Source organism: Mycolicibacterium sp. CBM1, assembly GCF_054073305.1.
In genome coordinates, this window is sequence record NZ_JBSXPP010000018.1 from 1 (window position 1) to 56018 (window position 56018).

General features: G+C 66.1%; 52 protein-coding genes, 1 tRNA gene and 6 pseudogenes (1 of these 59 running past the window's edge). 28 read left to right on the forward strand and 31 right to left on the reverse strand.

Features of this window, described 5'->3' with window-relative positions; all coding sequences use genetic code 11:
- Positions 1-216 (reverse strand): annotated as a pseudogene (locus ACXDF8_RS21285) (IS21 family transposase); the annotation flags it as partial.
- On the opposite strand from ACXDF8_RS21285, the pseudogene ACXDF8_RS21290 reads away from it, so the two are divergent.
- Positions 116-866, forward strand: a pseudogene (locus tag ACXDF8_RS21290) (integrase core domain-containing protein). The pseudogenes ACXDF8_RS21285 and ACXDF8_RS21290 sit on opposite strands and share 101 nt — an antisense overlap.
- On the opposite strand, the gene ACXDF8_RS21295 reads toward ACXDF8_RS21290, so the two are convergent.
- A complete protein-coding gene (locus ACXDF8_RS21295) occupies positions 863-1711 on the reverse strand; it encodes a 2-keto-4-pentenoate hydratase (RefSeq protein WP_457225271.1) in 849 nt (282 codons plus the stop codon). The pseudogene ACXDF8_RS21290 and the gene ACXDF8_RS21295 sit on opposite strands and share 4 nt — an antisense overlap.
- A 429-nt stretch (positions 1712-2140) precedes the next feature.
- On the opposite strand from ACXDF8_RS21295, the gene ACXDF8_RS21300 reads away from it, so the two are divergent.
- Together ACXDF8_RS21300 and ACXDF8_RS21305 are read left to right on the forward strand one after the other, a co-directional pair.
- A complete protein-coding gene (locus ACXDF8_RS21300; RefSeq protein ID WP_457225272.1) occupies positions 2141-3844 on the forward strand; it encodes a bifunctional 3-(3-hydroxy-phenyl)propionate/3-hydroxycinnamic acid hydroxylase in 1704 nt (567 codons plus the stop codon).
- A gap of 240 nt (positions 3845-4084) precedes the next feature.
- Positions 4085-4393: pseudogene (locus tag ACXDF8_RS21305) on the forward strand (IS1634 family transposase); the annotation flags it as partial.
- A gap of 19 nt (positions 4394-4412) precedes the next feature.
- On the opposite strand, the gene ACXDF8_RS21310 reads toward ACXDF8_RS21305, so the two are convergent.
- Positions 4413-6248, reverse strand: a complete 1836-nt coding sequence (locus ACXDF8_RS21310; protein ID WP_457225273.1) for an AMP-binding protein — start codon at positions 6246-6248, stop codon at positions 4413-4415.
- Positions 6245-6601: a fumarylacetoacetate hydrolase family protein gene (locus ACXDF8_RS21315; protein ID WP_457225274.1), complete on the reverse strand. Its 357-nt coding sequence runs from the start codon at positions 6599-6601 to the stop codon at positions 6245-6247. Before ACXDF8_RS21315 ends, ACXDF8_RS21310 begins: the two co-directional genes overlap by 4 nt.
- Before the next feature lie 373 nt (positions 6602-6974).
- On the opposite strand from ACXDF8_RS21315, the gene ACXDF8_RS21320 reads away from it, so the two are divergent.
- Together ACXDF8_RS21320 and ACXDF8_RS21325 are read left to right on the forward strand one after the other, a co-directional pair.
- Positions 6975-7772, forward strand: a complete 798-nt coding sequence (locus ACXDF8_RS21320; RefSeq protein ID WP_457225275.1) for an IclR family transcriptional regulator — start codon at positions 6975-6977, stop codon at positions 7770-7772.
- 211 nt (positions 7773-7983) lie between these two features.
- Positions 7984-8742, forward strand: coding sequence for an IclR family transcriptional regulator (locus ACXDF8_RS21325; protein WP_457225276.1), 759 nt, complete (start codon positions 7984-7986; stop codon positions 8740-8742).
- 45 nt (positions 8743-8787) lie between these two features.
- On the opposite strand, the pseudogene ACXDF8_RS21330 reads toward ACXDF8_RS21325, so the two are convergent.
- The 4 genes and pseudogenes from ACXDF8_RS21330 to ACXDF8_RS21345 form a co-directional block, all read right to left on the reverse strand.
- Positions 8788-9142: pseudogene (locus ACXDF8_RS21330) on the reverse strand (transposase); the annotation flags it as partial.
- A 233-nt stretch (positions 9143-9375) separates the two neighbouring features.
- Positions 9376-10272, reverse strand: a complete 897-nt coding sequence (locus ACXDF8_RS21335) for an alpha/beta fold hydrolase (protein WP_457225277.1) — start codon at positions 10270-10272, stop codon at positions 9376-9378.
- A gap of 247 nt (positions 10273-10519) precedes the next feature.
- Positions 10520-11899 (reverse strand): PucR family transcriptional regulator, encoded by a 1380-nt coding sequence (locus ACXDF8_RS21340; RefSeq protein WP_457225278.1) that lies wholly within the window; start codon positions 11897-11899, stop codon positions 10520-10522.
- Between the two features lie 50 nt (positions 11900-11949).
- Positions 11950-12642, reverse strand: a complete 693-nt coding sequence (locus tag ACXDF8_RS21345; protein WP_457225279.1) for a GntR family transcriptional regulator — start codon at positions 12640-12642, stop codon at positions 11950-11952.
- Positions 12643-13253: 611 nt separating this feature from the next.
- On the opposite strand from ACXDF8_RS21345, the pseudogene ACXDF8_RS21350 reads away from it, so the two are divergent.
- Positions 13254-13439: pseudogene (locus ACXDF8_RS21350) on the forward strand (IS3-like element IS987 family transposase); the annotation flags it as partial.
- A gap of 190 nt (positions 13440-13629) precedes the next feature.
- On the opposite strand, the gene ACXDF8_RS21355 reads toward ACXDF8_RS21350, so the two are convergent.
- Positions 13630-13715, reverse strand: a tRNA-Leu gene (locus tag ACXDF8_RS21355).
- A gap of 78 nt (positions 13716-13793) precedes the next feature.
- Positions 13794-14483 carry a sensor domain-containing protein gene (locus tag ACXDF8_RS21360; RefSeq protein WP_457225280.1) on the reverse strand — a complete coding sequence of 230 codons (690 nt, stop codon included), beginning with the start codon at positions 14481-14483 and terminating at the stop codon, positions 13794-13796.
- A 60-nt stretch (positions 14484-14543) separates the two neighbouring features.
- Here ACXDF8_RS21360 and ACXDF8_RS21365 point away from each other — a divergent pair, with 60 nt between their 5' ends.
- Positions 14544-15923 (forward strand): M20/M25/M40 family metallo-hydrolase, encoded by a 1380-nt coding sequence (locus tag ACXDF8_RS21365; RefSeq protein ID WP_457225281.1) that lies wholly within the window; start codon positions 14544-14546, stop codon positions 15921-15923.
- Positions 15924-15948: 25 nt separating this feature from the next.
- Complete coding sequence (locus tag ACXDF8_RS21370; RefSeq protein ID WP_457225282.1) at positions 15949-16479, forward strand: YbhB/YbcL family Raf kinase inhibitor-like protein; 531 nt, start codon at positions 15949-15951, stop codon at positions 16477-16479.
- A gap of 80 nt (positions 16480-16559) precedes the next feature.
- Here ACXDF8_RS21370 and ACXDF8_RS21375 read toward each other — a convergent pair whose 3' ends face one another.
- From ACXDF8_RS21375 to ACXDF8_RS21385, 3 genes are read right to left on the reverse strand one after another with little or no spacing between them, the layout of a single operon-like run.
- Entirely contained in the window at positions 16560-17621 is a 1062-nt protein-coding gene (locus ACXDF8_RS21375) for a quinone-dependent dihydroorotate dehydrogenase (RefSeq protein ID WP_457225283.1), read from the reverse strand.
- Complete coding sequence (locus tag ACXDF8_RS21380) at positions 17621-17875, reverse strand: DUF5703 family protein (RefSeq protein WP_457225284.1); 255 nt, start codon at positions 17873-17875, stop codon at positions 17621-17623. Before ACXDF8_RS21380 ends, ACXDF8_RS21375 begins: the two co-directional genes overlap by 1 nt.
- The gene (locus ACXDF8_RS21385) at positions 17872-18861 is read right to left on the reverse strand and encodes a YncE family protein (RefSeq protein WP_457225382.1); all 990 of its coding nucleotides are present in this window, start codon (positions 18859-18861) and stop codon (positions 17872-17874) included. Before ACXDF8_RS21385 ends, ACXDF8_RS21380 begins: the two co-directional genes overlap by 4 nt.
- Positions 18862-19044: 183 nt before the next feature.
- Here ACXDF8_RS21385 and ACXDF8_RS21390 point away from each other — a divergent pair, with 183 nt between their 5' ends.
- The 5 genes from ACXDF8_RS21390 to ACXDF8_RS21410 all read left to right on the forward strand — a co-directional run bounded on the left by ACXDF8_RS21390 (position 19045) and on the right by ACXDF8_RS21410 (position 22404).
- On the forward strand, positions 19045-19356 hold the full coding sequence (locus ACXDF8_RS21390; protein WP_457225285.1) for a hypothetical protein: 312 nt from the start codon (positions 19045-19047) through the stop codon (positions 19354-19356).
- Positions 19357-19401: 45 nt separating this feature from the next.
- A complete protein-coding gene (locus ACXDF8_RS21395; protein ID WP_457225383.1) occupies positions 19402-20235 on the forward strand; it encodes an undecaprenyl-diphosphate phosphatase in 834 nt (277 codons plus the stop codon).
- Positions 20236-20242: 7 nt separating this feature from the next.
- The gene (locus tag ACXDF8_RS21400; protein ID WP_457225286.1) at positions 20243-20935 is read left to right on the forward strand and encodes a histidine phosphatase family protein; all 693 of its coding nucleotides are present in this window, start codon (positions 20243-20245) and stop codon (positions 20933-20935) included.
- 69 nt (positions 20936-21004) lie between these two features.
- The gene (locus tag ACXDF8_RS21405) at positions 21005-21589 is read left to right on the forward strand and encodes an Rv2134c family protein (RefSeq protein ID WP_457225287.1); all 585 of its coding nucleotides are present in this window, start codon (positions 21005-21007) and stop codon (positions 21587-21589) included.
- Positions 21586-22404, forward strand: coding sequence for an Rv2133c family protein (locus ACXDF8_RS21410; protein WP_457225288.1), 819 nt, complete (start codon positions 21586-21588; stop codon positions 22402-22404). Before ACXDF8_RS21405 ends, ACXDF8_RS21410 begins: the two co-directional genes overlap by 4 nt.
- On the opposite strand, the gene ACXDF8_RS21415 is transcribed toward ACXDF8_RS21410, so the two are convergent.
- Entirely contained in the window at positions 22401-22853 is a 453-nt protein-coding gene (locus ACXDF8_RS21415) for an META domain-containing protein (protein ID WP_457225289.1), read from the reverse strand. The two genes, ACXDF8_RS21410 and ACXDF8_RS21415, sit on opposite strands and share 4 nt — an antisense overlap.
- Before the next feature lie 64 nt (positions 22854-22917).
- Between ACXDF8_RS21415 and ACXDF8_RS21420 the strand changes: the two genes are divergently transcribed.
- The 3 genes from ACXDF8_RS21420 (at position 22918) to ACXDF8_RS21430 (ending at position 25962) form a co-directional block, all read left to right on the forward strand.
- Positions 22918-23685: a 3'(2'),5'-bisphosphate nucleotidase CysQ gene (locus tag ACXDF8_RS21420; protein ID WP_457225290.1), complete on the forward strand. Its 768-nt coding sequence runs from the start codon at positions 22918-22920 to the stop codon at positions 23683-23685.
- A gap of 118 nt (positions 23686-23803) precedes the next feature.
- Positions 23804-25042, forward strand: coding sequence for a cysteine--1-D-myo-inosityl 2-amino-2-deoxy-alpha-D-glucopyranoside ligase (gene mshC, locus ACXDF8_RS21425; RefSeq protein WP_457225291.1), 1239 nt, complete (start codon positions 23804-23806; stop codon positions 25040-25042).
- Positions 25043-25083: 41 nt separating this feature from the next.
- The gene (locus tag ACXDF8_RS21430; RefSeq protein WP_457225292.1) at positions 25084-25962 is read left to right on the forward strand and encodes an SDR family oxidoreductase; all 879 of its coding nucleotides are present in this window, start codon (positions 25084-25086) and stop codon (positions 25960-25962) included.
- Between the two features lie 9 nt (positions 25963-25971).
- Here the strand turns inward: ACXDF8_RS21430 and ACXDF8_RS21435 are convergent, their stop codons facing one another.
- Positions 25972-27087 (reverse strand): acyl-CoA dehydrogenase family protein, encoded by a 1116-nt coding sequence (locus tag ACXDF8_RS21435; RefSeq protein ID WP_457225293.1) that lies wholly within the window; start codon positions 27085-27087, stop codon positions 25972-25974.
- Between the two features lie 24 nt (positions 27088-27111).
- The gene (locus ACXDF8_RS21440; RefSeq protein WP_457225294.1) at positions 27112-28287 is read right to left on the reverse strand and encodes an acyl-CoA dehydrogenase family protein; all 1176 of its coding nucleotides are present in this window, start codon (positions 28285-28287) and stop codon (positions 27112-27114) included.
- A gap of 179 nt (positions 28288-28466) precedes the next feature.
- Here ACXDF8_RS21440 and ACXDF8_RS21445 point away from each other — a divergent pair, with 179 nt between their 5' ends.
- On the forward strand, positions 28467-29027 hold the full coding sequence (locus tag ACXDF8_RS21445; protein WP_457225295.1) for a TetR/AcrR family transcriptional regulator: 561 nt from the start codon (positions 28467-28469) through the stop codon (positions 29025-29027).
- 51 nt (positions 29028-29078) lie between these two features.
- On the forward strand, positions 29079-29549 hold the full coding sequence (locus tag ACXDF8_RS21450; protein ID WP_457225296.1) for a nitroreductase family deazaflavin-dependent oxidoreductase: 471 nt from the start codon (positions 29079-29081) through the stop codon (positions 29547-29549).
- A gap of 4 nt (positions 29550-29553) precedes the next feature.
- Here ACXDF8_RS21450 and ACXDF8_RS21455 read toward each other — a convergent pair whose 3' ends face one another.
- Positions 29554-30444: a PAC2 family protein gene (locus tag ACXDF8_RS21455; RefSeq protein WP_457225297.1), complete on the reverse strand. Its 891-nt coding sequence runs from the start codon at positions 30442-30444 to the stop codon at positions 29554-29556.
- A 437-nt stretch (positions 30445-30881) separates the two neighbouring features.
- Here ACXDF8_RS21455 and metH point away from each other — a divergent pair, with 437 nt between their 5' ends.
- Entirely contained in the window at positions 30882-34526 is a 3645-nt protein-coding gene (gene metH, locus ACXDF8_RS21460) for a methionine synthase (RefSeq protein WP_457225384.1), read from the forward strand.
- Between the two features lie 3 nt (positions 34527-34529).
- Here the strand turns inward: metH and ACXDF8_RS21465 are convergent, their stop codons facing one another.
- Genes ACXDF8_RS21465 through gnd form a run of 3 tightly spaced genes read right to left on the reverse strand, consistent with a single transcriptional unit; the run spans position 34530 to position 39630 of the window.
- Positions 34530-37226: an MGH1-like glycoside hydrolase domain-containing protein gene (locus ACXDF8_RS21465; RefSeq protein WP_457225298.1), complete on the reverse strand. Its 2697-nt coding sequence runs from the start codon at positions 37224-37226 to the stop codon at positions 34530-34532.
- A complete protein-coding gene (zwf, locus tag ACXDF8_RS21470) occupies positions 37205-38602 on the reverse strand; it encodes a glucose-6-phosphate dehydrogenase (protein WP_457225299.1) in 1398 nt (465 codons plus the stop codon). The genes ACXDF8_RS21465 and zwf overlap by 22 nt, the downstream gene beginning before the upstream one ends.
- 5 nt (positions 38603-38607) lie before the next feature.
- Positions 38608-39630, reverse strand: coding sequence for a phosphogluconate dehydrogenase (NAD(+)-dependent, decarboxylating) (gene gnd, locus ACXDF8_RS21475; protein WP_457225300.1), 1023 nt, complete (start codon positions 39628-39630; stop codon positions 38608-38610).
- Between the two features lie 108 nt (positions 39631-39738).
- Here gnd and ACXDF8_RS21480 point away from each other — a divergent pair, with 108 nt between their 5' ends.
- The 3 genes from ACXDF8_RS21480 (at position 39739) to ACXDF8_RS21490 (ending at position 42219) form a co-directional block, all read left to right on the forward strand.
- Positions 39739-40422 carry an HAD family hydrolase gene (locus ACXDF8_RS21480; protein WP_457225301.1) on the forward strand — a complete coding sequence of 228 codons (684 nt, stop codon included), beginning with the start codon at positions 39739-39741 and terminating at the stop codon, positions 40420-40422.
- A gap of 88 nt (positions 40423-40510) precedes the next feature.
- Positions 40511-41977, forward strand: a complete 1467-nt coding sequence (locus ACXDF8_RS21485; protein WP_457225302.1) for a sugar porter family MFS transporter — start codon at positions 40511-40513, stop codon at positions 41975-41977.
- A complete protein-coding gene (locus tag ACXDF8_RS21490) occupies positions 41896-42219 on the forward strand; it encodes an amidohydrolase family protein (protein ID WP_457225303.1) in 324 nt (107 codons plus the stop codon). The genes ACXDF8_RS21485 and ACXDF8_RS21490 overlap by 82 nt, the downstream gene beginning before the upstream one ends.
- A 1-nt stretch (position 42220) precedes the next feature.
- Here the strand turns inward: ACXDF8_RS21490 and ACXDF8_RS21495 are convergent, their stop codons facing one another.
- A complete protein-coding gene (locus ACXDF8_RS21495; protein WP_457225304.1) occupies positions 42221-42808 on the reverse strand; it encodes a hypothetical protein in 588 nt (195 codons plus the stop codon).
- 54 nt (positions 42809-42862) lie between these two features.
- On the opposite strand from ACXDF8_RS21495, the gene ACXDF8_RS21500 reads away from it, so the two are divergent.
- From ACXDF8_RS21500 to ACXDF8_RS21515, 4 genes are all read left to right on the forward strand, one after another.
- Positions 42863-43144, forward strand: coding sequence for a phosphoribosyl-ATP diphosphatase (locus tag ACXDF8_RS21500; RefSeq protein WP_457225305.1), 282 nt, complete (start codon positions 42863-42865; stop codon positions 43142-43144).
- A 9-nt stretch (positions 43145-43153) separates the two neighbouring features.
- Positions 43154-44008, forward strand: coding sequence for an ATP phosphoribosyltransferase (gene hisG / locus ACXDF8_RS21505; RefSeq protein ID WP_457225306.1), 855 nt, complete (start codon positions 43154-43156; stop codon positions 44006-44008).
- A gap of 66 nt (positions 44009-44074) precedes the next feature.
- Positions 44075-44575 (forward strand): DUF4126 domain-containing protein, encoded by a 501-nt coding sequence (locus ACXDF8_RS21510; RefSeq protein WP_457225307.1) that lies wholly within the window; start codon positions 44075-44077, stop codon positions 44573-44575.
- The gene (locus ACXDF8_RS21515; RefSeq protein ID WP_457225308.1) at positions 44572-45975 is read left to right on the forward strand and encodes an FAD-containing oxidoreductase; all 1404 of its coding nucleotides are present in this window, start codon (positions 44572-44574) and stop codon (positions 45973-45975) included. Before ACXDF8_RS21510 ends, ACXDF8_RS21515 begins: the two co-directional genes overlap by 4 nt.
- A gap of 30 nt (positions 45976-46005) precedes the next feature.
- Here the strand turns inward: ACXDF8_RS21515 and ACXDF8_RS21520 are convergent, their stop codons facing one another.
- On the reverse strand, positions 46006-46779 hold the full coding sequence (locus ACXDF8_RS21520) for a thioesterase family protein (RefSeq protein WP_457225309.1): 774 nt from the start codon (positions 46777-46779) through the stop codon (positions 46006-46008).
- On the reverse strand, positions 46776-47627 hold the full coding sequence (locus ACXDF8_RS21525; RefSeq protein WP_457225385.1) for a RecB family exonuclease: 852 nt from the start codon (positions 47625-47627) through the stop codon (positions 46776-46778). Before ACXDF8_RS21525 ends, ACXDF8_RS21520 begins: the two co-directional genes overlap by 4 nt.
- 104 nt (positions 47628-47731) lie before the next feature.
- Here ACXDF8_RS21525 and ACXDF8_RS21530 point away from each other — a divergent pair, with 104 nt between their 5' ends.
- Entirely contained in the window at positions 47732-48586 is an 855-nt protein-coding gene (locus tag ACXDF8_RS21530; RefSeq protein ID WP_457225310.1) for a tRNA (adenine-N1)-methyltransferase, read from the forward strand.
- 21 nt (positions 48587-48607) lie between these two features.
- On the opposite strand, the gene ACXDF8_RS21535 is transcribed toward ACXDF8_RS21530, so the two are convergent.
- Genes ACXDF8_RS21535 through ACXDF8_RS21545 form a run of 3 tightly spaced genes read right to left on the reverse strand, consistent with a single transcriptional unit; the run spans position 48608 to position 50043 of the window.
- On the reverse strand, positions 48608-48904 hold the full coding sequence (locus tag ACXDF8_RS21535; RefSeq protein ID WP_457225311.1) for a DUF503 domain-containing protein: 297 nt from the start codon (positions 48902-48904) through the stop codon (positions 48608-48610).
- Positions 48905-49525, reverse strand: coding sequence for a lipoprotein LppK (locus tag ACXDF8_RS21540; RefSeq protein WP_457225312.1), 621 nt, complete (start codon positions 49523-49525; stop codon positions 48905-48907).
- A 23-nt stretch (positions 49526-49548) separates the two neighbouring features.
- Positions 49549-50043 carry an MTB12 family secreted protein gene (locus ACXDF8_RS21545; RefSeq protein WP_457225313.1) on the reverse strand — a complete coding sequence of 165 codons (495 nt, stop codon included), beginning with the start codon at positions 50041-50043 and terminating at the stop codon, positions 49549-49551.
- Positions 50044-50190: 147 nt separating this feature from the next.
- Between ACXDF8_RS21545 and arc the strand changes: the two genes are divergently transcribed.
- Positions 50191-51993 carry a proteasome ATPase gene (gene arc, locus ACXDF8_RS21550; protein ID WP_457225314.1) on the forward strand — a complete coding sequence of 601 codons (1803 nt, stop codon included), beginning with the start codon at positions 50191-50193 and terminating at the stop codon, positions 51991-51993.
- 113 nt (positions 51994-52106) lie between these two features.
- On the opposite strand, the gene ACXDF8_RS21555 is transcribed toward arc, so the two are convergent.
- The 5 genes and pseudogenes from ACXDF8_RS21555 to ACXDF8_RS21575 form a co-directional block, all read right to left on the reverse strand.
- Positions 52107-52721 carry a hypothetical protein gene (locus ACXDF8_RS21555; RefSeq protein ID WP_457225315.1) on the reverse strand — a complete coding sequence of 205 codons (615 nt, stop codon included), beginning with the start codon at positions 52719-52721 and terminating at the stop codon, positions 52107-52109.
- On the reverse strand, positions 52714-53868 hold the full coding sequence (locus ACXDF8_RS21560; protein WP_457225316.1) for a hypothetical protein: 1155 nt from the start codon (positions 53866-53868) through the stop codon (positions 52714-52716). The genes ACXDF8_RS21555 and ACXDF8_RS21560 overlap by 8 nt, the downstream gene beginning before the upstream one ends.
- Positions 53865-55013, reverse strand: coding sequence for an ABC transporter permease family protein (locus tag ACXDF8_RS21565; protein WP_457225317.1), 1149 nt, complete (start codon positions 55011-55013; stop codon positions 53865-53867). The genes ACXDF8_RS21560 and ACXDF8_RS21565 overlap by 4 nt, the downstream gene beginning before the upstream one ends.
- A 198-nt stretch (positions 55014-55211) precedes the next feature.
- Positions 55212-55445, reverse strand: a pseudogene (locus ACXDF8_RS21570) (alpha/beta hydrolase); the annotation flags it as partial.
- A 95-nt stretch (positions 55446-55540) separates the two neighbouring features.
- Positions 55541-56018: the 3' portion of an amidohydrolase family protein gene (locus ACXDF8_RS21575; protein WP_457225318.1), read on the reverse strand. The gene runs 161 nt beyond the window's last position; the window shows 478 of its 639 coding nt (coding positions 162-639); the start codon falls outside the window, past its right edge; it ends in the stop codon at positions 55541-55543.

Genomic DNA, 56018 nt, shown 5'->3' on the forward strand with positions numbered 1-56018 from the left:
CCTCGGATACGCCGCAAGCAACTCCCGGATCCGCGGCTCAACCTCATCAACGACCGACCCAGCCGATACCCGCTGATACTTCGGCGGCCGATCACTGGCCAACGCCGCCTTCACCGTGTTCCGGGCTACGCCCATCACCCGCGCAACCTCAGAAATCGACAACTGCTCCGACCGGCGCAACCGCCGGATCTCTGCCCAGTCCTCCACGCTCAACACTCGCTTCCTCCCTGGCTCGCCCGAGCCAAGGATCTCCAGGAAGCTGGTCAAAATTCACTTGCCGCGCTCCGGTCAGTATTCAGTTGCCGCCGACACTCTGCGGCGGGAACGGCGACTCATCAAGGTGCGCTGCACCCGCGGCTGGGGCCCGCACCGCATCCCCGCTCACCTGCGCCTGCCGCGCTCGACGGGTGGGAGGCGGTGCTGCGCCGCTACCGGATGCCGCTACTGCGCGATCTGGACAAGAACACCGGGCTGGTAGTACGCCGACCCGAACCGCACCGGTACGAGCACTGCGCACCTGGTGATCTGGCCGCTGTCGACAACAAAAGGCTCGGCCGTCAGGCGGGTGCTGACCGAAAGCGGATCCTGGTGCCGGGCAAAGGCGTTCGCCAAGGTGCTCGGTGACGGCATCGCCCACAAGAGGACCCGCCCGTAACGGCCGCAGACGAACGGCAAAGTCGAGCGGTTCAACCGCACCCAGGCCGCCGAGTGGGCCTACGCCCAGATCTACCTCTGCGACGAAGCCCGCGCGGCGACCTACCCGCCGTGGCTGCATCACTACAGTCAGCACCGACTCCACGCCGGCATCAAAGGAAACACCCATCGAAGGCCTACGCGTTCACAACTTGCCTGCGAACAACACCTAGTCGCCGGGGGTGACTTCGGTTGGCGGCACGTGCACGCGGACGGACACCCCACCGAGCGAGCGGAAGTCCGCCCGAGCTGTGAGATCACCGGCTATCAGTCGTTGCGGGGGTGGGCACGCTCCGGTCACGACCAACTGCCCGGGCTCCAGGGCGGTATTGAAACGCGCTAGGTGATTGGCCAACCACACCACCGCGTTGATGGGGTTGCCCATGCATTCCCACGCGGTCGTGGCCGCCCGAGGCTCGCCGTTGATACTGACCAGGATGCCCTCCAACGGCAAGTCGACGGGCGGCGGTGTCAATCGATCTCCGCACACGATTGTGGTGTCCACCTGCGTTGCGGAAGTGGCCATCGTGTGGATCATTCCGTAGCGGGGACTCAACGGCCACTGGGCGAGGTCGATGGTCGGTAGGAACCCCGCGATTGCGCGGGCCGCCGCGAGGGCCGTGACTCCCGGACCCTGGAGGCGTTCGCCGACCAGTACCCCCACCTCAGCCTCGACGAACCCGGCATTGCCGGGTTGGACCTCGACGATCGTGTCGGAGGTACCGAGGTTGGACTGCGAGAGCGTCGTCATTACCGGTGGGGCGATGCCAGCGGACAGCGCAGTAAGTTCGGACAGAAAGCCAAGGCGCTCAGCCTCTTTGACTGCTCCCCTGCTCGTCAAAGAGAGCCGGTATCCGACGATAGGATCGCCGTCGCGTTCGCGGCGGCGTTTCCAGGCCAGCTGCAACCGGTATGCATCGACGAAGTTCAGCTCCCCGGTTGCACCGATGTCCAATGGCGGATCGCCTCCCATGCCCGCCTCGAGAAGGTCCAGCAACTTGTCATCGCTCGCGCTCACGCTCACGTAACTTCCTCTCCCACGCAGCAGATGCTCTGTTGTGCAGTCGGCATGACTTGACGAGTCGCCCTCGCCAGTCAGTTGCCCTGCGGCCAGGGGAGGTTTCTCGTGGAGCCGCGGGCGCTGCCTAATTAACGTTCTGCAGAATCCGGCTGTCAACGTCTCGGTCCGTAGAACGGATTCTGTCGGCTTCCGTAACTGCCTGGCCGTCGGCAGGTTTCAGCTTGGGGGAGTAGGTCGTGGCTGCAGGTATCGGCCCTGGTGACTCCGGCTGTCGGCGACCAGTGTGCTCATTCTGAAGGGTGTGCTGGTGGTAATCCACCAGACGGCACTCGTGCTTGGTCCTTTGCCAAAGCCGCTGTTAGCGTCAACCGAAACCACGAGCTATGGCATGGGTAACACCTATCATGACGAAGTGACGGAGGATGTATGTCGGATACTGAGTCGGTTACGCAAGGCGACTCTGTTGATGAGGTGAAGGTGCTCCAGGTTGCACCTGGGGATCCGCACCAGCAGGGCGGTGATATCTACGATGTGGCGATCATCGGTTACGGTCCTGTTGGTGTGACGTGCGCGAATTTGCTTGGGCAGGTTGGCCTTCGAGTAGTCGTTCTGGAGCGCGACCCTGACATCTTCCCGCGTGCGCGCGCCATCAATATCGATTCCGAAGCGGTGCGCACCATCGCTTCGTTCGGCCTCGGTGACGAGGTGGTCCAAAACCTGCATCAGGGCGTGAATATCCGGTTCGTGAACAGTGCGGGCACCGAGTTGGTGAGGATCGCGTCGATTCATGGTCCTCGAGGAACCCTGCAGACCAACTTCATGCACCAACCCACCGTCGAATCGATACTGCGGGAGGGGGTCCGGCGATTCCCGAATGTCGAGGTACGCGCACCCTTCGAGGTGGCGAACGTCGCGGGCGGCCCCGAGTTTGTGACGATTCGCGGAGCCAATGGAAGCGAAATTCGGGCCCGGTACGCGCTGGGCTGTGACGGAGCCTCGAGTACCGTGCGCAAGAGCATCGGCAGTGAGTATTCCGGCCGGAGCTACGAACAGAAGTGGCTGACGGTGGTCGGCCGGATGAAGCGTGCCCAGGGAACAAGCCGTGATCCGAACTGCGGGCCGATGTTCGGTCGTGGACCGCATTTCCAAATGGTGTGCGATCCGCACCGGCCTCTTGGCGAAATTCCCACGCCGGGCGGGCTCTATCGTTTCGAAATGCAACTGCGGCCGGACGAGACCCCCGAAGAGTTCGAGGATGAGGCACGCATCTGGGATGTCCTCAGCGAGCGATCGATCGGCCCCGCCGATTTCGAGATCCGTCATTACTGGAGCTATACGTTCCATGTCCGCCAGGCGGCCCAATGGCGCGCCGGCCGGGTATTTCTGGTTGGGGATGCCGCTCACGTCATGCCGCCGTTCATCGGGCAGGGCGTGTCTGCCGGGATGAGAGATGCCAACAACCTGTGCTGGAAGTTGATCCAGGTGCTGCAAGGCGGGGTGTCTGAGCGACTACTCGATACTTACCAGACTGAACGATCAGCGCACGTCGCCGAATTCACCTTGATGGGGCAGAGAGTCGGTCAGATTCTCATGGTGAAGAATCCGTTGTTGGTCAAGGCGCGCGATGTGGCTTTGCGCTCATTCAGCCGGGTTGGCCCGTTCCGCGAAAGTTTCAGCGGACTGGCCAACAAGCGGGTTCCGATTCGGGTCGGTTGTATCGCGCCGAGAAGCAAGAAGGACAAAGCAGCGGGTCAGCTGTTTCCCGAGTTCGAGGTATTCGATTCCGAGGGGCGGTTGCGGCCGATCGATGAGCTGTTCGGCAATGACTTTGTGTTCCTGGGTATCGAAGTCGACCCGGCGGTCGCGATCCCGGCTGAGGTTCGTCAGCAATGGGCGGCTGTCAACCCGCGTTATCTGACTGTTCGGACGGGTCGGCGTTCCTGTGTCGATGGGGAGATCGCTGATCCAGCGGGTGTCCTATGGGACTGGTTCGAGGAAAACCACTGCAAAATCGCCTGCATCCGACCGGACAAGTATGTCTATGGCGCCGGGAATCCGACCGATGCGGTGCTGCGTGCGCCGCAGGAACTGCAGGCCGATCGACGACTTGTCAGCGCGCCGGCCGGTTGATCCTGTGCGGCGGATTCCGCAGTGATACTGCGGAATCCGCCGCGGCCATGGCAGAGCTATCCCGCCGAGCTCTCCGTGCAGCACACGGCCCGTGGCGACGGGCCTCGGCTAAGAGTTCCGCCACGATGCCGGCCCGATTGCTGCGGACCCTCGGTTGGTTGATGGACCTTTTGTCGCTGTGTTCCCCGCTGTCGAGACTGGGCGGCACGGTGAAGACGGGTCTGCTGCACGATCAGGTGACAGTTGATCGCCAAGTATCACGACCTCTGGCACGTCGAACGCTCGATTCGGATCTCCAAAAGCGACCTTCGTTCCCACAGCACCCGCAACGCCATCGAAGCTCGCCCGACCATCGTGTTCACCGCACTGGCTGCCGCGCACAACATGCAGGAACGCACCGGCCTGGCCATCGCCAAAGTGATCAAACGGCTACGGCCGCTACTGACAGCGATCATCGCCATTAGCCCGCCCGAGATCCCAGCGTCCCAACAGACAATTCTGGCCAGCCTCGACATCCCCGAAACTGGGGCACTAAGTGTGATGTCCTAACTCAGGGCCCATGGCCGAGCTATCCCGCCGAGCTCTCCGTGCGGCACACGGTCCGTGGCGACGGGGCCTCGGCTAAGAGTTCCGCCACGATGTCGGCCCGATTGCTGCGGACCTTCAGTTGGTTGATGGACCCTTTGTCGGTGAGTTCCCCGCTGTCGAGACTGGGTGGCACGGTGAGGATGATGAGGCGTTCGACCCGTTGCGAGGAGCCTCCGCCGGCGCGGGCCATGGTGGTCAGCCGCGCGGCGAGTTCGCGTCGCATATCATCATCGGGCACTCCCGCTGGGTTGCGGCGGTCAACGAGATCGGCCTTGAGCCACACCAGTGCGGCGACAAAATCGGCACCGGAACCACATATGACAGCATCGTCGATCAGTCCCGTACATACCTCGAGGAGCGCCGCGCGAACCGATCCGACGTGGACGAAGGTCCCGGTGGATAGTTTGAAGTCCTCAGCGATCCGGCCGGCGAAGACGAGACCTTGGGTGGGGTCCGCCTGGTCGGCCAGGTCTCCGGCGTCCCCGGTACGCAGATATCCCTCGCAGTCGAAGAGGTCCGCATTGAGATCCGGACGATCGAAGAACCCTGGGGTGACATTCGGTCCGCGCACGAGTATCTGTTTAGTTGAGCCGGTGGCCATGAGTTTCAACTCGACTCCAGGCAGCGGAACGCCGATCGAATCACTGCGCGAGACCGGGAAATGCGTCGTTGTGACAGCGGGCGCGGTTTCAGTCATCCCCCAGGAGGTCGTCATCCGCATTGTAGATCCGTGGATTCGGGCCAGCCGCTGGAGACGGTCCCAAAGATCTTGGGGCATAGGTGCTGCGGCGAAGAAGGCGATCCGAAGCTGGGAGAAGAACAGTCGCGCCTGCGCCGCTTCACGTTCGAGAATGGGGAGAAGCGCTGCGTAGCCCGAGGGCACATTGAAGTACACGGTGGGGTGGACAGTGCCCAGATTCTCTATGGTTCGATGGATCGCGTCGGGCGTCGGGCGGCCGTCGTCGATCCACAGGGTGCCACCATTGGCCAGCACCAGATTGACGTTGTGATTACCCCCGAAAGTGTGACTCCACGGCAACCAATCCAGCAGGACGGGCGGCTGATCGCGGAGGAATGGCCAGACTTGCCGAATCTGCTGCTGGTTGGCGGCCAGCATCCTATGGGTGTTAATCACACCTTTGGGAGCTCCCGTTGACCCGGAAGTGAAGAGGATCTTCGCGATATCGTCCGCGGTTACCGATTCGAGTGTGTTGTCGATCAGCAGTGGCGCGCTTTCGAGGTCTTCGAGTTCGACGAGACCGGTCCGACCGCTGTCGCCGGTCAACAGCATTGGACCGGGATCCAGTGCTTGTAACGCCGGCAGGTATCGGTCGTTCTCGGCGAACACTACTGCCGGGTCGACGATCTCGGCCATGGCGCGCACTTTGGCGTGATTCTTGCTTTGTAGGGAGTAGGCCACACTGACCGGAACCGCCGGGCTACCCACGCTATAGGCCGCTAACGTCAGCAACAGGTGAGTGATGCTGTTGTGCGACAGAATCATGATCGGCCGGCCTGCTGCTTCAATGTCGACCAGGCCCTGGGCGATACGACTGACGCGCTCCCGAGCCTCTGCCCACGTGCATTGCTCCCAGCCGTCACCGCGACGTTCGGCGACCAGGATGCGCTGAGGATGGTCGTTGCAGCCCTGGTGGAACGAATGCAGGATGGTGGGCGGATGCTCACCCAGCGGCACCTGTGAGGAGATCACCAGGGAGTCTGATCCCTTGCTCACGCTTATCTGCGGCGCGGCGAACAGATCGTCCGCCGGCTCGAGCTGGTCGGGTACGCGGCTTGCGGCGGGGGGATGGGTCACCGACCGTCTCCAATTCCGGTAGTTTTTCCCTGCAGACACTTTGGTGTTCGGGTCTGCCAATCGCGTGCTGAGATGTCGTTGGCCACCCAGTGACCCGCAGAGGCGGCGGCCGCCTGATCAGCCGAGAAATTGCGCGCGTGCGAACCGGGTACCACTGCCAGTTCGCCCTCCCAGTCCCACCGGTCGATTACCGACGACGGGACAATGTCGTCGTACGGATTGATCGGCGTGGGGTAGAACTTGGCGAACAACGTCGGGATTTCGGGGATTGGCAAGGCCACCTCGATGGCGACGGTTTCGCTGATGAGAACGGTCGCGGTGCGCCCGTCCAGCCTGATGGTTGGCAGTCTCATTCGAGCATCCTGTGAGGGTGGGCCCCGTCGGGGCGACATCGGTGACTCGACTCGCCGCGTCGGTGAGTGGAGGTTACGGACATGCGGGCAGGACACGGCCCACATTGGTCTATCACCCCGCCGCGGACTCCTAGATGCGCCAAGGCGGGTTTGGTTGTCGCGCGACAACACCCGGACAGTGATTCGGTACTTCGCGCCAAAGTCACGCCTAGTTCGATATCGGAACGGTTTGTGCTGCGCGACCGTTCATGAACGCGGTTCGACATGCATCGTCGGTCGCGGCCAAACGATGGTCCACCAACGCTGGAGGTTCGACATGGCCACCGAGATAGGAGATGACCGCGCGCTCGCTCTGCGGGGAAGGCGGCCATCAATGACGACGTCGGGCGGGGCAGCGCGATTGGATTCACGGCGTGACGACCGCGCCGCAATCGACAAGGCGTTCAGCTTACTGGTGGCATTCGGTCAATGCTCGGAACGGAACTTAGGCGTCAGCGAGTTGGCACGCAGGACAAGTCTGAGCAAATCAACGGCGTTTCGAATACTCGGAATACTGGAACGCAACGAGGCAGTGCAGCGGGTCGGAGCCAACTACCAGTTGGGTGCGCGCCTGTGTCCGGTTGGCGGCGCCGCCCAGTCGGCGAGCCAGGATCGTGTGCGTGACCTGCTCATGCCCTTCCTGGCCGAGTTGTTCGAGTCCACGCGGCAGACAGTTCACCTTGCGGTCCTGACGGGTCCCGATGTGCTGTATCTGGGCAAGCTGTGCGGCCACCGCACCGTCGGCGCGTCGCCGCATGTCGGTGAGTGTCTTCCGGCCTATCGGACCGTCGCAGGCAAAGTTCTACTCGCGTACTCACCCGAAGCCGGCGCCAAGGCGACGGCTACGCCGCTGCATGGGCCAACCCCGCACCTGATAGGCGATGCGGACGATGTGACGGCCGACCTCTCGGAGATCCGCCGTGTCGGTGTCGCCATTGATCGAGAGCAGACTCGGCCGGGTGTGAATTGTGTCGCGGCGCCGGTGTTGGGCCGCGACGGCCGGCCCTGGGCTGCCCTGTCGGTGTCTATGCACGTCGGCTGCGACCTCGGCGCCGTCACATCAACGCTTCGCCGCATCTGCGCCGCCGCCGCGGTGACGATGCAGCGGGATAGCGCGGCGCGCTATGCGTGATTGGCTATCGGGTCACCGGCCGGTGCGCCCCGCGGACAGTCGCGGAGACCGGCTCGTACGGCGGCGAACGGACATGTCTCCGATGGATTTCAGCAGCCAGAACGGCAGAGCTCGGTATGCGAACTGATATCTCTGGCGATCCACCAATGCGGCATGTCCGCCCGATCGCCTTTGCTCGGCGGGCATTGGGCGCGAAATGCGAGCGGTAGGGATGGACGCCGATCCGAGCGAGGATCAGCGCGGAGCCATCGACAAGGCCTTCCAGATACTTGACGCGCTCGGTGCGGATCCCGGCGCCGCAGTGAGCGCAACGGAGCTCGCCCGGCGGGTGGGCCTGTACCAGTCGACGACATATCGGGTGTTGGTTGCCCTGCAGCGCAACGGGATGGTGGAGCGTGTCGGCACCAAATACCGACTCGCCGGCGGCTGGCAACAGCTCACGAGGGCGAATGGTGCCCAAATGCACACCAGGTTGGCCGACGCCCTACTGCCGTATCTGACCGAGCTGTTCGTGAAGACCAAGCACACAGTCCACCTGGCGACTTTGGACCACGTCGACGTGCTGTACTTGGCGAAGTTGCACGGGCATGCATCGGTGGCCACTCCGTCCACCGTCGGTGGCAAGCTCCCCGCTCACTGCACGGCTGCGGGCAAGGCAATTCTGGCCTACAACCCCGATGCGGTAGCGGCGATCGTGGCCTCACCACTTCGCCGACTGACGCCGCGGTCCATCACCGATCCCAACGTGTTGGCTCGCCAGCTGGCCGCGGTTCACCGCGACGGTGTTGCGGTCGAACATCACGAGAGCCGGATGGGAGTCGCGTGCGTGGCAGCGCCCGTGCTTGGCCGATCAGGCAAAGGGCAGGTTGCGATTTCGATATCGGTGCCCGCCCATGTTGATCTGGGCCCGATGAGCAGACTGCTTCGCAGCGTGTGTGCCTCGGTTTCTCGGGCGTTGGCATCCAACTGAATCGATAGCGTCCCGTGGGATGGTGGACTTCGGATCTGGCGTGGTTCACGCAGCGTGATCAACGAGTCGTGATGAGCGCCAGGTTATTTTCTGTTGTTGGTCCAGTGCTGCGGCGACGTGTTTGGCGGCGATGATGGCGCGTAGTTCGTCCATAGAGATACAGGAGAGATCGCGGCGGGTGACCTGCCACTCGTCGTGGGATTCGATGACTACGGCGGTGGCCAGGCATAGGAGCGCCGCTTTCAAACCGGCGTGAGCATCGGAGATGACCAGATGCCCCCGAGAGGCCGCGGGCTTTCAGCGAGGCGAGGAATTTGCCCCAGGACTCATATGACTCGCTGTCCCCGACGGCGGTGACCAGCACTTCACGGGTGCCCTCGATGGACACCCCGGACTCGACCCCATCGCCGCCACGAGGTCGTGGAGGCTACGGGTGGAGACCCCGTGCACGTTGGCCTCCATGATCACCCCCGCAGCTTAGGGATCTACACCTCCACGTCACCCGCCGTGGTCGAAACCGTCTTGTGCCGCCCGGCGCGGATCAACTCGGCAAACACCGCCCCGGCTCCCGAAAACCCATCATGGGAGGGCTTACCCACTGAAATCAGGCAGTGGCGCGCTGATTCTTCAGTCTTACCGCGTTGTCCGGCCACTGTCGTACTGAGCGAACCGAACCGCATCAAGCCCGCCGTGCAAGAAAGCGGTATTCACCTCGGCGAAGTCGTCGGGACGCTCGTAGGGCGGCCAGTGCCCTGCTTCCGAAAAGACCACTAGGGCATTGTGCGGCAGATTTTCGACGTAATAGTCGGCCCCGGTCACGGGGGAGTAGGCATCTTCTTCCGACCACACCAGAAGCACCTCGGTCGAGACACTCTGAAGCATCGCCGGGGTGAGCATGAATTTCTGGTATACCTCGGGACGGGTGGAGGCCAGAACGCGGTCGAGGCGCTCACGGAACTCGGGTTGGTGGTAGATGCGATAACGCACCTCGACTAGTTCGTCGGTGACCAGCTCCGGGTTGTGAATGACCTGTTCGAGCCGCTTGCGGGTGAGTTCGCGGTCGTTGCTGAGCACCGCGGCCGAGGTGGTGCGAGAGATCAACTCCGCTACTTCCGGCCTGCCCATCGAGGGGTTGCCAGCGGCCAGCACCATCGTCGCGCGCCGCAACCTTTCGGGGTGGTGGGCTAGTAGCCAGCCCACTACCCATCCCCCCAATGAGATTCCTGTGATATTCGCTTTGGCGAACCCGTGCAGATCCAGGTAGGCGAGGACATGCTCGGCCAACACGTCGACGGTGTAGTCCACGTCGGGCTTCGCGGTGAATCCGTGGCCTAGCATGTCGATCAAGTGGACCTCGAACCCGGCGCGAACGTGAGCGGGGGCGGTACGGATAAAGGCCTCCAGATGCCCGCTCATGCCATGCAAGAAGATGATCGGCTCTCCGCTGCCGGCGCGCAGGCGCCTGGTGGGTAACCCGTTGACATCGATCACGTCTACTTCATGCGGGGTTGTGATCAGATCGGTCCACAATGACATCGATGCTTCCTAAACTATTGCGCTGAAGTGGAATCCATAGCCAGCTGGTGTCGGGTCGACGAGTTGGACGTTCGCGTTGGCGAGCCCTTCCCGGGCGGGACGTGTTTGCCCCGTTGGTGAACATGACCGCAGTCGACCCCGGTTGGATCAAGCCACAGTGGCCGTCTTCACGGCACAACAGCTTTGGTCGGCAGGCGTCGGATTGTCGGCACGTCCATCCACTATGAGACACCATGCACTGTCAGAGACCGCGCACGAGAAGTGAATCTTGGCGCCCAGAGCCCAAGTTAGGGACCGAATTTGTTGTATGACGCCGACTGTCGAACTCGGACAACGCCGAGTCGTCGACGGCGAGGACGGCGGCCACTTGCAACGCCGCGAGAACGTTCATCACCTCCTCATGTGAGGCGGCCGGGAGCAATTCTTCGGCGCAACGGATCCGGTAGGCGACGGTGTTGGGCGCGAGGTGAAGTTGTTTGGCGGCGGCGACTCGGCTTCGACCCGCCAGCAGATAGTGGTAGAGCGTCGTGCGCAATCGGGTGGTCTTGGAGTCGTTGTTCGCGAGCTCCCCGAGCGTCTCCTGCATGAAATCCCGGGCGTGCCCGAGGTCGGAGGTCATCAATGCGGCGAGTTTGATGTCGTCGTACGCCCACAGACCGGTCCGGCCGACGGTGCGGGCCAGCCGGGCGGTGCGTTGAGCCAGTTTGTGAGTACGGGCGAATCCTGCTGGGCCAGCCGCGATCTGCCCAATCGCCAGCGTCATGTCGCTGGGCAGCGCCGAACGCAACTGATCCATTTCCTCTGGTGCGGGACGACCGGCCCATGTCCACCAGACCCAGGTGGCGCCGTCAGCTGCTTCCAATACGACGCTACCTTCGGCGTCGAGTGCCTTGGCCGCAGTCGCGGCAAACTGCGAGATGGCCCGGGTGCTGTCGTGCAATTGTCCCGGTGACCGCCAGGCGACGGCGCCCAGGTGGCGACCGGCGAGGCGAATGCCGAGACTGCGCTCGGCCTCTGATGCGCTGATACGGCCGCCGATGAGGCTCTCCACGGTGCGGCGCTGGGCCGAGTGGAGCCGATTTTGCCAGCTGCGTTGCTCCGTCGCGAAGAATTTCAGACCCAAGTCAACCGCCACGCGGATATAGGCTGACATCAGGTCTGCGAGTTCGCTGACTTCCTCCGGCGTGTGGCGCGCCGGAACCTCGTTGATCAGACAGTGCACCAACGCCCGATACGTGGCCCCTTGGTCCTCGCATACCAACCGGGTCAGTGCCTCCAGTGGGACACCCTGGCGAGCCACGGACCGCAGGTCGTACAAAACTTCGATCGGTAACTGAACCTGACTTGCCGGCACGCCCCGTGCCATGCTGCGCAGCACCGTGAGAGTGACCGCTTCGCAGGATCGCCGGTTCGCTTCGTACTGCGCGGGAGTGATGGGGAGTTCCGGCATCTGGCTAGCCGCGCCCTCGGTGATTTCGGCTGCCAACTGAGCAGCCCATTGCACGCCGTCCTGTCCCAGATCGGCGTAGGCGTCGGCAAGCAGGTTCCGCGACGATCCAGGCGGCGGTATCGACACCCCGCTACGGGGTCGCAGAGTCTCCAGCCACTGAATGGACAACATCCACCTCCTGATCCGACTGCGGCGAGACGAGTGTTCGCCGTCTTCCTAGGTCAGCTCGCACATTCCCCGAAAACAACCTCCTGCTGGTGCAAGCTGTCTCTGGTGTGCTCGACGTGCCGCTCGAATAGTGCGACAGCCAGATCGGTGTCATGTGCCAGAGCGGCCTTCATGAGCTGTTCGTGCTCCGTGTGGATCCGCGGAGCGTCATCACTATCGTGCGAAAGTGACCAGGCCTGGTAGACCTCGGCTGCGGCCGAGAGGCGGGCGCACATGTCGAGTAGGACGCGATTGCCGCATGCCTCGACGAGTTTGTGGTGAAACGCCGCGTGGGCAAGTCCCCATCTGGCGTTGAACGTGTTCGGATCGCCGCTGACGTAAAGCGGCTCCCGGGTCATCCGATGGTGGGCCGCCAAGACTTCGGATTCCCAGGAGATCCCACCCCGTTCGATCGACCGCCTCAGGGCGGCTCCCTCGGTGATCGTGCGGGCCTCGACCAAGTCCGTCAGCGCATCGGTTGACAACGTCATCACGTAGTAGGCCCGGTTGCGCTCGAGGTGTACCAGGTCTTGTGTGGCCAGGAGGTTGAGCGCCTCGCGGGCCACGGTGGTGCTCACTTGGAAGCGCGCACCCAGCTCAGCCGGCTTCAACCGCGAACCGGGCGCGAGTCTCTTGTTGAGGATGTCTGCGCGTAGTCGTTCGACCACGTCAACGGTAAGGCTCTCCATGCCTGCTCGCCTCGCCACGGGGCAACGGTAGCACCGCCAATAAGCGGTTCTGGTGGGAATTATCGTTTCTATGGTGAGATTCCTTATCTCGCGGAACTCGGCCTGCGGTTTGATGAACCTGACGTCGTCTCCGGCACCGGTCAAGTCCATGGACGTGGTGTACGAGGTCGTCGGGTGAATCTTCGAGGTGATGGTTCAGGTGGTCAGTGCCGCCGGCTTGGTCTTCTGTTCGGCTGTTCGACGTCTGCACGGCTGAGACCGTCCGCAAGTGGGTTCGCCAAGCTCAGATCGACTCCGCTGGCCGGCCCGGGGTGACGACCGAAGAGTCGGCCGAGTTGAAGAAGCTGCGTCGAGAGAACGCTGAATTGCGCAGGGCCAAAGCCGTTCTGAAGACGGCATCAGCCTCTTCGCAGCCGAACCGGACCGGCCACACCACTGATCTGTCGGTTTATCGCCCAGCATCATGGGTCGCCTACACGGCCTGGATGGTCTGCGGTGGGGTGTCCAGTCGATCTGTGCCGAACTCATCGGTCTCGGTGTCAAGATCGCCTCTTCCACGTACTACCGACCCCGCGGCCGGCCGCCCGGCGGGCCTGGTCAACCGAGCAAGGCGTCTCGATCTGGAAGATGTTGTGCACCGGGCTGATAGGTGCTTGCAGCACACGTCTGTTCGGTTAACCGAGCGGCTGGCCGAAGCGGGTATCCAGCCGTCGGTCGGCGCGGTCGGCAGTTCGTATGACAACGCACGGGCTGATGAAACGATCAACGGCCTGTGCAACACCGAACTGATCAAGCCATGCAAGCCCTGGCGCACCTCCACCTGCCGAGCTTGAGGCAGCCTACTGCGATTAAAGACAGCCGCCAGCCGCTCGCTGAACTCTCACATCAGGAAGTCTCCCGACTCGCCGAGCGGTTCACCCACGCCCAGACACCGGTAGTGATCCTAGAAAAACCCCGGCCGAAGGCTGGGGAATCTGTAACCCATGACTCGACTCACTTACAGAGTGTCCGAGGGGGGACTTGAACCCCCACGCCCGTTAATAGGGCACTAGCACCTCAAGCTAGCGCGTCTGCCATTCCGCCACTCGGACATCATCCCTGGAGCCCGTCCAGGAGCAGCTAAGGCTAACGGATCGACGACCCGAGTCCCAAACCGGATGCGGTGCGGCTTACGTGGCGGGTACTCGCTGGGCGATCTGACCCGCGATCGCGCTGGCCGCTGTCGTAGGCCCGTCGAGGCTGCAGGCTTCGACGTCCACCGCCACATTGCTGTGCACGGTCAGCGCGCGCTGGCAGGCCCACTGCTGCGGACTGCGCTGTACCCGGGACACCGCGAGCACGCCGTGGTCGGTGTCGGCCCGCCCGACCGACCACACCTGATCGGGCCCGATCGGCTGGGCGTAGTTGAGCTGCCGGTCGGCGCAGCCGGCCCAACTGCGCTGCGAGGCGGTGAAGAAGTCGGTGGCGGCTTGCGCCGTCGGGAACAGCGCCACCGCCTGCACCGCGTAGTGCGACCACTGCGGCGCTGTCGGGGGATCCCGCAGGACTTGGCCGTGGATGGCGGTCGACCCGCTGCTGGCGTAGACACCCTGCTGCGCCGCACCAGCGATCGCCAGGCAGTTCACGTCGGCGAAGTGGGCGCTGTCGTTCCAGGCTTTGTCGACGTCGGTGGTGACAACCACGTCGTCACTCGACAGCGCGGTGCCGACGTCCGGTGCCGGCAACAGCAGCGTCGGCAGGGCATCGGGGCTGGTCAGCGGCGCCTGTTGGGCGGGCATCGCGGTGCCCGACGTCATCGCCGAACAACCGCTGACCGACAGGCACAGCACGGCCGCGATCAGGGGGAGGCGGGGGGTCACCCGGTAAATCAAACCCTATATCGGCGTGTTGTGCGAGTGGTTGAAGGGAATCTTGTGATAATGCGCGGCCTCCGCGCCCGCGGCCCGGCGGCGCCAGTGGTAGGAAAGGTGACTGTGACACAACCCGTCGACGAGGTGGTTGATCTCGTTAGCGCCCTCATCCGGTTCGACACCTCCAACACCGGTGAGCTGGCGACCACCAAGGGCGAGGCGGAGTGTGCCTTGTGGGTGGCCGAACAGCTCAGCGCCGTCGGCTACGCGACCGAGTACGTCGAGTCCGGTGCGCCCGGTCGCGGCAACGTCTTCGCCCGCCTCTCTGGCGCCGACCCCAGCCGCGGCGCCCTGCTTATCCACGGCCACCTCGACGTCGTGCCCGCCGAACCGGCCGACTGGAGCGTGCACCCGTTCTCCGGAGCGGTCGCCGACGGCTATGTCTGGGGGCGCGGCGCTGTCGACATGAAAGACATGTGCGGAATGATGATCGCCGTCGCGCGGTACTTCAAACGCGCCGGCATCGTCCCGCCCCGCGATCTGGTCTTCGCCTTCGTTGCCGATGAGGAGCACGGCGGCACCTACGGTGCGCAGTGGCTGGTGGACAACCGGCCCGACCTGTTCGACGGCATCACCGAGGCCATCGGCGAGGTGGGCGGCTTCTCGCTCACGGTCCCGTGCAAGGACGGCGGGGAACGCCGGCTGTACCTGATCGAGACGGCGGAGAAGGGGCTGTCTTGGATGCGGCTGACCGCCCGCGGCCGGGCCGGGCACGGCTCGATGGTGCACGACGACAACGCCGTCACCGCGATCGCCGAGGCCGTCGCCCGGCTGGGTCGCCACCAATTCCCGCTAGTGCTCACCGATTCGGTGGAGCAGTTCCTCACTGCGGTCGCCGAGGAGACCGGCTACAGCTTCGACCCGGCGTCACCGGACCTGGACGGCACAATTGCCAAGCTCGGCGGCATCTCCCGGATCGTTGGAGCCACGCTGCGTGACACGGCCAACCCGACCATGCTCAAGGCCGGCTACAAGGCCAATGTCATTCCGCAGACCGCGGAGGCCGTTATCGACTGCCGGGTGCTGCCCGGTCGCAAGGAGGCCTTCGAGCGCGAGATCGACGAACTGATCGGCCCGGACGTCACCCGGTCCTGGGAGCGTGACCTCCCGTCATACGAGACGACGTTCGACGGTGACCTGGTCGAGGCGATGAACGACGCGTTGCTGGCCGTCGACCCGGAAGCCCGCACCGTTCCGTACATGCTCTCCGGCGGCACGGATGCGAAAGCCTTTGCTCGCCTTGGGATTCGCTGCTTCGGCTTCATCCCGCTGCGGCTGCCTCCGGAGCTGGACTTCGCGGCGCTGTTCCACGGCATCGACGAGCGGGTACCCGTGGATGCGCTGCACTTCGGGACCCAGGTACTCGAACACTTCTTGAGAAACTGCTGACCGACCCCGAAAGGACCGCCATCCCATGGCTTTTGACTACAACCCCTACGACTTCCTACCGAAGTTGCCCGGTTTCACACTGACCAGCACCGACATCACCGACGGCAAGCCGCTGAAGAACGCTCAGGTCAGCGGCATCATGGGCGCCGGAGGCGAGGACGTCTCCCCGCAGCTGAGCTGGTCGGGATTCCCCGAGGAGACCCGCAGCTTCGCTGTCACCGTCTACGACCCGGACGCCCCGACCGCGTCGGGCTTCTGGCACTGGGCGGTGGCCAACCTGCCTGCCACCGTCACCGAATTGCCGTCCGGGGTCGGCGACGGCTCGCTGCTCCCCGGTGACGCGCTGACCCTGGTCAACGATGCCGGCGTGCGCCGCTTCATCGGTGCCGCCCCGCCGGCCGGCCACGGCTACCACCGCTACTTTGTCGCCGTGCACGCCCTCAATGTGGAGAAGCTGGAACTCGCCGAGGATGCCAGCCCGGCCTATCTGGGGTTCAACTTGTTCATGAACGCGATCGCGCGGGCCGTGATCCACGGCACCTACGAGCAGAAGTAGTTCGCCCCCCCGGCGAACAGACACAAACTCGCACATTTTCGGCCCCGAAAAGGTGATTCTGCGTCTGCTCGCGGGTGCTGTCAGCGGGCGGCAGAGCCGACTGCCTCGCTCAGCGATGCGAAACCGCCGGCGCGCAGCCGCGCGGCGATGCCGTCGTGAATGTGCTTGGCCCACAAGCCGCCGCCGTAGATGAACCCGGTGTAACCCTGCAGCAGTGACGCGCCGGCGACGATGCGCTCCCAGGCGTCGTCGGCCGTCTCGATGCCACCGACGCTGATCAGCACGAGTTGGGCACCGACGCGGGCATGCAGCCGGCGCAGGATCTCCACCGACCGCCGTGCCACCGGCGGCCCGGAGACACCGCCCGCGCCGAGGTCCTCGACGCCGGGAGTGCGCAGACCCGCCCGCGAGATGGTGGTGTTGGTCGCCACGATGCCGGCCAGTCCGAGCTCCACGGCGAGGTCGGCGACCGCGTCGACGTCGGCGTCGGACAGGTCCGGGGCGATCTTCACCAGTACCGGCACCGACGTCTCGGCCAGCACCGCCGACAGGATCGGGCGCAGCGACTCGACGGCCTGCAGGTCGCGCAGTCCAGGGGTGTTCGGGGAGCTGACGTTGACCACCAGGTAGTCGGCCAGCGGGCCGAGCAGCCGCGCGCTGGCGGCGTAGTCCTCCGCGGCCCGTTCGGGTGGGGTGAGTTTGGTCTTGCCGATGTTGACACCGATGGGCACGTCGGGGTGGTGGCGGGCCAGTTGCAACGCCAGCTGTCCGGCGCCGTGGTTGTTGAAGCCCATGCGGTTGAGCAGTGCGCGGTCCTGCGCGAGCCGGAACAGCCGTGGCTTCGGGTTGCCGGGCTGCGGCTGGGCGGTGACAGTGCCCACCTCGGCATAACCGAATCCCAGCGCACCCCAGGTGCGCAGCCCGGTGCCGTCCTTGTCGAAGCCCGCGGCCAGGCCCAGCGGGCCGGGAAAATGCACACCGAACACGGTGCTCGCCAGCACCGGGTCGCGCGGCGCAAGCCGGCGACGCAGCTGCCCACAGGTGGTGCTCGGCGTCGTTGCGGCGCGCAGCGCGCCGAACACCAGCGTGTGGACGCGTTCGGGGGGCAGCAGGAACATCGCCCGCCGCAGCGCGGTGTACATCACAGCTCGGGCTGATCTATGGTCTGGCCGGTGAGGCGGGACTTCTTGCGTCGCAACAGAACTCGTCGGCTTCCGTCGGTGTAGAGCCGCACCCTGGTCAGCTCCCAGCCGCGGTACTCGGCCTCGATCGACAACCGGGTCGACGCGCTGATGCGGGTCACCTCCGGCGGCAGCCGCAGCGGAATCCACTCGTAGTCGTCGGACAGCTCGACTTCCCAGCTGGCCGGCATCCTGCCGTGGCGTGCCGCGCTCATCGGCCACCGGCCGCGTTGCGGATCACCTGGATACCGGCACCGGAGCCGGACACCACGTAGAGCGTGCCGGAGGCGTCGTCGAAGGCCAGCGAGTTCGGTTGCTGCACGGTCGGATATCGCACCTTCTCCACGGGGATGCCAGTAGCGAGATCGTAACCAACGACGGTGTTCGCTGCCGTCTGCGAAACCCACGCCAGGCCGCGGGAACCGGCTAGCCCGTACGGCGCCTGCGGCACCGGGTAGGCCTGGCGTTCGATCAGCGGGTCCACGCCGAACACGAGCAGCTGCCCGCCGCGGGTGTCGGTCACCAGGACTCGGCCCAGCGGATCGGCGACGATGTTGGTGGCTCCTTCGCCGGCACGCAGGGCCTGCTCGCCACGGCCCGCACTGTTCAGCGCGGTCACCGAGGTCTGCCCGCGGTCGAGCACCACCGCGTTGTCGCCCTCGGTGACGATGGCGTCGACCCTGGCGAAGATCTTCACCTTCTCGGCGACGGCGGTGTCCGAGCCCAGTGTGAAGGCAGTGCCGTCGGCGCTGCCGAGCACCAGGCGCCCGTCGGAGCGCCGGGCGATCGCGGTGAAATCGGTGTCGGCTTCCTCGCTGATGCCCATGCGTGCCGTGGTACCCGCGGTCAGGTCGACGGCGAAGTAACCGCCCCGTGTCGACAGGTAGGCCGTGCCCTGGCCGTCGCCGGCGAGCGCGGTGGCCGGTCCGGGCAGGGTGATGTCGCGCCGCGCGCCCGACTCGCCCACCACGGCGACCGTCGCTGCCGCCTGCGGCGTGTTCCCTGCGGCGAAGACCACCAACGACCGGGTTCGGCCGTCGAAGAACGCAGCCTGCGGACGGCCCCCCAGGGGGAGTACCTGGCCCGCCGGGCGTGTCGACGGCGGCGGGGAAACGGCGGGCTGTGCCGGCTCGATCGTCGGCGGCGGCGCGGTGAGCGGATTGGACGAACACCCGGTCAGCGCCGCGGCGATGACCAGCAACACAGCCCCGTACCTGCGCAAACGGGCACTGTTTACGAAGTGCGGCAACGGGTAGCCCCTGAACGTGGTCAAGATCAAGCGAGCGGGTCGCCCACTGTCGATGACAAATTCTAGGTGTCCGCTACGCAGATAAATCCACCAACATGTCCACTGCGGCGCCGTAAGTGGCGTTATGGTGACTTCATGACGCTGGCCGCAACTCCGGAGTCCGACGGGCGCGAGTTTGCTATCGAGCACCTTTCCACTGGCGTGTTCGCCAGCGGGTTCGGTCAACTCGGTGATGGCCGCAGTTTTTCCTTCCAGGTTCGTCGCGCTCAGCTGGCTGTCGAGGTGTATCACCCCCGGTTGGCCGGTCCGGTCCCGCACGAAGAAGACGTCATCGCCGTCGCGACGCGTAATCTCACCGACTTCGACGTCGACGACGAACGTAGTCTGAGCGCCGCGGTTCGCGACGCGATCGCTGCGGCTCAGCCGGTCGCACGCCCCGCCCGCTGACCATCAGCGATATCGGCTACGGTCAGCGGCGTGGATGTCACGCCCATGTCCTGGCTGCAGGTCGTCGTTCTGTCGATCGTGCAGGGACTGACGGAGTTCCTGCCCGTCTCGTCCTCGAGCCACCTCGCAATCGTGTCCCGGATTTTTTTCGCCGGTGATGCCGGCGCCTCGTTCACCGCGGTGTCCCAGCTGGGCACCGAAGCCGCTGTGCTCATCTACTTCGCCCGCGACATCGTGCGCATCCTCAAGGCCTGGTTCAACGGATTGCTAGTCAAGGCGCACCGAGACAACCCCGACTACCGGCTGGGGTGGTACGTCATCATCGGCACCCTGCCAATCGTCGTGCTCGGACTCGCGTTCAAGGAAGCCATCCGCGGGGAAGTGCGCAACCTGTGGGTGATCGCGACCGCGATGCTGGTGTTCTCCGCGGTGATCGCCGCCGCCGAGTACTTCGGGCGCCAGACCCGCCACGCCGAGAACCTCACCTGGCTCGACGGCATGCTGGTCGGAATCGCGCAGTGCCTCGCGCTGGTTCCGGGTGTGTCGCGCTCCGGCTCCACCATCAGCGCCGGCCTCTTCCTCGGGCTCGACCGAGAACTGTCCGCGAGATTCGGCTTCCTGCTTGGTATTCCCGCAGTTCTGGCGTCGGGGCTCTTCTCGCTGCCGGACGCGTTCCATCCGGTCACCGAGGGCATGAGCGCGACCGGTGCGCAGCTGCTCGTCTCGGTGATCATCGCGTTCGTCGTCGGCTTCGCGGCGATCACCTGGTTGCTGCGGTTTGTCGCCCACCACGTCATGTACTGGTTCGTCGGTTACCGGGTGGTGCTCGCGTTGGTCGTGATGGCGCTGCTGGCCACCGGAGTGGTGGCTGCGGGATGAGCGCCCTGTGACCGTCATCCTCTTACGGCACGGGCGTTCGACGTCGAACACGGCGCACACCCTCGCCGGGCGTAGTGAAGGCGTCGAACTCGACGACAAGGGCCGCGCGCAGGCCGACGGACTCGTCGCACGGGTCAACGGCCTGCCCATCAAGGCACTGGTGCGTTCGCCGCTGCTGCGTTGCCGGCTGACGCTGGAACCGTTGGCGGCAGAGCTGGGGCTCGAGCCGCTCGTCGACGAGCGACTCGCCGAGGTCGACTACGGGCAGTGGACCGGCCGGGCGCTCAAGGACCTGGTCACCGAACCACTGTGGTCGATCGTGCAGCAGCAGCCCAGCGCGGCGGTGTTCCCCGACGGCGAGGGCCTGGCCCAGGTCCAGGCCCGTGCGGTGGCAGCGGTCCGCGAACATGACCGCAGACTGGCCGAGCAACACGGCGCCGACACGCTGTGGATCGCCTGCACGCACGGCGACGTCATCAAGGCCGTCGTCGCCGACGCTCTGGGTGCACACCTCGACAGCTTCCAGCGCATCACGGCCGACCCGGCGTCGATGAGTGTCATTCGCTACACGCCGATGCGGCCGTTCGTGGTGCACGTCAACCACACCGGAGCCGAGCTGGCCTCGGTGTTGAGCGCCCCGCCACCGTCGGAGGCCGAGAAGAGCACCGACGACGCCGTCGTCGGTGGCTCGACGGACTGAGCTGACGTTCCCCACCGCAGTCCGCCGAATTACGGCGCAGCTGCTTCTGCCGGTATTTTGGAGTCAACCATGGCCCGCGCAATTCATGTCTTCCGCACACCCGACCGATTCGTCGCCGGGACCGTCGGGCAGCCCGGAAACCGGACGTTCTATCTGCAGGCGGTGCACGACAGCCGCGTCATCTCGGTGATCCTGGAGAAACAGCAGGTCGCGGTGCTGGCTGAACGTATCGCGGCGCTGCTGGTCGAGATCAACCGCCGGTTCGGCACCCCGCTCCCGCCGGAGACCGATGTCGAGGACCTTAGCCCGTTAGTCACTCCGGTGGACGCCGAGTTTCGGGTCGGCACGATGGGCCTCGGCTGGGATTCTGAGGCGCAGACGGTGGTCGTCGAGCTGTTGGCGGTCTCCGAGACCGAGTTCGACGCGTCGGTGGTGCTCGACGACGCCGAGGAAGGCCCCGACGCCGTCCGGGTTTTCCTCACTCCCGAATCCGCCCGCCAGTTCGCCTCCCGCTCGCATCGCGTCATCTCGGCCGGACGGCCGCCGTGCCCACTCTGTGACGAACCGCTGGATCCGGAGGGCCACATCTGTGTGCGTACCAACGGATATCGGCGTGGCGCGCTGGGTGGGGTCGACGACGATCTGGACCTGTGACGGCCGCCGACGAAGCTTCGGACCGCCAGGCGTTGCGGCGGGGCGAGCTGACCGTTCTGGGACGGCTGCGCACCGCGAGCAACGCGACATTCCTCTGTGAGGCCAGCTGGGCCGAACACACCGTGCACTGTGTGTACAAACCCGTCGCCGGCGAGCAGCCGCTGTGGGACTTCCCCGACGGGACGCTGGCCGGCCGCGAACTCGGCTCCTACCTGGTTTCGGCCGCGCTGGGTTGGGATATCGTGCCGTACACCATCATCCGCGAGGGGCCTGCCGGTCGCGGCATGGTGCAGCGCTGGGTGGAGCAACCCGGCGATGTCGACGACCACGAGCCGCAGCGTCCCGATCTGGTCGATCTGTGCCCGCCCGGATCGGTTCCGCCGGGCTATCTTTCCGTCCTGCGCGCCTACGACTACGCCGGCAACGACGTCACGCTGGTGCACGCCGACGATCCGCGGCTGCACCGGATGGCGGTCTTCGACGTGATCGTCAACAACGCCGACCGCAAAGGTGGCCACATCCTCGCCGGGGTCGACGGCCGGGTGTACGGGGTGGACCACGGGGTCTCACTGCATGTCCAGGACAAGCTGCGTACGGTGCTGTGGGGTTGGGCGGGCAAGCCGGTCGACGACGAGACATTGGAATCCGTTGCGGCCCTGGGCGAGCTGCTCACGGGTCCGCTCGCCGAGGAGTTGCGCGAGCACATCACCGCCGCCGAGATCGCGGCGCTGCGCCGCCGGGTGCGCACTCTGCTCAAGGACCCGGTGATGCCGGGGCCGGACCGGCAGCGGCCGATACCCTGGCCGGCGTTCTAGCTCGGCTGGTCCGGCTCGCCCGGTTGCCAGTGCAGGATGCCACCGTCGGCCATCAGCGACATGTACAGCCGTCCGCCGGCCAGTCGGAACCCACGCACATAAGCCAGCGCGGTGAGGACTTTGTCGGCCTGCGTCGGCGGCGGACACCCCATCTCTGTCACGGCGATGGAGCCGAACGTCAGGTGGCCGGAATCGGTGGACGACGCACTCGCTTGCCAAGTGGCACTGCCACGGTTGCAGTCGAGGCGGAACGCGGCGCGGCCGTTGGCGCCGAAGGCGACGGTGTACTTCGCCGGGTCGTCGAAGGTCAGGGTGCCCTGCTCATCGCTCATCGACTCCAGGCTGAGCAGTCGCCAGCTGGTGCCGGTCAGTGGGTGGGCCGGCTCGGACGTGCTTGCGCAGCCGATCGCCACCAGCGCGGCGCCGGCCAGAACCCACAACAGGCGCATCTGCAGCAATCTACCCGCGGGGTCGGCGGGCGGGGCCGATCATGATTCGGCGATACTGGCGTGCGTGAGCATGACCGACGCGGCGCTGGCCGCCGACTTGGCCGAGGAGGCCGGCCGGCTGCTGCTGTCGGTACGCGAGGAGGTCGGCTTCGACTTCCCACCCGCTCTCGGCGACGCCGGTGACGTGCGGGCCAACGCCCTGATCCTGCGCAGGCTGCGGGACGAACGACCCGGTGACGCGGTGCTCTCCGAGGAAGCGCACGACGACCTCAAACGGCTGCGCGCCGACCGGGTGTGGATCATCGATCCGCTGGACGGCACGCGGGAGTTCTCCATGCCCCGCCGGCCGGACTGGGCGGTGCACGTGGCCCTGTGGCAGCGCACCGGCCCCGGTGAGTTCGAGGGCACGATCACCGACGCGGCCGTGGCCTTACCGGCGATGGGGGAGGTGCACCGCTCCGACACCGTCGCCGCGCCGCCGCCGTCGCGACCGGGGCCGATCCGGATCACAGCCAGCGCCAATCGGCCGCCGGCGGTGCTGTGGCGGTTGCGTGACCGCCTGGATATGGAGTTCGTCCGGATAGGTTCGGCCGGCGCGAAGGCGATGGCGGTGGTCCGCGGCGACGCGGACGCCTACATCCATGCCGGCGGCCAGTGGGAGTGGGATTCGGCCGCTCCGGCAGGGGTGCTGCAGGCCGCCGGGCTGCACGCCACCCGGATCGACGGGTCTCCGCTGCGCTACAACCAACCGGACCCGTACCTGCCGGATCTGCTGATGTGCAGGCCCGAGGTCGCCGACCTATTGCTCGACGCAATGTGGCTGGCCAGCTGAGCTGCCGACCGCGGTGCGGGAATTAGCCCGCGGTCGGCGTTGTTCGGTCAGTGACGAGTATGTCGGTCCCCTCACCACCCGGAGCGCAGTGAACAGCGAACCCCCTAGAGTCGTGGCCATGCAATCGTGGCCGGGCGTCGACATCCCGCAGCTGCCCGGACGTGGGCCGGCGTTGCGGCTCTATGACACCGCTGACGGCCAGGTCCGGCCCACCGCACCGGGCCCCACGGCCACCATGTACGTCTGCGGAATCACGCCGTATGACGCCACCCACCTCGGGCACGCGGCCACGTATCTGACGTTCGACCTGGTGTACCGGGTGTGGCTCGACAACGGACACCAGGTGCATTACGTGCAGAACATCACCGACGTCGACGATCCCCTGTTCGAGCGGGCCAACCGCGACGGCCTGGACTGGCGTGAGCTCGGTGCTCGCGAGACCCAGCTGTTCCGGGAGGACATGACCGCGCTGCGGGTGTTGCCGCCGCGCGATTACGTCGCCGCCACCGACGCCATCGGCGAGGTGGTGGAGCTGGTCGAGAAGATGCTGGCCTCCGGTGCGGCCTACATCGTCGACGACGCCGATTACCCCGACATCTACTACCGCACCGACGCGACCGCGCAGTTCGGCTACGAGTCCGGCTACGACCGCGACACTATGGCGCGCCTATTTGCCGAGCGCGGCGGCGACCCGGACCGCCGCGGCAAGGCCGACCCGCTCGATGCGTTGCTGTGGCGCGCGCAACGCCCCGATGAACCGAGCTGGCCGACCCCGTTCGGTCCGGGCCGGCCCGGGTGGCACGTCGAGTGTTCCGCAATCGCGTTGAGCCGCATCGGTTTCGGCTTCGACATTCAGGGTGGTGGCAGCGACCTGATCTTCCCGCACCACGAATTCTCGGCCGCGCACGCCGAATGCGTCACTGGTGAGCGCCGCTTCGCCCGGCACTACGTGCACGCGGGCATGATCGGCTGGGACGGCCACAAGATGTCCAAGAGCCGCGGCAACCTGGTGCTGGTGTCCGGATTGCGGGCCCAGGGGGTCGATCCGGCCGCCATCCGGCTGGGTCTGCTGGCCGGGCACTACCGCAGCGATCGGTTCTGGAGCGACGCAGTGCTCGACGAGGCCAATCACAGGCTGCACCGGTGGCGCAGTGCCGCCGCTCTGCCGGCGGGTCCCGACGCGGCCGACGTCATCGGGCGGTTGCGCCAGTATCTGGCCGATGACCTCGACACCCCCAAAGCGCTTGCCGCGCTGGACGGTTGGACGACCGATGCGCTGACCTACGGCGGTCACGACCAGGCCGCACCTGCTGCGGTGGCGGCCGCGGTCGACGCGCTGCTGGGTGTGCGGCTCTAGGCGAGCCCACCGGGCCGTGCCGCTGGAGTAGCTTGGCCGCCATGAGTTCCGTCAACGACAAAGTCGTCTTCATCACCGGCGGCGCCCGCGGCGTCGGCGCCGACGTCGCGCGCCGCCTGCGCCGTAAGAACGCCAAGCTGGTGCTCACCGACATCGACGCCGAGCCGCTGGCCGCACTGGCCGCCGAACTCGGCGAGAGCCACGTCCTGGCCGCCGTCGCCGACGTGCGCGATCTCGCGGCGATGCAGGCGGTGGCGGCCTCCGCTGTGCAGCGCTTCGGGGGAATCGACGCGGTCATGGCCAACGCGGGCATCGCAACCTACGGTTCGGTACTGCAGGTCGACCCGGAGGCGTTCAAACGGCTGATGGACATCAACGTCCTCGGCGTCTTCCACACTGTGCGAGCCACCCTGCCCTCGATCATCGAACGGCGCGGCTATGTGCTGATCGTCTCGTCCTTCGCGGCCTACAGCGCGGCGCCCGGACTCGCGCCGTACCACGCCTCGAAAGCCGCGGTGGAGCACTTCGCAAACGCGCTGCGTCTCGAAGTCGCCCATCATGGCGTCGACGTCGGCTCGGCGCACATGTCGTGGATCGACACCCCAATGGTGCGCGACGCCAAGAGCGACCTGTCGAGCTTCGCCGAGATGCTCGCCAAGCTGCCCAATCCGTTGGGCAAGACCACCAGCGTCGACAAGTGCGGTCAGGCCTTCGTCAGAGGCATCGAGCACCGCGCCCGGCGGGTCAACGTGCCGGGCTGGGTCGGCGCCTTCCGCTGGCTGCGCCCGGTGCTGTCGACGCCGCTGGGGGAGCGCCCCATCAACGCGCTGACACCGAGCATCCTGCCCAAGATGGACGCCGAGGTGGCCGCCCTGGGCCGCTCGACCAGCTCCCGGCTGGAGCAGCTCGAGAGCAGCTGAGCCGGGTGGCTACAGGACGACGGTTCCGTAATCGGCGACCTGGGTGCTGAGGAATCGGAGTTGGTCGGTTGCCGAGCCGAGGGTCTGGTCGATGGCCGTCAGCCGGGCCGCGTAGTGGGCCACCGGATACTCCGCGGTGACACCGATGCCGCCGTGCATCTGGATGGATTCCTGGGCGATGTGGCGTCCGGACCGGCCGATCTGCAGCTTGGAACGCGCGGCGACGACGGGATCCAGCCGGCCGTCGGTGATGCACATCGCCGCGTAGTAGTTCATGCTGCGGGCCAGCTCCAGCGACACGTACATGTCGGCCGCCCGCTGGGTGAGCGTCTGGAACGTCTTGAGCGGCACGCCGAACTGCTTGCGGCTCTTCAGATAATCGGTGGTCAGGCGCAGCGATTCCTCCATGGCGCCCACGGCTTCCGCGCACAGTGCCGAGGAATACCGGATCAATGCGGCGTGGATGTGTTCACTGACGTCGCCGCCGTCGCCGAGCTGTTGGGCCGGTGCGCCGTCGAACTCGATCTCAGCACCGCGCTGCCCGTCGAAGGTCCGGTAGGGATGTCGCGTCACGGCTGCGGCGTCGACGAGGAACAGACCAACCCCGCTGTCGGGGAGCGCCGCGGTGACCACCAGGATGTCGGCGGAGTCACCGGCCAGTACCGGGTTCTTTCGCCCGCTGATGCTCCACGAGTCACCGGATTTCGTTGCTCGGGTGGACAATTCGTCCATGCCCCGCAGGCCCTTCTCGGTATGCGCCAGGGCGAGCAGGCGGTCGCCGGCGGCGACGTCCTCCAGTAGCGCGCGCTGCTTCTCGTCGCCGAGTTCGGCGATGATCCCGCCGGGGATCAGCGCGGCCGCGGCCACCGGCTCCGGTGCCAGGCGACGGCCGATCTCGGTCATGACGATCATGATCTCGATCTGGCCGGACTCCTCGGGCTCGAATCCGAGCCCCAGGATGCCGATCTCGGCGAGCTGGCGCCACACCTCACGGCTGAAGCCCGGCCCGGAATCGATTGGGGCGTCGACGATCTTGTTGCGCTTCTCGGTGTCATAGCTGCGCGAGAACACCTCACGCGCGGTGTCGGCCAGCAGCTGCTGCTCTTCGGTTAGGTCAAAGTTCATGGCCGGCCCTCTCCGTAGTCAATGTCAGAGTCCCAGGATCGTCGAGGAGATGATGGTGCGCTGGACCTCGTTGCTGCCGCCGTAGATCGAGGTCTTGCGGTAGTTGAGGTACTTGGCGGCCGAATGCTGTGCCCACTGCGGGGATTCGATCGCGGCGCCGCCGTCGAACGGCAGCGCATCCGGCCCGGCGACCTCGACGAGGAGTTCGGTGACGGCCTGCTGCAGCTGGCTGCCGCGTAGCTTGAGGATCGACGACGCGGGGTTGGGCTTGCCGGTGCCCTCGTCGCCACTGACCCGCAGCTGGGTGAGTTCCAGTGCCAGCAGTTCGTTCTCGATCTCGGCGACCTTGGCGCCGAACAACGCGTCCTCGAGCAGGCTCCGGCCGCCGACCCGGGTCTGCGCGGCGCGCTCCTTGACTTCGGCGACCCACACCTTGATGGTGCCGACCCGCGCGATACCGTTGCGTTCGTTGGACAGCAGGAACTTGGCGTAGCTCCAGCCCTGGTTCTCCTCGCCGACGAGCTGGTCGACAGGTACCCGGACGTCTTCGAAGAACACCTCGTTGACCTCGTAGCTGCCGTCGATCAGTTTGATCGGCCGCAGGGTGATGCCTGGGGTGTTCATCTCGACGAGGATGAACGAGATGCCGGCCTGCTTCTTCGGCGCATCCGGGTTGGTGCGCGCGAGCACGAAGATCCAGTCGGCGTACTGACCCAGTGTGGTCCAGGTCTTCTGGCCGTTGATGATGTACTCGTCGCCGTCGCGTACCGCGACGGTGCGCAGGCTGGCCAGGTCCGAGCCCGCCTCGGGCTCGGAGAATCCCTGGCACCACCAGATGTCGAGGTTGGCCGTGGGCGGCAGGAAGCGCTCCTTGAGCTCCTGCGAGCCGAACTGGGCGATCACCGGACCGACCATGCTGGCGTTGAAGGCCAGCGGCTCCGGCACGCACGCCAGCCGCATCTCGTCGGCCCAGATCTGGCGCTGCAGCGGCGTCCAGTCCTTGCCGCCCCACTCGACGGGCCAGTTGGGGACGCCGAGGCCGGCCTTGTTCAGGATCCGCTGGGTCGTGATCGCGTCCTCCGGGTAGTTCAGGCTCTCGGTGCGGGCCCGTTCCCGGATCTCGGCGGGGATCTGGGTGGTGAAGAACTCGCGCAACTCGTCGCGGAACTTCGCGTCCTCGTCGCTCAGTGCCAATTTCACGAGCGCAACCTCAATTCGTTGTTACTCGACGATATCCACTGCACGTTATCGCAGCCCTACCAACCAGTCGGCAGGACCACCCCGATGAGGCCCGCGGCCCGCGCGGCGCGGGTGCCCGCTATTGTCAGGGCAGTCATACAGGGCTATCGCCCTACTAGTTGTGGTGAAGGGAGTCATCGGTGACCTCACCAGCGGCGGAACGCGGGCGCGAGGTACGTCAGCGGCTGCTCGCGGCGGCCGCCGTGCTGATCGGCGAACGCGGCTGGACAGCGGTGAGCACCCGCACGCTGGCCCAACGCGCCAACGTCACCCCGTCGGTCGTGCACTATCACTACCCCTCGGTGCAGGCTCTGCTGCGGGAAGCGGCCGTCACCGGCATGCGTGCGGTGGTCGCGGAGCTCGACACGTTTCTGGACGGTGCCGACGCCGCCGGAGACCTGGTCGAGGCGATGGTGGCGTCGGTGGCGTCGTATTCCGGTGCCGATCCGGCGTCGATGCTGTTCATCGAGGCATACCTGGCCGCCACCAGGGACGAGGTACTGCGCGAGCAGATCGCCGATGTGCTGCGCGGCCTGCGAGTCAACCTCGCTCGGCGGTTGGCGGATCGTGGGGTTGCAGATCCGGACGGCACCGCAGCGGTGTTGTTGGCCGCACTCGACGGTGTGCTGCTGCATCGGGGCCTCGGCAGCGGGATGGGCGGCGAGGCAGTCGCGATCACCCTGCGTCGGCTGGTCACCTGAAGAACTTCGGCAATGAGGCGAGCAGTTCGCCACCGCACGTTAGGAGATCACGTGAGTCAATGGAATCCGGGACGGCTGGTCCGCGCGTTGTTCCGCGCGCCAACCTGGCTCTACGACCATCGGCTGGGCTGGCTGCTCACCGGTCGACTGCTCTGTTTGACCCATGTCGGCCGGAAGTCGGGCCGGCACTACAAGACGGTGCTCGAAGTCGTCGGTAGACGCGGCGATGAGGTGTACGTCGTCGCCGGGTTCGGCCCATCGTCAGACTGGTATCGCAACATCCAGGCCAACCCGCCGGTCGAGGTCTCCAGCGGGCGGCGTCGGTTCACGCCGTCGTGGCGGCAACTGGATGCCGCCGAGGCAGCCACCGTGATCGCCGACTACGAGCGACGCAACGTGCTGATGACGCCGCTGGTGCGCTTGGGGCTGTCCAGACTCGTGGGCTGGCGCTACGACGGCACACCGGGGGCGCGGGACCGGCTGGTCGGGCAGCTTCCGCTGCTCGGGTTCCGGCCGGCCTGACGGTTCAGCCCCGGAAGCCGGGACCGCGCCTGCGCAGGTACCGCTCAAACTCGGCCGCCAGCGCGTCGCCGTCCACCTTCGACAGGGCCTCGTTCATGTCGACGTCGGCGTCACCCCGCTGCTCCAGGGAGGCCACGTATTCGGCGATCTCCTCGTCCTCGGCGGTCATCTCGGTGACCGCCTGCTCCCACTCCTCGGCCTGGATGGGCAGGTCGGCCAGCGGCACCTCGATATCGAGCACGTCCTCGACGCGACGCAGCAGCGCAACTGTGGCCTTTGGATTGGGCGGCTGTGACACGTAGTGCGGAACCGCGGCCCAGAACGTCACTGCGGGGATGCCGGCCGCCACACAGGCGTCCTGGAACACCCCGGCGATACCGGTCGGACCTTCGTAGCGAGTTTCCTCAAGGCCGAAGAACTTCGCCGAATCGGGGGAGTAGGCCGCACCCGACACGGGGACGGGCCGGGTGTGCGGCGTGTCGGCCAGCAGGGCCCCGAGGATCACGACGGTGTCCACGTTCAGCTTGTCGGCGATCGCCAGCAGCTCGGCGCAGAACGTGCGCCACCGCATGTTGGGCTCCACCCCGTGCATCAGCACGATGTCGCTGTTCGACCCCGGTGGCCGGCAGTGCGATATCCGCATCGACGGCCACACCAGTTCGCGGGTCACCCCGTCGACCTGCCGGATCACCGGACGGTTCACCTGGTAGTCGTAGTAGGCCTCGTCGTCGATCTCGATGAGCGTGTCGGCTTCCCAGATTGCATCCAGGTGCTCGAGAGCGTCACTGGCGGCGTCACCGGCGTCGTTCCACCCCTCGAAGGCCGCGACAATGATGGTGTTCTGCAATTCGGGCAGGTCCGGGCCTTTCGCGCCGCTGAAGTTCGACGGGGTCACGAGTTCAGCGTAAGGGGTGATCGGCTGCGGTGAGCCTTCTCGGAGCGACTGCTCCGCCGTGGGACCGGTGCCGACGAGGGCGGCGACAACACCGACGACGAAATACCTTCGCCTGAAAACTGGTTAACCTGAGTAACTATGGCGATGCCGGCCCGACGCGCCAACCGAGACGGATCGAGTTGAGCTGGGCGTCCAGCCGTCGGGCGACGACGTAGACTTTTCACCGTCGAGAGGCGTTGCAACGGTTCTCCGGCCCACGCCGGTGACCGCCACGCTCGGCAGAGTCAAGGACGCCTTCCGTAACGGAAGGAGCGTACGTGGACGCGACCACGGCGAGCGAAGCAACGGGAAATCGTTTCGAACCGAGCATCCGCCCCGACTGCACCGACGAACTCACCGCCGCGCTGCGCGAACGGATCGTGGTGATCGACGGCGCGATGGGAACGGCGATCCAGCGGGACCGGCCGGATGAGGCCGGCTACCGCGGTGAGCGGTTCAAGGATTGGCCGAGCGACCTGGTGGGCAACAACGATCTGCTCACGCTGACCCAGCCGCACATCATCGAAGGCATCCACCGGGAGTATCTCGAGGCGGGTGCGGACATCCTGGAGACCAACACCTTCAACGCGAACGCGGTCTCGCTGTCCGATTACGGCATGGCCGAGCTGAGTTACGAGTTGAACTACGCCGGCGCTGCCCTGGCCCGCAAGGCGTGCGACGAGTTCAGCACTCCGGACAAGCCCCGCTACGTCGCCGGAGCACTGGGCCCGACGACGCGGACCGCATCGATCTCGCCGGACGTCAATGATCCGGGTGCCCGCAACGTGTCCTACGACCAACTGGTCGCCGCCTACCTCGATGCCGCCAGCGGTCTGGTCGACGGTGGTGCCGACCTGCTCATCGTCGAGACGATCTTCGACACGCTCAACGCCAAGGCCGCGATCTTCGCCATCGAGACGCTGTTCGAGGACCGGGGCCGCCGCTGGCCGGTGATCATCTCGGGCACCATCACCGACGCTTCCGGGCGCACATTGTCCGGACAGGTCACCGAGGCGTTCTGGAACTCGATCCGGCACGCCAAGCCGCTGGCGGTCGGTCTCAACTGCGCCCTCGGCGCACCGGAGATGCGGCCGTATCTCGCCGAGGTTTCCCGCATTGCGGACACCTTCGTCTCCTGCTACCCGAATGCCGGCCTGCCCAACGCGTTCGGCGAGTACGACGAGTCCCCGAAGCGTCAGGCCGGATACGTCGAGGAATTCGCCGACGCCGGTCTGGTCAACATGGTCGGTGGCTGCTGCGGAACGACACCGGCGCACATCGCCGAGATCGCCAAGGTCGTCGAGGGCAAGCCGCCGCGGCCGGTGCCGCAGATCCCGGTGGCCACCCGGCTCGCCGGTCTGGAGCCGCTCAACATCACCGACGACTCCCTGTTCGTGAACATCGGCGAGCGCACCAACATCACCGGCTCCGCACGTTTCCGCAACCTGATCAAGGCCGAGGACTACGACACCGCCCTGTCGGTCGCGCTGCAGCAGGTCGAAGTCGGTGCACAGGTCATCGACATCAACATGGACGAAGGCATGATCGACGGCGTCGCCGCGATGGACCGGTTCACCAAGCTGATCGCGGCCGAGCCCGACATCAGCCGCGTTCCGGTGATGATCGACTCTTCCAAATGGGAGGTCATCGAGGCTGGCCTGAAGAACGTGCAGGGCAAGCCGATCGTCAACTCGATCTCCATGAAGGAAGGCGAGGAGAAGTTCATCCGCGAGGCCCGACAGTGCCGCAAGTACGGCGCCGCCGTCGTCGTGATGGCCTTCGACGAGCAGGGGCAGGCCGACAACCTTCAGCGCCGCAAGGAGATCTGTGGGCGGGCCTACCGGATCCTCACCGAGGAGGTCGGTTTCCCGGCCGAAGACATCATCTTCGACCCCAACTGCTTCGCGTTGGCGACAGGCATCGAGGAGCACGCGACCTACGGCATCGACTTCATCGAGGCCTGCGCCTGGATCAAGGAGAACCTGCCCGGCGTACACATCTCGGGCGGCATCTCGAATGTGTCGTTCTCGTTTCGGGGCAACAACCCGGTCCGCGAGGCGATCCACGCGGTGTTCCTGTTCCACGCCATCAAGGCCGGCCTGGACATGGGCATCGTCAACGCCGGCGCGCTGGTGCCCTACGACTCGATCGACCCCGAATTGCGGGACCGTATCGAAGATGTCGTGCTGAACCGTCGCCCGGATGCCGCCGAGCGCCTGCTGGAGATCGCCGAGCGATTCAACCAGTCGGAGAAGACAGAAGATCCGGCCGCGGCCGAGTGGCGCAGTCTTCCGGTCCGCGAGCGGATCACGCACGCCTTGGTCAAGGGCATCGACGCCCACGTCGACGCCGACACCGAGGAATTGCGGGCCGAGATCGCCGCCGGGGGCGGGCGCCCGATCGAGGTGATCGAAGGTCCGCTGATGGACGGCATGAACGTCGTCGGTGACCTCTTCGGTGCGGGCAAGATGTTCCTGCCGCAGGTGGTGAAGTCGGCCCGGGTGATGAAGAAGGCCGTCGCGTACCTGCTGCCCTACATCGAGGCGGAGAAGGCCGAGAACGGCACCACCGCCGCGAAGGACACCAACGGCACGATCATCATGGCGACGGTCAAGGGCGACGTCCACGACATCGGCAAGAACATCGTCGGAGTTGTCCTGCAGTGCAACAACTTCGAAGTGATCGATCTCGGTGTGATGGTGCCCGCGAGCAAGATCCTGGACGCGGCCAAAGAGCACAATGCCGACATCATCGGGCTGTCCGGCCTGATCACCCCGTCGCTGGACGAGATGGTCAACTTCGCCGCCGAGATGGAACGCGAGGGCCTGCAGATCCCCCTGCTGATCGGTGGGGCGACGACCTCGCGCGCCCACACGGCGGTCAAGGTTGCGCCACGCCGCAGCGGTCCGGTGGTCTGGGTCAAGGACGCCTCCCGCTCGGTGCCGGTCGCCGCGGCGCTGCTCGACGACAAGCAGCGCCCGGCCTTGCTGGAGGCCACCGAGAAGGACTACGCCTCGCTTCGGGAACGGCACGCGCAGAAGAATGAGCGGCCGATGCTCACATTGGAGAAGGCGCGCGCCAACCGGACGCCGATCGAGTGGTCCGGCTACACGCCGCCGGTGCCCGCCCAAGGGCTCGGGGTGCGGGAGTTTTTGGACTACGACCTGGCCGAATTGCGCGAGTACATCGACTGGCAACCGTTCTTCAATGCCTGGGAGATGAAGGGGCGCTTCCCCGACATCCTCAACAACCCGGTCTCGGGCGAGACGGCCCGCAAGTTGTACGACGACGCCCAGGAGATGCTCGACACCCTGATCAAGGAGAAGTGGCTGACCGCCAACGGGGTGATCGGGTTCTTCCCCGCGAACGCAGTCGGCGACGATATCGAGGTCTACACCGACGACACCCGCACCGAGGTGCTGACCACCTTGCACAACCTGCGCCAGCAGGGCGAGCACCGCGATGGCATCCCGAACCGGTCGCTGGGTGACTTCGTCGCGCCCAGGGAAACGGGCCTGCGGGATTACGTCGGCGCGTTCGCCGTCACCACGGGGCTCGGTAGCCACGTCAAGATCGCTGAGTTCAAGGCAGCCAACGATGACTACAGCGCGATCCTGCTGGAGTCGCTCGCCGACCGGCTGGCCGAGGCGTTCGCCGAACGGATGCACCAGCGGGTCCGCAAGGAGTTCTGGGGATATCAGCCCGACGAACAGCTGGACAACACCGCGCTGATCGAGGAGAAGTACGTCGGAATCCGTCCTGCCCCCGGCTACCCGGCGTGCCCGGAGCACACCGAGAAGGCGACGCTCTGGACCTTGATGGAGGTTCAAGAACGGACCGGCATCGAGCTCACCGAGTCGATGGCGATGTGGCCCGGCGCCGCCGTCAGCGGCTGGTATTTCTCGCACCCGCAGTCGCAGTACTTCGTGGTGGGCCGGTTAGCGCAGGACCAGGTCGCCGACTACGCCAGGCGTAAGGGCTGGACGCTGCCCGAAGCTGAGCGCTGGCTTGCGCCCAACCTCGGCTACAACCCGGAGGACTGAGCTCTAGTCCCGCCCAGCCACTCCGGACCCGGCCCGGAAGTACAGGTTGCCCCGGAACTGGAGCAGCAAGGCGATGGTCGCGGTCCAGCCGGTCTGGTGGCTGGCCCCCAGGCCTTTTCCGGTGTCCCCGTCGAAGTATTCGTGGAACGGGACCAGGTCACGCCAGTGCGGGTCGGTCTGGAAATACTCGTTGTCGCCGAACACCGCTCGCCGGCCGGTCTCGTCACGAACCAGGAGACCGGTGAGTTGCCGGGCCAATCGGTCGGCCACCACCTGCAGTGACACCGGTTCGGCCGAGCCCGCCGGATCAGGAATGCGATAGGTGTCGCCGAGGAACCGGGCGTAGGAATTGAGGGCTTGGACCAGAAGGAAGTTGGTCGGCAGCCAGACCGGCCCGCGCCAGTTGGAGTTTCCGCCGAACATCCGGCTGCGTGATTCGGCGGGCTGGTAGTCGACGACATAGTCCGCGCCGCCGACGTGATAGGTGTACGGGTGGTCGCGGTGGTATCGCGACAGGGAGCGAATGCCGTTGGCGGAGAGGAACTGTTGGGTGTCCAGCAGTCGCCGCAAGATCGGCGTCAGTCGATCCTGGTGGACGACCCCGATCATGAGGTGGGTGCCGTCACCGCCCGTCATCACCAACTGGACGTCGTCGTCGGTGTGCTCGTAGGTGCGCGCCAGCGCTTCGAGGCAGTCCCGCAGAGTCGATACGACCTCGGTTGCACTGGTGGGGATGGCGATCGCGGCGAACAGCGGAACGATCGCCTGGATGGAGAACACTTCCAGCGAACTGCTCGTGCCGTCCGGCATTTCGATGACGTCGTGATAGAAGTCCGTGTCGTCGTTCCAGAAGCTGACCCGATAGGTGCCCTTCTCCAGTGCGTTGGCGACCAGCCACGCATCCCACACCCAACGGCTGAACATGTCGGTGTAGCTCGGATCCTGTTGGGACAGCTCGATTGCCATCTCCAGGAGATGGAATATCAGTGCCGCCATCCACGCGGTGCCATCGACCTGAGCGAGTTGACCACCGGTGGGCAGTGGCTCGTCGCGGTCGAACACGCCGATGTTGTCCATGCCGAGGAATCCGCCCCCGAACACCCCTCGGTTGGTGTCGTCCTTCTGGTTGAGCCACCACATTGCGTTGAGCGTGGCCGACCGGTAGGCGGTAGCCAAGAAATCCCAGTCCCCGACACCGGTGCGAAGCTGATCAAGTTGGTAGATCTGCCAGGCCGCCCAGGCGTGCAGCGGCGGGTTGGTATCGCCGAATTTCCATTCGTAAGCCGGGATCTGGCCGTGCGGATGCTGTGCAGTGGAATCGTGCAGCACAAGTATCTGCGCTTTGGCGAACTCGGGATCGATCAGCGCCATGGCCAGGCAGTGGAACGCCAGGTCCCAGGCGGCGAACCAGGGGTACTCCCATGCGTCGGGCATCAGGATGATGTCGCTGACCGCGAAGTGTTGCCAGCTCTTGTTGCGCCCGGCCCAACGTTCGCGTGGCGGTGCGGGTTGTTCTGGATCGCCCTTGAGCCAGCGCCGCACCGCGTAGTTGTAGAACTGTTTGCACCAGAGCAGTCCGGCGAAGGCCTGACGTAGAACCAGCCGTTCGTCGTCGCTCAGGTCTGCCGCGGCGATATCGCGGTAGAACTCGTCTGCTTCGCGTTTGCGTTGCACCAGCACCGCATCGGCGCGGTCGTTCCCGGGGGTCGCGGCACCGGCCCCGAAATATACTGTGATGGTGAAGGTTTCACCGGGAGGAAGGATCGTCGAAACATGAGCGGCGACTTTGCTGCCCTCGGCCACATCGACAGCCTCGGCGATCCCATTGACGACGAAGTCATTGAACCCGTCCTTGGTGGTGGCCGATGCGTTCGTCGATCCGAACAACAGGCGATTGTTGGTCTCGTTCTCGCAGAATAGTAATCGCGGGACATCCTCGGCCGACGTCGAGACCGTGAACCATCGTTGCCCGAGCTTCGGGTGCCAGGTGCGTGCTGCACCGGCACCGCAGTTGGTGATCCGCGGCCGTCGCCGGTCCGGGTCCCATGACCAGGTGTTGCGATACCACAGCTGGGGCAGTACGTGGATCGGTGCGCAGTCCGGCCCTCGGTTGGTGACCGTGATCCGGCAGTACACGTCTTCGGGACCGTCCTTGGCATAGGCCACCTCGACATCGAAATAGCGTTGGTCCAGCCATTGTTGGCGCAGGGCGTCGAACAGTTCGTACTCGTCGTCGTCGGGCCCACGCTGCTGATTGGTGTGCAGCAGATCTGCGTAGGGGAATGCGGCTTGCGGGTACTTGTAGACCATCGACGCATAAGCATGTGAGGGCAGGTTGTCGGTATAGAACCAGTAGTCCTTGACGTCCTCGCCGTGATTGCCCTCTTCGTTGGCCAGCCCGTAGGGCCGCTCCTTGAGGACGGTGTCGTTTCCGTTCCACAGCGCGACGCTCAGGCAGATGGTCTGCTCGTCATCGCACCAGCCGGCCAGGCCGTCCTCACTCCACCGGTAGGCGCGGCTGTGGGCGTCGGCGAACGGGAAGTAGGCCCAGGCATCACCATCGGCGCTGTAGTCCTCCCGGACGGTGCCCCATGCTCGCTCGCTCAGGTAGGTTCCCCAGCGCCGCCATGGCGCCGTCCCGGCGTTGGCCTCGTCGAGGCGTCTGCGTTCGGCGGTGCTCACTTCTTCGCTGGCAGCCAAGGCTGATGCCAGGCCGGGTATCCGGCCAACAGTGCGTCGGCTCGCGACGGTCCCCACGAGCCCGGCTGGTAGACCTCGACCGGCGGCGGAGATTCTAGGAGCGGCTCCATTACTCGCCAGGTCTCCTCGACGGCGTCCTCCCGGATGAACTGGCTGGAGTTGCCTTGCATGGCATCGGAGAGGAGGCGCTCGTAGGGTTCGGGGGGTGCGTCTGCCATTTCATCGGCGAACACCAGGCAGAGGTTTACGGCGCGGGTGGCGTCGGCTCCGCTTTCCTTGGCCTGCAGGACCAGATCGACGCCGGCATCCGGGTCGATCCGGAAGATCAGCTGGTTGGACTCCTCGGCCGGCGGCAGAAACGGCAGTGGTGGCGGCCGCTTGAAGATCACCCGAATCTCGGTAGCCCGCACCGGAAGAGCTTTACCGGCCCTGATGAAGAACGGCACCCCCGACCAGCGCCAGTTGTCGATGTACAACTTCAGCGCCGCGAAGGTTTCGGTTTGGGAGTTGGGTGCTACACCGTCGACGTCCAGGTACCCCGCGTACTGGCCGCGCACATAGTGGCTGGGGTCGGCGGGACGGATGCACTTGAACAGCTCGACCCGCTTGTCCCGGAACCCGTCTGGCCCGCCGCTGGACGGTTCGGCAGCGATCAGTCCGATCAGTTGCAGCAGGTGATTCTGCACCACATCGCGCAACGCCCCGACCGGGTCGTAGAAGCGGCCGCGATCGGCCACGTCGAAGTTTTCGGCCATCGTGATCTGTACAGCTTCGATCCGGTCGCGATTCCACAGCGGCTCGATGATCGAGTTGGAGAACCGGATGTAGCGGATGTCCATCGCCGGTTCCTTGCCCAGGAAGTGGTCGATGCGGTAGATCTGCCACTCCTGCAGGTGGGCACTCAACTGGTCGTTGAGCGCCTTGGCTGACGAAAGATCATGCCCGAATGGCTTTTCCACCACGACCCTGGCGTTTGCGGTGAGGCCGGCGCTGGCAAGGCCGTCCACCACCCGGCCGAACAGCGACGGCGGGATCTCCAGGTAGAACACCGGACTGGAGCAACCGCTGATCGCCTCGGCGACCTTGTCGTAAGTTGCCGTGTCGGCGAAGTCGCCGGACACCATCGACAGCCGGGCCGCGAACCTTGCGAACACGTCGTCGTCCACCGCCTCGCCGGTGGCCTCGATAGCGGCTCTGGCGTGCTGGCGCAGGACGTCAGCCGACCAGTCGTCGAGCGCGACTCCGACGACGGGGCAGTCGAGCAGCCCACGCCGCTCGAGGCGGTACAGCGACCGGAACGTCATCTTCCTGGCCAAGTCACCGGTGATGCCGAAGATGACCAATACGTCGGCGGCAACGTTGTTGGGAGTATCCATCGACATCACTTCTTTTCGGCGTGGCCGCCGAATTCGCTGCGCATGGCCGAGCAGATCTGGTCGGCAAAACCGCCGAGCTGACGAGACTGGAAGCGTTCGTAGAGCGCAGTGGTGATGACCGGGGCCGGGATCCCTTCGTCAACCGCGGCGAGCACGGTCCAGCGTCCCTCGCCGGAATCGGACACCCGCCCGGAGAACTCGTCGAGGTTCGGCGATGCGGCGAACGCGTCGGCGATGAGATCTACCAGCCAGGAGCCGACCACCGACCCGCGCCGCCACACTTCGGCGACTTCGCCGACGTTGATGTCGTACTGATAGGCCCACGGATCGCGCAGCGGAGTGGTTTCGGCATCGACTTCTTTGTTGGCGCGGCCGGATTGTCCGGCGTTGGCGTGCTTGATGATGCTCAACCCCTCGGCGATGGCCGCCATCATTCCGTACTCGACACCGTTGTGAACCATCTTCACGAAGTGACCGGCGCCGTTGGGACCACAGTGCAGGTAGCCCTCGGGAGCGGTTCCGCCCGCGTCCGCCGGCCGGTTCGGGGTGGGTTCGGCGGTGCCGGCCCCCGGTGCAATGGTCTTGAAGATCGGATCTAGCCGGGCGACCACGTCGGGTTCCCCGCCGATCATCAGGCAGTAGCCGCGCTCCAGGCCCCACACGCCGCCACTGGTACCGCAATCGACGTAGTGCACGCCTTGCTCGGAGAGCTTCTGTGCCCGGGTGATGTCGTCGCGGTAGTACGAATTACCGCCGTCGATCACGGTGTCCCCGGCCGCAAGCAGCCCGACAAGGTCGTCGAGGGTCGCGTCGACGATCCCGGCGGGCAGCATCAACCAGATCGAACGGGGGCCCGCCAGCTTGCCGACGAACTCTTCGAGGCTCGCGGCGCCGGTGGCGCCTTCGCTTTCCAGTTCGCTGACTGCGGCCGGGTTGACGTCGTAGACGACACAACTGTGCCCGTCGCGCATCAACCGCCGGACCAGGTTCGCTCCCATCCGTCCCAAGCCGACCATGCCGAGCTGCATCGCGTCCCCTTTGGTTGTGTGGTGGCTGATGCTGCCCACCCTAGTGATCCGGTGCAGCGGCCTCGCTGGATTCGAAGTCAGCGCATGTCGCGTGGCACAATCGTGGACGTGCGAGCGGTCTTGTGGGATATGGACGGCACCCTCGTCGACTCCGAAAAGCTGTGGGACGTCGCAATCAACGAGCTGTACGCCCGCCACGATCGGGTGCTGGCACCCGAGGTCCGTGAGGCGACGGTCGGCGGTTCGGCGGAGGGCGTGATCCGTATCGTGTTCGACGACCTCGGTCTGGAGCCGGACCCGCGCCGGATGGCGGAGGTTACGGACTGGATACACGACTACGTCGCAGATCTGTTCACGACCGGGCTGCCATGGTGTGCTGGAGCCAGGGAGCTGCTCGACGCCCTCCTGGACGCGGGCGTCCCGATGGCGCTGGTGACCAACACTCGCAGGCAGTTGACCGAGAATGCGCTCAATAGTATTGGGAGGCATTACTTCTCGGTCACGGTCTGCGGTGACGAGGTAACCCATGGGAAGCCGGCTCCGGATATCTATCTGCGCGCCGCCGAACTGCTCGGCCTGCGGGCGGGCGATTGCCTGGCGATCGAGGATTCGACCACCGGCACCGCCGCTGCCGAAGCGGCGGGGTGCCCGGTACTGGTGGTACCCAACGAGGTCGAGGTGCCGCTCAGCTCGCGCCGGCGGCACGTTTCGTCGCTCAGCGGTCTGGGCATCCCGCAGCTGCGAGAGGTCTACGCGGACCTGCAGTTCGGTGTTGGTGAGCGGTCGGCCTGACCTCCTCGCCGATATCGGCGGTGTTACGGCTGTGACTGTGCAATCGTAGTTGCCACCAGGTTTCGCAGAGTTGCGGAAAGGACGCCTCATGGCCGGCCAAGGACCCACCAGTGACTCACCCACAGGGCTGGAGGACGAAGACTTCTCATCGGGCGGCACGGCGGTCCGGATAGCCTCGGTAGCCGCGTTGGGCGGTCTGCTCTTCGGTTACGACAGCGCGGTCATCAATGGCGCCGTCGACTCGATCCAGGAAGATTTCGGCATCGGCAACGCCGAGCTCGGCTTCGCCGTGGCCTCGGCGTTGCTGGGGGCCGCCGCCGGCGCGATGTCCGCCGGCCGGATCGCCGACCGGATCGGCCGCATCTCCGTCATGAAGATCGCCGCGGTCTTCTTCCTCGTCAGTGCGTTCGGCACGGCGCTGGCACCCAACGTGGTGACCGTCGTCATCTTCCGGATCGTCGGCGGTATCGGCGTCGGCATCGCGTCTGTGATCGCCCCGGCCTACATCGCCGAAACGTCCCCGCCGCGCATTCGCGGTCGGCTGGGCTCGCTGCAGCAGCTTGCGATCGTGTCCGGCATCTTCCTGTCCTTCGTGGTGAACTGGATCCTGCAGAACATCGCCGGCGGCCCCAACAAGGAACTGTGGTTGGGGCTCGACGCGTGGCGGTGGATGTTCCTGGCGATGGCGCTGCCGGCCATCCTCTACGGGGCGCTGGCGTTCACCATCCCGGAGTCACCGCGGTATCTGGTTGCCAGCCATAAGATTCCCGAAGCGCGTCGCGTGCTGTCGATGCTGCTTGGCGAGAAGAACCTCGAGATCACCATCAGCCGCATCCAGCAGACGCTGGAGCGCGAGGACAAGCCCTCGTGGCGGGATCTGCGTAAGCCGACCGGTGGGCTCTTCGGCATCGTCTGGGTCGGCTTGGGACTGTCGATCTTCCAGCAGTTCGTCGGCATCAACGTGATCTTCTACTACTCCAACGTGCTGTGGCAGGCGGTCGGGTTCGATGCCGATCAATCGGCGATTTACACCGTGATCACCTCGGTGGTCAACGTGGCGACCACCCTGATCGCGATCGCGCTCATCGACAAGATCGGCCGCAAGCCGCTGCTGCTCATCGGCTCGTCCGGGATGGCGGTCACGCTGATCACGATGGCGTTCATCTTCGCCAATGCGGCGGTCGGTCCCGACGGCAACCCAAGCCTGCCCGGCGCGTCCGGCGTCATCGCGCTGATCGCGGCGAACCTCTTCGTCGTCTCATTCGGGATGTCCTGGGGTCCGGTGGTGTGGGTCCTGCTCGGCGAGATGTTCCCCAACCGCATCCGGGCGGCCGCCCTGGGTCTGGCCGCTGCCGGACAGTGGGCGGCGAACTGGCTGATCACCGTCACGTTCCCCGGGCTGCGGGAGCATCTGGGCCTGGCCTACGGGTTCTACGGGCTGTGCGCGGTCCTGTCCGGGCTGTTCGTGTGGAAGTGGGTCATGGAGACCAAGGGTGTGTCGTTGGAGGACATGCACGCCGAACTGCTGCACGAGGACAAACCGGCCCGCGCCTGAGCCCGGACCGGTACTGCTGCCATGGCCACCGATGCGACATCTGGCAGGCGCTGCGGTCGATCACGGTCGAGGCGGCCGGGCAGATCTTCGAAGAGGATCGCAAGGGCACGCTGGAGCCGGGCAAGCTGGCCGACCTGGTGATCCTCGACGCCAACCCGCTGACCGTCGAGACCGACGCGCTGCTCGACATCGCGGTGGTGGAAACTCTCAAAGAGGGTCGCAGAGTCTACCGCGCCGCCTGACCTACGGCACGTCGGTGTACCGCCAGCTCGCCCCGGTGTTGGAGAACGTGAACCCGTTGCCGGTCTGTTCGCTGAGACACGCGATACCGACTTCCTGCTGGGCGTTGCACCGGAATCCTGCGGCGGCCAGAATCTTGTTGAACGGCAAGGTCTTCGACGCGCCGGTCGGTGAGGTGAACTGATCGGCGGCCACCGCGGCGAACTGCGGCTCGCCCTGGGTGCGGACGACGATCGCGTTCGGTGTGGAGCTCTGGCCGGCATCGTCGGTGACGCGCTGCGGGGCGCCTTTGATCCCGATGCCCGAGGATCCTGAACTCGACCGGCAGCCGGCCCAGGTCCGGGGCACGATCACGCAGCGCCAGCTGCCGCTCGGACTGGTGAAGTAATAGCCGGCCACGTTGTCGTCGGTTCGCGCGTAATAGTCGAAGGCGTTGACCAATTTGTCATTGCTGGGACGGGTCGCGGACGTCGAAGGCGCTGGTGGGGGAGTTTGCTGGCTGGTGTCGTCGGTGGTGACGATCGGATTGGAGCACGCGGCCACTGTCAGCCCGGCGAGCGCCGCGCACACGATCGGCCTGAATCCCTGCACAGGAGCGCAGCCTAGTCGCGCGGGGGAAACCGCCGTGACGGCGCGTCGGCCCGCATGGAACAATCGCAGGCCGTGAAGACCTTCGAGGAGTTGTTCGCCGAACTGGGGGAGCGGGCCCGTACCCGTCCCGAGGGCAGCGGCACCGTAGCCGCACTCGATGCGGGCGTGCACACCCTGGGCAAGAAGATCCTCGAAGAGGCCGGTGAGGTATGGCTGGCCGCCGAACACGAGACCGACGAGGCCCTCGCCGGAGAGATCAGTCAGCTGCTGTACTGGACGCAGGTGCTAATGCTGGCCCGCGGGCTGACCCTCGACGACATCTACCGGAAGCTGTAGGTCGCTGCCATGTTGCGCGTTGCAGTCCCCAACAAGGGCGCGCTGTCCGAACCGGCCGCCGAGATCCTGTCCGAGGCCGGGTACCGCCGGCGGACCGACCCCAAGGATCTGACCGTCATCGATCCGGTCAACGGCGTCGAGTTCTTCTTCCTCCGGCCCAAGGACATCGCCATCTACGTCGGGTCCGGGCAGCTCGACTTCGGCATCACCGGCCGCGACCTGGCCGCCGAATCCGACGCCCCGGTCAGCGAACGACTGGCGCTGGGCTTCGGGTCATCCAGTTTTCGTTACGCCGCACCGGCCGGCCGGCAGTGGTCGGTGGCCGACCTCGCGGGCAAGCGAGTCGCCACCGCCTACCCGAACCTGGTCCGGAAAGACCTGACCGGCAAGGGAATCGAAGCAACGGTCATCCGGCTCGACGGCGCCGTCGAGATCTCGATCCAGCTCGGTGTCGCCGATGCGATCGCCGACGTGGTGGGTTCGGGTCGCACGCTGAGCCTGCACAACTTGACGGCATTCGGTGAGCCGCTGTGTGATTCGGAAGCGGTGCTCATCGAGCGGGCCGGTAACGGCGACGACTCCAACCGGCGGGCGCGTGACCAGCTCGCGGCACGCGTGCAGGGCGTGGTGTTCGGGCAGCAGTACCTGATGCTGGACTACGACTGCCCGCGTTCGGTGCTCGAGCGTGCCACCGCGGTCACACCGGGACTGGAGTCGCCGACCATCGCACCGCTCGCGGACGCGGACTGGGTAGCGGTCCGCGCCCTGGTGCCGCGCCGCGACGTCAACGCGATCATGGACGAGCTCGCGGCGATTGGCGCGAAGGCGATTCTGGCCTCCGACATCAGGTTCTGCCGCTTCTGATTGTTCCGTTGCCGGCTACGGGCGGGTGTTAGCGTCCTTGATGACGACACCGCTCGAAGGGCTGCCATGAACTACGTGCTTCTCGCTCTGCTGTTCGCGCTCCTCATCGGCATAGTCGCGGGGCTGCGTGCGATGACGCCGCTGGCCGTGCTGGCTTGGGGTGCGATGCTGGGCTGGATCAATCTCGCCGACGCCCCTCACGGCGCGTGGTCGTCGTGGCTGGGCAACGTCATCGCGGTCATCGTGTTGACCATTCTCGCGCTCGGCGAACTCGTCACCGATCAGCTGCCGAAGACCCCCAGCCGTCGGGTGCCGGCGCAGTTCGGGGCGCGGCTCGTGATCGGTGGGTTGGCCGGGGCGGTGATCGGCACGCCGTTTGGTCACATCTTCAGCGGCATCGGCGCCGGCATGATCGGTGCGGTGCTCGGCACGATGGGAGGCGCGCTGGTCCGTGGCGCGCTCGCGGCGAAGTTCGGTAAGGACCGGCCTGCCGCACTGATCGAGGATGCCGTCGCGATCGTCGGCGGTCTGGTCATCGTGTACCTCGCCGGGGTGAGCCTGGCATGACAGCCCCGGGCGGGAGAGACGCGACCCGGGAATCGACTCACTACGACGCGATCATCGTCGGCGCCGGGCAGGCCGGCCCGCCGCTGGCCGGTCGGCTCACCGCCGCGGGGCAGCGTGTCGCGGTGGTCGAGCGCAAACTGGTCGGCGGAACGTGCGTCAACTCCGGCTGCATCCCGACCAAGACGTTGGTGGCCAGTGCGCACACCGCACACACCGCCCGCCGCGGCGCCGAGTACGGAGTGTCCACCGGTGAGGTGAGTGTCGACATGGCGAAAGTCAAGGCGCGCAAGGACGAGATCATGCTCGGCGATCGCAGCGGCGTCGAGTCGTGGCTCGAAGGGATGCCGGGCTGCACCCTGCTCCGTGGGCACGCCCAGTTCGAGGACCCGCACACCCTGCGCATCGGCGACGACCTCATCCGAGGCGACCGGATCTTCCTCAACGTCGGTGGCCGCGCCGTCGTGCCGGACCTGCCGGGCCTTGCCGACATCGACTACCTGACCAACGTCGGCATCCTGGACCTCGACGTCCTGCCCGAGCACCTGGTGATCGTCGGGGGCAGCTACATCGGGCTGGAGTTCGCCCAGATGTACCGCCGGTTCGGGGCCAAGGTGACCGTGCTGGAGCGCGGCCCGCGGATCACCCCGCGGGAGGACGAGGACGTCGCTGCGGCGATCGCCGACATCCTCACCGGCGAAGGCATCACCATCGTCACCGGTGCGGACAGGCTGCGGTTTACTAAGCGGGGCAACGGTTTCGATGTGGTTGCGCGGGACGGTGCAGCGCCGATAGCCGGCTCGCACCTGCTGGTCGCGGTGGGCCGTCAACCCAATACCGACGATCTGGGGCTCGACCGCGCCGGCGTCGAGGTCGACGGTCGCGGCTACATCGCGGTCGACGACCAGCTGCGCACCAGTGCCGAGCACATCTGGGCGATGGGTGACTGCAACGGCAAGGGTGCCTTCACCCACACCTCCTACAACGACTTCGAGATCGTGGCCGCCAACCTCCTCGACGACGATCCCCGCCGGGTCAGTGACCGGGTGCCCACCTATGCCCTCTACATCGACCCGCCGCTGGGCCGGGCCGGCATGACCGTCAGCCAGGTCCGGGCCTCGGGTCGGCGTGCGCTGCTCGGCAAGCGGCCGATGACCAGGGTTGGCCGGGCGGTGGAAAAGGGTGAGACGCAAGGCTTCATGCAGATCGTCGTCGATGCCGACACCGAAGAGATCCTCGGTGCCGCCATCCTCGGCGTCGGCGGCGACGAGGTGATCCATTCGATCCTCGACATCATGTCCGTCAAGAAGCCCTATACCGCGATCTCACGCACCATGCACATCCACCCGACGGTCAGCGAGCTGGTCCCGACGATGCTGCAGGAGATGACTCCGCTGTCCTGAGCGCCGGCCGGCCTGCCGCCGGCTGCCTTGTCAGCGGCGCTGCACCAGCAGGGTCTGGGCGGTGGTGCCGATGAACCCGTCACGGTCGAAGATCTCCGCGGTGGTCACCCCCACCCCGTCCGGTCCTATCGAGCCGCGTGCCCGCAGGGCGAAATCACTGCCCGTCGGCAGCCGGTGCACATGCAGCGTGGTATCGGTGTTCATGTACACGAACTGTGCCGGATCCAATGCTGCGCCAACGCCATTGGCGGAATCGGCCACCATCGTCAAGCGCTGTAGCGCGGTAGTGGGCTCATCGTCGACCAATCCGACTTCCGGCGCCATCCAGTACACGGTCGCGCCGGCCGACCGGTCGTTCTGGGGGCGCCACTGCACCGAGTCGATGTAGCCGCCGGCGTCCTTCCAGTGCAGTTCCAGTGGCGCGGTGGGGCCTTCGACGAGCGGCGGATAGCGGTCGGTGGCGGCATCGGCGGTGTCGGAGGTCGCCAGCGCCCAGGCGCTCACGCGTGCGACCGGGCGATCCGCCGACATCTCGGCCGACAGCAGCGAGATCCGGCTGCCGGGCCGGTCGACTTTGGTCTGCACCCGCACCTCGGTCACCGGGATCGCACCCAGGATGTCGAGAGTCAGGCGTCCTATGCGCAGCCCGGCAGGCAGCCGCTCCTCGATGGCCTTGGTCAGTAATGCCAGAGGTGGTGAGCCGTGCTGGATTTCCGGTGTCCAGTTGCTGCGGGTGCAGTCGGTGGACATGAAGACCTGCGCGTCACCGTCGCTGCCGAGGCGCCGGTAGTAGCACGCGCTCACGCGGTGGGCTCCCCGAGCTGTTCGGGCCAGCCGGGATAGGGCGGCGGGGTGCCCCCGTACGCCGGGCACATCGACTGGTGGCTGCACCAGTCACAGAGACGTGACGGGTTGGGTCGGAAATCGCCTGTGGCACCGGCTGATTGGATGGCCCGCCAGATGGCCATCAGGGTCTTCTCGAAGCGCAGCAACTCGTCGAGGTCGGGGGTGTAGTCCAACAGCTGGCCGTCGGCGAGATAGATCAGCCGCAACCTGGTGGCCAATACCTCTCGCGATCGCAACAGTGCGACTGCGTAGAACTTCATCTGGAACAGTGCCTTGAACTCCGCGAGCGCCCGGGCCGCCGGCGGTGCCTTACCGGTCTTGTAGTCGACGACGCGCAGCTCCCCGGTGCTCGCGACGTCGATACGGTCGACGAATCCGCGCAGCAGCGTGCCGTCTGCCAGTTCGACTTCGATGCGCTGCTCACAGCTTTGCGGGTCGAACCGAGTCGGATCCTCGAGCCGGTAATAGCCGGTGAGCAGCGACCGGGCCTCCGCCAGCAGCTGCGCGCGCTGGTCCGGCGCCAGTCCCTCGGCGAAATCCGGGTGCTCGGCCAGCACCCGATCCCACGCCGGGCCCACTAAGGACAGCGCCGCATCCGGGATCCGCTGCACGGCCGGCATGCCGTAGAGCTGCTCGAGGGCGGCATGCACCACCGAGCCGCGCAGCTGAGCCGTGGACGGCGGCTCGGGCAACCGGTCGATGGCGCGGAAGCGGTACAGCAGGGGGCACTGTTTGAAATCGGCGGCGCGCGACGGCGACAGTGCGGGCCGCCGTTGTTGAATCTGCTCGGCGTCGGCCGCCTCCATCACCTGCGACACCGTCACCGAGCCCATGGCGCAAGCCTAGGGCGGCGGACCGACAAGCGGATGGCGCGCGGCGCGGCGAGTCCGCTATGGCAGGCTGAACGCCTGTGACCGACCAGCCCGCCCCACGTAGCACCGGCCCCTTCGTCATCGGGGACCGTGTTCAGCTCACCGACCCCAAGGGCCGTCACTACACGATGATCCTCACCCCGGGGGCGGAGTTCCACACCCATCGCGGCGCGATCGAACACGACACGGTGATCGGTCTGCCCGAGGGCAGCGTGGTGAAGTCCACCAACGGCGACGCCTTCCTGGTGCTGCGGCCGCTGCTCATCGACTACGTGCTGTCGATGCCGCGCGGCGCGCAGGTCATCTACCCCAAGGACGCCGCGCAGATCGTCCACGAGGGGGACATCTTCCCCGGCGCGCGGGTGCTGGAGGCCGGAGCGGGTTCCGGCGCGCTGACCTGCTCGCTGCTGCGCGCGGTGGGACCCGGCGGCCGGGTGATCTCCTACGAACTGCGCGACGACCACGCCGTACACGCCCAGCGCAACGTCGAGACGTTCTTCGGCGAGACCCCGGCCAATTGGCAACTGATCATCGGCGACATCGTCGACTCCCGTCTCGACGAGGCCTCGGTCGACCGGGTGGTGTTGGACATGCTGGCGCCCTGGGATGTGCTCGACACCGTTGCGCGGCTGCTGATTCCCGGTGGCGTGCTGATGATCTACGTGGCCACCGTGACGCAGCTGTCCAAGACGGTGGAAGCGCTGCGCGAACAGCAGTGCTGGACCGAACCGAGGGCGTGGGAGACGCTGCAGCGGGGCTGGAACGTCGTCGGACTGGCGGTGCGCCCCCAGCACAACATGCGGGGCCACACGGCGTTTCTGATCTCGGCGCGCCGGCTGGCTCCTGGAACGGTCACCCCGGCGCCGCTGCGGCGCAAACGCCTCGCGCCCTAGCCAGTCCCTGGCGGCGTCGTTTCAGTCGTCGTCACTGCGGTGCAGGCCCCGGCGTGCCGCCAGGAGCTCGATCTCCGGGCGGGCGGCGACCATCCGCTCGGCGGCGTCGAGCACCTCGACGACATGCGCGCGATCACCGGCCACCACCGACACGCCGATACCGGCCCGCCGGTGCAGCTCGGGCGAGCCGGTCTCGGCGGCGGAGACAGTGAACCGCCGGCGCAGTTCGGCGACGATCGGGCGCACCACGGCCCGTTTCTCCTTCAGCGAGTGGACGTCACCGAGCAGGACGTCGAACTCCAGCCAGCCGATCCACATTCAGGGAGTCGGGGTCGGCGTGGCGGTTTGCGCCGGCGTGGGCCCCGGGCTCGCCGGAGCGGGACCGGCCGATGGTTCACCGGCGGGGCCGGGACTGGCTGCGCTGGCACCGCGGGCGTTGCCGAAGGCCAGCAGCATGTCGGCGGTCTGGTGAGACAGCTGCCAACCGGTGCCGACGCGGCGGAACTCCATCGGGAACGTGAACCCGCCGGGGTTGGCGGGATTCGACGTGGTGACGTTGACGGTGGCCAGGGCGTCGTTCGGGCGCCGGTCCGACCAGCGCAGCTCGGAGGCTCTGAACGTCAGCGGGGTGAATCCGCCGTCGCGCAGCGCGGCGGCGAACTTGTCGATCGTGGTGGCGTCGTCGGGTGTGGCCGCCTCTACCAGAGAGAGTTTGTCGGCACCCTTGACGGCAGGATCGGCCAGCCGATAGAGCACATCGGTCAGCGCCTCGGGAGCCGGCAGGGTAGCGGCGCCGTCGGCCGGGGGTGCCAGCGCGGTCGAGGACTCCTCGATCGGGCTCGGCGCGGCCTTCGGCTCGTTGTCATCAGAACACCCGGACAGGCTGAGCGCCGCCACGATCGTGGCGGCGCTCAGGACCGTGAACAGTGTGTGACGCATCCAGCGGCGGCTCAGCAGCGTCCTCAGCTAGCCGAGGACAGCAGGGACAGTGCCGATGCCTTGGTCACCTGCCAGCCGGTCGGGCTGGGTCCGGCGATGAACTCGACGGGCTGGCTCGCGGTGGCACCGGTCGCCGCCGTCGCTGTGACGTTGGCCGTCGCGACCGGACCCTCCTGGTCGATGTCGGCCACGGTGAACGTCAGCGGGAACAGGCCCTTGGCGGAGGCGTTGCCGAAGGCCCGGTCAGCGGTGATGCCCTCGATGCGGCCCAGTCCGCCCTGGATGTAGGAGGCCTTGGCGCCGGAGAACGAGCCGCCGCCCTGCAGGGCGTCGAGGGTGGCAACCAGCTGGCTCTGGAGCTCGGGAGCCGGTGTCTGCGGCATCGGCACACCGAAGACGACGGGCTGCACGGCCGGCGATGCCACTGGCGAGCTGAATGCAACCGAGGTCACACCGGCGGCTGCGCCCCCGATGATCGTGGCGGCTGCAACGCCCGTGGCGAGGAGTTTCAGGGTCACGGTTGTCCTTTCGATCGGACCGACTCACTAAGTAGGCTAACAGTGTTGCCAGTGTGTCGAAATTCCTTGAGCGCACATGATCGTCGTCTGCCCGGTAGCGTTGAGGTATCCACCGCACCAACTCTCGGTGTGGGAAAGGAGCGCAACATGAGTGAGGCACAAGAGCCACGACTGTCCAGCGAAGATGCTGCCGAACTGGAGGAGCTGCGCCGCGAGGCGGCGGTACTGCGCGAGCAGCTCGACAACGCCGCCGGAGCGCAAGGACTGCGCGGAACCCGGGACGTCCACCAGCTCGAGGCGAGGATCGACTCGCTGGCCGCGCGCAACGCCAAGTTGATGGACACCCTCAAGGAAGCGCGCCAACAGCTCCTCGCACTGCGTGAAGAAGTGGACCGGCTCGGTCAACCGCCGAGCGGCTACGGCGTGTTGCTGGGCTCCCACGAGGACGACACCGTCGACGTGTTCACCTCCGGCCGCAAGATGCGGCTGACGTGCTCGCCCAACATCGACGTGAAGGCGCTCAAGCAGGGCCAGACCGTGCGCCTCAACGAGGCTCTGACCGTCGTGGAAGCCGGCAACTTCGAAGCGGTCGGAGAGATCTCCACGCTGCGCGAGATCCTTGCGGACGGTCATCGCGCGCTCGTGGTCGGCCACGCCGACGAGGAGCGCATCGTGTGGCTGGCCGAGCCGCTGGTCGCCGTCGAGGATCTGCCCGTCGACGTCGCCGAGGATGTCGACGACGACCTGCGGCCGCGCAAGTTGCGTCCGGGCGACTCGCTATTGGTCGACACCAAGGCCGGCTACGCGTTCGAGCGCATCCCCAAGGCCGAGGTTGAGGATCTCGTGCTCGAAGAGGTGCCCGATGTCTCCTACCACGACATCGGCGGCCTGACCCGCCAGATCGAACAGATCCGCGACGCCGTCGAGCTGCCGTTTCTGCACAAGGAGCTCTATCGGGAGTACTCGCTGCGCCCGCCCAAGGGTGTGCTGCTCTACGGCCCGCCGGGCTGCGGTAAGACCCTGATCGCCAAGGCCGTCGCGAACTCGCTGGCCAAGAAGATGGCCGAAGTGCGCGGTGATGATGCCCGCGAAGCGAAGTCGTACTTCCTCAACATCAAGGGCCCCGAGCTGCTGAACAAGTTCGTCGGCGAGACCGAGCGGCACATCCGGTTGATCTTCCAGCGCGCACGGGAGAAGGCGTCCGAGGGGACACCCGTCATCGTGTTCTTCGACGAGATGGATTCCATCTTCCGGACCCGTGGCACCGGTGTGAGTTCGGACGTGGAGACCACCGTCGTTCCCCAGTTGCTGTCGGAGATCGACGGCGTCGAGGGACTGGAGAACGTCATCGTCATCGGCGCCTCCAACCGCGAGGACATGATCGACCCGGCGATCCTGCGGCCCGGCCGCTTGGACGTCAAGATCAAGATCGAGCGCCCGGATGCCGAAGCGGCACAGGACATCTTCAGCAAGTACCTCACCGAGGACCTGCCGCTGCATGGCGACGACCTCACCGAGTTCGGCGACGACCGCGGTGCCTGCATCAAGGCGATGATCGAGAAGGTCGTCGACCGGATGTACGCCGAGATCGACGACAATCGTTTCCTGGAGGTCACCTACGCCAACGGCGACAAGGAGGTCATGTACTTCAAGGACTTCAACTCCGGTGCGATGATCCAGAACGTCGTCGACCGGGCCAAGAAGTACGCGATCAAGTCGGTGCTGGAATCCGGCCAGCGAGGCCTGCGCATCCAGCACCTGCTGGACTCGATCGTCGACGAGTTCGCCGAGAACGAGGACCTGCCCAACACCACCAATCCCGATGATTGGGCCCGGATCTCGGGCAAGAAGGGCGAACGCATCGTCTACATCCGCACCCTGGTCACCGGCAAGAGTTCGAGCGCCTCCCGGGCGATCGACACCGAGTCGAACCTGGGCCAGTACCTGTAGGGGAACTCGCCCAGCAGAGGCGGACGACGGCGGCTTCGTAGATGTGCGGTCGCCTCCGTCCGCCCCAGCGCTGACGCTGGTGTTATGCCGCGCACGTGCCTCGCAGGCCTATTTCAGAACTCGAGCGAATACGTGTTGGTCAGATCGTCCTGGGTCACGTGTGCGTCGCGGGTGGTGGTATCCACACTCAACCGCTCGGTCAGGACCCGGGTTTCGTAGCGCCAGCCCTCCGGGAGGTTCAGCCGGCGGCTCAGCCCAGGCAGGTCTTCCAGCCCGAGATTGCCGTCGACGATCTGGCTCCAGGTTTGCATCACCCACCGTTGGCCGTCGGGATCGACGAGTTCGAAGACCGGCCGGCCGGCATCGAAATGGAAGACGGTGTGCCTCGCGACGTGGTTGATGCTGTAGGGCTGCGGGTTCTGCGACGCGAGTTGCACGGTCGCCTGTTTGATCATGTCGATGCCGCCGAAGGTTCTGATTTCCTGCTCGCCCTGCCTCACCTTGTCGATGCCGCTCATGAGCCAGTAGCGCGGACCGTTGAGCAGTGCGGCCACGGCGTCGTTCTCCCGTGCCAGCGCATCGGCGTCGAGCTTGTTCCACAGTTCGGCCGGGCAGTCGTTGAGGGGGAACGTGTTGTAAACCGTGGCCTCGGGGCCGGACTCGGTGATGTGCACCAGAAGAACTTCGCCGTAGCGTTTCCCGAACAGATCTCCGGTCTGTTCAACCATTGCGCCCCTCCATGTCCAAGTATGCGTCGCGGCCAGCCAGACTTACCGCCACGTCAGCGATTAACGGATCGAAGAACCGCTGACGGTACAGCGGGTCCACGCTCGTGCTCACTGTGAAGTAGAGGCCCGACAGAACCGCTACGAATAGCGAAGTATGCACCACAGTCTGCGGTATCGGCACGTGGACGCCGAACCACGTCCCGGCACAGGGAGGTTCACCGACCGCGCATCCATCTTCTGCCGACCAGAGCACAGTCACGTCGTCGGGAATAGCGATAGTCCCCAGCGCCAGGAAGAACGCGAACAGCCCGGTGGTGAAGAACACCACCTGGATCGCCTGGGACATCACCATCACAGCGACGACGTTGACCTGCTCGGCCAGCGATAGCGGGGTACGAGCCGGTTCGTTCTCGGTGGCCAGCGGGGTACCTGCCAGAAGTGTGGTGCTGTCGTGCTTGCCCGACCGGTCTTCACGCAGCGCGTGAACCTCGTCGCGGATCGTGACAACCATGAATGCGATCGCCACCAGAGCCAGGAAGCCGATCGTCTGCCAGAGCCGTTGACGGCTCATCCGGGCTGCCAACTGCCACAGCTCGCCGGTGAAGTAGACCACCACGGTCAGCATCAGCAGGGGCAGTGCGCGGCTCATCAACGTGCCGAGCGCGCCGAACTGCACCCACGCGTAGCGGAACGCCCAAAGCAGGATCGAGCCGATGCCGATATAGGTCAGCCAGACCGCCAACAGCGCAACGACTCCGAAGCCGGCGACCTCGGCGAGTGTCAGGCCGGACCAACCATTGAGGGCGAACGGGAAGCCGACCACGAACAACGCCATCACGGTCAAAGCCGCACTTCGCCTGCCTGCCTCGCTGCGGGTGGTGCCGGCCCGGTGCAGCAAGTAGAGCGCGAACGGTGCCGCGGTCAGGACAGCGGCCAGCACGACGAGCTTGACCACATTGCCCAGTTCGGCTTTGCCGGCACTGATGTCGGCGGCCGCGGCGACTGCGGCGATAAGTGCTCCGATGCCGCTGACCACGGGGGCGGATCGTTCGATCAGCGCGCGGGAGCGCACCCGGCGGGTCAGCACCAGGGGCAGCCCACGGGCCAGGAACCACTCGTGTACGCGCCGGGCGTCGGGCACGCTCACCGCTTCGGCTGTGCGCTGCGGTAGCGGTTGCGGGCCACGAGGGTCTGCCGTAGCTCGTCGATCAACGGCTCGATGAACTGCGCCCGGTAGGCCGTATCGCTGACCGCCTTCGCCGACAGGTACATGAAGGTGATCGCGGCCAGCAACATGCTGGTCTGGAGCAGTGCGTCGGGCACGGGCAGCGTCATCCCGAGCAGCTGGCCGTCGGGCCGTCCGGCGCCGCGAGTCCATGCGTCCAGCGTCTCGGGGCTCAGAATGATGAGCCCGAACACGACGAAAATGGCGCCGGTCAACATCGCGACGGTGAGCACCTGGCTCACCTGCGAGGCGGCGACGACGAACACCACGTTGACGCGTTCACTCCGGGACAGCGGTGTGCCACCGGGAGGATCGGGAATCTGGGCGAACGGTGTGTCCTCGAGGGTCTCGTCACCCTCGAGCGTCGGGGTGGACTCGGCCAGCATCGGCCGGACCCGGTCCAGCGTGGTGGACACCAGGAAGGACGCAGCGATGAGAACAAGGAAGATCATCCCTGCCCAGAGCCTCGGGCGGCTGATCACCGCCGTCATCTGCCACACGGGACCGTTGAAGAAGACGAGGAACGTCAGCAGCACGACGGGCAGCGCGCGGACGAACATGCCGCCGATGAACGCCAGGTTGGTGCGCGTGACGTAGAGCAGGAAACCGAGCACTGATCCGGCGCCGGAGGCAGTGACCACCAGGATGAGGGTGAGAGTGATCGCGGCGCTGAACAGGTTCACCAGGATCCGGTTACTGGGTCCGCCAAAGATCATCCCGACGACGATGGCCGCCAAGGCGACATTGGCCGCCATCGCTCGCTGCAGCGGGTTCGTCAGCCGCGAGACCAGCCAGCCCGCGAGTGTGGCGATAGGTAACACCAAGGCCACCAGCGCCAGGACAACCCCTTCGGCGAGGTCGGGCCGGCCAGGAATGTCGACGGTGTGCTGGCCGGTGACCACGACGATCGCGATCGAGTTGAGTGAAATGACGGCGAACACCGCGAGCGCCGGCGCCGACCGACCCCACACGCGGCTGACCAGAGCGCGCCTGCGAACCACCGCGGGAAGGCCGTGGACCAGGAACCAACGCTCCTCGGCGTAGCGGTCAGCTGATGTCTGGGTCATCGTGTCAGCCGGTGATCAGGAACCGTAGAAGAGCTGATGGACGAATGGGGTTGAGACGGCCAGCGATCCCAGCACCGTTCTGCTGTGGTCCTCTTCCGGATAGATCTTGAGAATCACGTCCTGGTTGTTGGCGCGCAGCTGATCGACCAGGACTATCGACGACCGCGCGGGTACGTCGATGTCCCGCAGCTCCACCCCGCCGACGTAATCGGTTCCGATGATGGCATACCCCTGGTCGAGCCAGTGGGACAGGTACTCGTTGTCGCGTGGGCTGCGCGGTAAGGCCGACGGCGCGCAGTCGTCGCCGAGTCCGACGGTGCCGTGGGCCCAGGCGATGACAGGCCAACCACCCTGTGGTGCCGGCAGTTTCGGGGTGTAGACCACCGCAGTGTTCACCGCGGGTTCGCCGTGCTGGTTGGTAGTGGCATACAGGCAACCGCGGTCAGCGTGGTCGTCACCACCAGGTGCAAGGACGACGGTCGCTTTCATGGCACCGATGGTTGCACACGCTGCGAGTCCGGTGCGGTTTACGCGGCCACGAACCGGACACGACTACCCACGGTCTTCCCGTCCTTGACCACCATCAGGACCTTGGCCGGATCGCCCGGGGAATCGATGTCATCGACAGGATTGTCCCGAACGACAACGAGATCCGCGGCCTTGCCCGCCTCGGCCGAGCGGACAGTGCCCTCGACCCCACACAGCGGCGCTGAGGTCAGCGTGTCTGCGACGATCGCCTGCATCGGGGTCAGGCCACCGAACTTCACCAGCAGGCCGAGTCCGCGGAGATTGGTTCCACGAGTGGGGGACAGGCCCGCATCGGTGCCCACCGCGATCTTGATGCTGGCCTCCTCGACGATCGCCGCGATCAGCTCCCGCCGCATCCCGAGCCAGGTCGGGTAGTTGTTGGGCGACGACACGCCTCCGCTGGAGGCGACTTTGCTGACATCGACACCGGCGCGCAGCATCTCGCGTGCCCGGATGCGGGCGGCGTCGACGCTGTCG

Excerpts from the sequence above, each read along its gene's own strand:
- ACXDF8_RS21300 (WP_457225272.1), top strand. The coding sequence starts at position 2,141 with ATGTCGGATACTGAGTCGGTTACGCAAGGCGACTCTGTTGATGAGGTG.
- ACXDF8_RS21315 (WP_457225274.1), bottom strand. The coding sequence starts at position 6,601 with ATGAGACTGCCAACCATCAGGCTGGACGGGCGCACCGCGACCGTTCTC.
- ACXDF8_RS21320 (WP_457225275.1), top strand. The coding sequence starts at position 6,975 with ATGACGACGTCGGGCGGGGCAGCGCGATTGGATTCACGGCGTGACGAC.
- ACXDF8_RS21325 (WP_457225276.1), top strand. The coding sequence starts at position 7,984 with ATGGACGCCGATCCGAGCGAGGATCAGCGCGGAGCCATCGACAAGGCC.
- ACXDF8_RS21340 (WP_457225278.1), bottom strand. The coding sequence starts at position 11,899 with ATGTTGTCCATTCAGTGGCTGGAGACTCTGCGACCCCGTAGCGGGGTG.
- ACXDF8_RS21365 (WP_457225281.1), top strand. The coding sequence starts at position 14,544 with ATGCGCGGCCTCCGCGCCCGCGGCCCGGCGGCGCCAGTGGTAGGAAAG.
- ACXDF8_RS21370 (WP_457225282.1), top strand. The coding sequence starts at position 15,949 with ATGGCTTTTGACTACAACCCCTACGACTTCCTACCGAAGTTGCCCGGT.
- ACXDF8_RS21375 (WP_457225283.1), bottom strand. The coding sequence starts at position 17,621 with ATGTACACCGCGCTGCGGCGGGCGATGTTCCTGCTGCCCCCCGAACGC.
- ACXDF8_RS21380 (WP_457225284.1), bottom strand. The coding sequence starts at position 17,875 with ATGAGCGCGGCACGCCACGGCAGGATGCCGGCCAGCTGGGAAGTCGAG.
- ACXDF8_RS21390 (WP_457225285.1), top strand. The coding sequence starts at position 19,045 with ATGACGCTGGCCGCAACTCCGGAGTCCGACGGGCGCGAGTTTGCTATC.
- ACXDF8_RS21395 (WP_457225383.1), top strand. The coding sequence starts at position 19,402 with ATGTCCTGGCTGCAGGTCGTCGTTCTGTCGATCGTGCAGGGACTGACG.
- ACXDF8_RS21405 (WP_457225287.1), top strand. The coding sequence starts at position 21,005 with ATGGCCCGCGCAATTCATGTCTTCCGCACACCCGACCGATTCGTCGCC.
- ACXDF8_RS21415 (WP_457225289.1), bottom strand. The coding sequence starts at position 22,853 with ATGCGCCTGTTGTGGGTTCTGGCCGGCGCCGCGCTGGTGGCGATCGGC.
- mshC (WP_457225291.1), top strand. The coding sequence starts at position 23,804 with ATGCAATCGTGGCCGGGCGTCGACATCCCGCAGCTGCCCGGACGTGGG.
- ACXDF8_RS21430 (WP_457225292.1), top strand. The coding sequence starts at position 25,084 with ATGAGTTCCGTCAACGACAAAGTCGTCTTCATCACCGGCGGCGCCCGC.
- ACXDF8_RS21435 (WP_457225293.1), bottom strand. The coding sequence starts at position 27,087 with ATGAACTTTGACCTAACCGAAGAGCAGCAGCTGCTGGCCGACACCGCG.
- metH (WP_457225384.1), top strand. The coding sequence starts at position 30,882 with ATGGGAACGGCGATCCAGCGGGACCGGCCGGATGAGGCCGGCTACCGC.
- zwf (WP_457225299.1), bottom strand. The coding sequence starts at position 38,602 with ATGGATACTCCCAACAACGTTGCCGCCGACGTATTGGTCATCTTCGGC.
- gnd (WP_457225300.1), bottom strand. The coding sequence starts at position 39,630 with ATGCAGCTCGGCATGGTCGGCTTGGGACGGATGGGAGCGAACCTGGTC.
- ACXDF8_RS21485 (WP_457225302.1), top strand. The coding sequence starts at position 40,511 with ATGGCCGGCCAAGGACCCACCAGTGACTCACCCACAGGGCTGGAGGAC.
- ACXDF8_RS21500 (WP_457225305.1), top strand. The coding sequence starts at position 42,863 with ATGGAACAATCGCAGGCCGTGAAGACCTTCGAGGAGTTGTTCGCCGAA.
- hisG (WP_457225306.1), top strand. The coding sequence starts at position 43,154 with ATGTTGCGCGTTGCAGTCCCCAACAAGGGCGCGCTGTCCGAACCGGCC.
- ACXDF8_RS21510 (WP_457225307.1), top strand. The coding sequence starts at position 44,075 with ATGAACTACGTGCTTCTCGCTCTGCTGTTCGCGCTCCTCATCGGCATA.
- ACXDF8_RS21515 (WP_457225308.1), top strand. The coding sequence starts at position 44,572 with ATGACAGCCCCGGGCGGGAGAGACGCGACCCGGGAATCGACTCACTAC.
- ACXDF8_RS21525 (WP_457225385.1), bottom strand. The coding sequence starts at position 47,627 with ATGGAGGCGGCCGACGCCGAGCAGATTCAACAACGGCGGCCCGCACTG.
- ACXDF8_RS21535 (WP_457225311.1), bottom strand. The coding sequence starts at position 48,904 with ATGTGGATCGGCTGGCTGGAGTTCGACGTCCTGCTCGGTGACGTCCAC.
- ACXDF8_RS21540 (WP_457225312.1), bottom strand. The coding sequence starts at position 49,525 with ATGCGTCACACACTGTTCACGGTCCTGAGCGCCGCCACGATCGTGGCG.
- arc (WP_457225314.1), top strand. The coding sequence starts at position 50,191 with ATGAGTGAGGCACAAGAGCCACGACTGTCCAGCGAAGATGCTGCCGAA.
- ACXDF8_RS21555 (WP_457225315.1), bottom strand. The coding sequence starts at position 52,721 with ATGGTTGAACAGACCGGAGATCTGTTCGGGAAACGCTACGGCGAAGTT.
- ACXDF8_RS21565 (WP_457225317.1), bottom strand. The coding sequence starts at position 55,013 with ATGACCCAGACATCAGCTGACCGCTACGCCGAGGAGCGTTGGTTCCTG.